This window comes from Sorangiineae bacterium MSr11367 (genome assembly GCA_037157805.1).
GTDB classification, from domain to species: domain Bacteria; phylum Myxococcota_A; class Polyangia; order Polyangiales; family Polyangiaceae; genus Pendulispora; species Pendulispora rubella.
The window spans coordinates 1,210,187-1,267,857 of the sequence record CP089983.1 but is presented as its reverse complement, the minus strand read 5'-3'; the positions used below and the strand labels follow the sequence as shown (position 1 = coordinate 1,267,857).

49 protein-coding genes and 2 pseudogenes (2 of these 51 running past the window's edge) are annotated in these 57,671 nt (G+C 63.9%); 37 read left to right on the top strand and 14 right to left on the bottom strand.

The window, feature by feature from the left end:
• The 3 genes from LVJ94_05515 to LVJ94_05505 form a co-directional block, all read right to left on the bottom strand.
• On the bottom strand, positions 1-492 hold the 5' portion of the coding sequence (locus LVJ94_05515; protein ID WXB06690.1) for an acetoacetate decarboxylase family protein. The gene continues 429 nt to the left of window position 1, outside the view; the window shows 492 of its 921 coding nt (coding positions 1-492); the start codon lies at positions 490-492; the stop codon falls past the left edge of the window.
• Positions 482-799, bottom strand: a complete 318-nt coding sequence (locus LVJ94_05510; GenBank protein ID WXB06689.1) for a hypothetical protein — start codon at positions 797-799, stop codon at positions 482-484. Before LVJ94_05510 ends, LVJ94_05515 begins: the two co-directional genes overlap by 11 nt.
• Before the next feature lie 502 nt (positions 800-1,301).
• Positions 1,302-1,457 carry a hypothetical protein gene (locus LVJ94_05505; GenBank protein WXB06688.1) on the bottom strand — a complete coding sequence of 52 codons (156 nt, stop codon included), beginning with the start codon at positions 1,455-1,457 and terminating at the stop codon, positions 1,302-1,304.
• 415 nt (positions 1,458-1,872) lie between these two features.
• On the opposite strand from LVJ94_05505, the gene LVJ94_05500 reads away from it, so the two are divergent.
• Positions 1,873-2,010, top strand: a complete 138-nt coding sequence (locus tag LVJ94_05500; protein WXB06687.1) for a hypothetical protein — start codon at positions 1,873-1,875, stop codon at positions 2,008-2,010.
• A gap of 676 nt (positions 2,011-2,686) precedes the next feature.
• Here the strand turns inward: LVJ94_05500 and LVJ94_05495 are convergent.
• The 4 genes and pseudogenes from LVJ94_05495 to LVJ94_05480 form a co-directional block, all read right to left on the bottom strand.
• Positions 2,687-4,018, bottom strand: coding sequence for a DedA family protein (locus LVJ94_05495; GenBank protein ID WXB06686.1), 1,332 nt, complete (start codon positions 4,016-4,018; stop codon positions 2,687-2,689).
• 240 nt (positions 4,019-4,258) lie between these two features.
• Positions 4,259-5,932 (bottom strand): discoidin domain-containing protein, encoded by a 1,674-nt coding sequence (locus tag LVJ94_05490; GenBank protein ID WXB06685.1) that lies wholly within the window; start codon positions 5,930-5,932, stop codon positions 4,259-4,261.
• Positions 5,933-6,722: 790 nt separating this feature from the next.
• Complete coding sequence (locus LVJ94_05485) at positions 6,723-8,534, bottom strand: amidohydrolase (protein ID WXB06684.1); 1,812 nt, start codon at positions 8,532-8,534, stop codon at positions 6,723-6,725.
• A 260-nt stretch (positions 8,535-8,794) separates the two neighbouring features.
• Positions 8,795-10,449 (bottom strand): annotated as a pseudogene (locus LVJ94_05480) (carboxylesterase/lipase family protein).
• Between the two features lie 104 nt (positions 10,450-10,553).
• Between LVJ94_05480 and LVJ94_05475 the strand changes: the two are divergent.
• The 3 genes from LVJ94_05475 to LVJ94_05465 all read left to right on the top strand — a co-directional run bounded on the left by LVJ94_05475 (position 10,554) and on the right by LVJ94_05465 (position 13,813).
• A complete protein-coding gene (locus LVJ94_05475; GenBank protein WXB06683.1) occupies positions 10,554-11,138 on the top strand; it encodes a hypothetical protein in 585 nt (194 codons plus the stop codon).
• A 164-nt stretch (positions 11,139-11,302) separates the two neighbouring features.
• Entirely contained in the window at positions 11,303-12,901 is a 1,599-nt protein-coding gene (locus tag LVJ94_05470) for a serine/threonine protein kinase (GenBank protein ID WXB06682.1), read from the top strand.
• 207 nt (positions 12,902-13,108) lie between these two features.
• A complete protein-coding gene (locus LVJ94_05465) occupies positions 13,109-13,813 on the top strand; it encodes a hypothetical protein (GenBank protein WXB06681.1) in 705 nt (234 codons plus the stop codon).
• 42 nt (positions 13,814-13,855) lie between these two features.
• On the opposite strand, the gene LVJ94_05460 is transcribed toward LVJ94_05465, so the two are convergent.
• Complete coding sequence (locus tag LVJ94_05460; protein ID WXB06680.1) at positions 13,856-15,232, bottom strand: alginate export family protein; 1,377 nt, start codon at positions 15,230-15,232, stop codon at positions 13,856-13,858.
• Positions 15,233-15,523: 291 nt separating this feature from the next.
• Complete coding sequence (locus LVJ94_05455) at positions 15,524-16,423, bottom strand: LysR family transcriptional regulator (protein ID WXB06679.1); 900 nt, start codon at positions 16,421-16,423, stop codon at positions 15,524-15,526.
• Positions 16,424-16,516: 93 nt separating this feature from the next.
• Here LVJ94_05455 and LVJ94_05450 point away from each other — a divergent pair, with 93 nt between their 5' ends.
• From LVJ94_05450 to paaC (LVJ94_05400), 11 genes are all read left to right on the top strand, one after another.
• The gene (locus LVJ94_05450; protein WXB06678.1) at positions 16,517-17,299 is read left to right on the top strand and encodes an aldolase/citrate lyase family protein; all 783 of its coding nucleotides are present in this window, start codon (positions 16,517-16,519) and stop codon (positions 17,297-17,299) included.
• Positions 17,300-17,330: 31 nt separating this feature from the next.
• A complete protein-coding gene (locus LVJ94_05445) occupies positions 17,331-18,209 on the top strand; it encodes an amidohydrolase family protein (protein WXB06677.1) in 879 nt (292 codons plus the stop codon).
• Entirely contained in the window at positions 18,206-19,369 is a 1,164-nt protein-coding gene (locus tag LVJ94_05440; GenBank protein WXB06676.1) for a DUF5624 domain-containing protein, read from the top strand. The genes LVJ94_05445 and LVJ94_05440 overlap by 4 nt, the downstream gene beginning before the upstream one ends.
• A gap of 85 nt (positions 19,370-19,454) precedes the next feature.
• A complete protein-coding gene (locus tag LVJ94_05435) occupies positions 19,455-20,708 on the top strand; it encodes an MFS transporter (protein WXB06675.1) in 1,254 nt (417 codons plus the stop codon).
• A complete protein-coding gene (locus tag LVJ94_05430; protein ID WXB06674.1) occupies positions 20,605-21,813 on the top strand; it encodes a hypothetical protein in 1,209 nt (402 codons plus the stop codon). Before LVJ94_05435 ends, LVJ94_05430 begins: the two co-directional genes overlap by 104 nt.
• 335 nt (positions 21,814-22,148) lie before the next feature.
• Complete coding sequence (locus LVJ94_05425; GenBank protein WXB06673.1) at positions 22,149-23,780, top strand: tannase/feruloyl esterase family alpha/beta hydrolase; 1,632 nt, start codon at positions 22,149-22,151, stop codon at positions 23,778-23,780.
• Positions 23,777-24,112 carry a hypothetical protein gene (locus LVJ94_05420; GenBank protein ID WXB06672.1) on the top strand — a complete coding sequence of 112 codons (336 nt, stop codon included), beginning with the start codon at positions 23,777-23,779 and terminating at the stop codon, positions 24,110-24,112. The genes LVJ94_05425 and LVJ94_05420 overlap by 4 nt, the downstream gene beginning before the upstream one ends.
• A 280-nt stretch (positions 24,113-24,392) precedes the next feature.
• Positions 24,393-24,998, top strand: a complete 606-nt coding sequence (locus tag LVJ94_05415) for a class I SAM-dependent methyltransferase (protein WXB06671.1) — start codon at positions 24,393-24,395, stop codon at positions 24,996-24,998.
• 171 nt (positions 24,999-25,169) lie between these two features.
• Complete coding sequence (locus tag LVJ94_05410; GenBank protein WXB06670.1) at positions 25,170-25,790, top strand: TetR/AcrR family transcriptional regulator; 621 nt, start codon at positions 25,170-25,172, stop codon at positions 25,788-25,790.
• A complete protein-coding gene (gene paaX, locus LVJ94_05405; GenBank protein WXB06669.1) occupies positions 25,787-26,659 on the top strand; it encodes a phenylacetic acid degradation operon negative regulatory protein PaaX in 873 nt (290 codons plus the stop codon). The genes LVJ94_05410 and paaX (LVJ94_05405) overlap by 4 nt, the downstream gene beginning before the upstream one ends.
• Positions 26,660-26,767: 108 nt before the next feature.
• Positions 26,768-27,538, top strand: coding sequence for a phenylacetate-CoA oxygenase subunit PaaC (paaC, locus tag LVJ94_05400; GenBank protein ID WXB06668.1), 771 nt, complete (start codon positions 26,768-26,770; stop codon positions 27,536-27,538).
• Positions 27,539-27,807: 269 nt separating this feature from the next.
• On the opposite strand, the gene paaZ is transcribed toward paaC (LVJ94_05400), so the two are convergent.
• Positions 27,808-29,844, bottom strand: a complete 2,037-nt coding sequence (paaZ, locus tag LVJ94_05395; protein WXB06667.1) for a phenylacetic acid degradation bifunctional protein PaaZ — start codon at positions 29,842-29,844, stop codon at positions 27,808-27,810.
• A gap of 114 nt (positions 29,845-29,958) precedes the next feature.
• Between paaZ and paaG the strand changes: the two genes are divergently transcribed.
• Genes paaG through pcaF form a run of 3 tightly spaced genes read left to right on the top strand, consistent with a single transcriptional unit; the run spans position 29,959 to position 33,303 of the window.
• On the top strand, positions 29,959-30,768 hold the full coding sequence (gene paaG / locus LVJ94_05390) for a 2-(1,2-epoxy-1,2-dihydrophenyl)acetyl-CoA isomerase PaaG (GenBank protein ID WXB06666.1): 810 nt from the start codon (positions 29,959-29,961) through the stop codon (positions 30,766-30,768).
• On the top strand, positions 30,765-32,060 hold the full coding sequence (gene paaF, locus LVJ94_05385; GenBank protein WXB06665.1) for a phenylacetate--CoA ligase: 1,296 nt from the start codon (positions 30,765-30,767) through the stop codon (positions 32,058-32,060). Before paaG ends, paaF begins: the two co-directional genes overlap by 4 nt.
• Before the next feature lie 40 nt (positions 32,061-32,100).
• Positions 32,101-33,303 (top strand): 3-oxoadipyl-CoA thiolase, encoded by a 1,203-nt coding sequence (pcaF, locus tag LVJ94_05380; GenBank protein WXB06664.1) that lies wholly within the window; start codon positions 32,101-32,103, stop codon positions 33,301-33,303.
• 22 nt (positions 33,304-33,325) lie between these two features.
• Here pcaF and paaX (LVJ94_05375) read toward each other — a convergent pair whose 3' ends face one another.
• Positions 33,326-34,309, bottom strand: a complete 984-nt coding sequence (gene paaX, locus LVJ94_05375) for a phenylacetic acid degradation operon negative regulatory protein PaaX (protein ID WXB06663.1) — start codon at positions 34,307-34,309, stop codon at positions 33,326-33,328.
• 116 nt (positions 34,310-34,425) lie between these two features.
• On the opposite strand from paaX (LVJ94_05375), the gene paaB reads away from it, so the two are divergent.
• The 9 genes from paaB to LVJ94_05330 all read left to right on the top strand — a co-directional run bounded on the left by paaB (position 34,426) and on the right by LVJ94_05330 (position 43,131).
• The gene (paaB, locus tag LVJ94_05370; protein ID WXB10686.1) at positions 34,426-34,707 is read left to right on the top strand and encodes a 1,2-phenylacetyl-CoA epoxidase subunit B; all 282 of its coding nucleotides are present in this window, start codon (positions 34,426-34,428) and stop codon (positions 34,705-34,707) included.
• 91 nt (positions 34,708-34,798) lie between these two features.
• On the top strand, positions 34,799-35,767 hold the full coding sequence (paaA, locus tag LVJ94_05365) for a 1,2-phenylacetyl-CoA epoxidase subunit A (GenBank protein ID WXB06662.1): 969 nt from the start codon (positions 34,799-34,801) through the stop codon (positions 35,765-35,767).
• Positions 35,764-36,522 carry a phenylacetate-CoA oxygenase subunit PaaC gene (gene paaC, locus LVJ94_05360; GenBank protein ID WXB06661.1) on the top strand — a complete coding sequence of 253 codons (759 nt, stop codon included), beginning with the start codon at positions 35,764-35,766 and terminating at the stop codon, positions 36,520-36,522. The genes paaA and paaC (LVJ94_05360) overlap by 4 nt, the downstream gene beginning before the upstream one ends.
• A gap of 8 nt (positions 36,523-36,530) precedes the next feature.
• Positions 36,531-37,028 (top strand): phenylacetate-CoA oxygenase subunit PaaJ, encoded by a 498-nt coding sequence (paaJ, locus tag LVJ94_05355; protein ID WXB06660.1) that lies wholly within the window; start codon positions 36,531-36,533, stop codon positions 37,026-37,028.
• A complete protein-coding gene (gene paaK / locus LVJ94_05350) occupies positions 37,028-38,104 on the top strand; it encodes a phenylacetate-CoA oxygenase/reductase subunit PaaK (protein WXB06659.1) in 1,077 nt (358 codons plus the stop codon). The genes paaJ and paaK overlap by 1 nt, the downstream gene beginning before the upstream one ends.
• 18 nt (positions 38,105-38,122) lie before the next feature.
• Positions 38,123-39,787 (top strand): phenylacetic acid degradation protein PaaN, encoded by a 1,665-nt coding sequence (paaN, locus tag LVJ94_05345; protein WXB06658.1) that lies wholly within the window; start codon positions 38,123-38,125, stop codon positions 39,785-39,787.
• Positions 39,784-41,313, top strand: coding sequence for a 3-hydroxyacyl-CoA dehydrogenase PaaC (paaC, locus tag LVJ94_05340; protein WXB06657.1), 1,530 nt, complete (start codon positions 39,784-39,786; stop codon positions 41,311-41,313). Before paaN ends, paaC (LVJ94_05340) begins: the two co-directional genes overlap by 4 nt.
• Positions 41,306-41,770, top strand: a complete 465-nt coding sequence (gene paaI / locus LVJ94_05335) for a hydroxyphenylacetyl-CoA thioesterase PaaI (protein ID WXB06656.1) — start codon at positions 41,306-41,308, stop codon at positions 41,768-41,770. Before paaC (LVJ94_05340) ends, paaI begins: the two co-directional genes overlap by 8 nt.
• Positions 41,771-41,802: 32 nt before the next feature.
• A complete protein-coding gene (locus LVJ94_05330) occupies positions 41,803-43,131 on the top strand; it encodes an MHS family MFS transporter (GenBank protein WXB06655.1) in 1,329 nt (442 codons plus the stop codon).
• 46 nt (positions 43,132-43,177) lie between these two features.
• Here the strand turns inward: LVJ94_05330 and LVJ94_05325 are convergent, their stop codons facing one another.
• Entirely contained in the window at positions 43,178-44,065 is an 888-nt protein-coding gene (locus tag LVJ94_05325; GenBank protein ID WXB06654.1) for a LysR family transcriptional regulator, read from the bottom strand.
• Positions 44,066-44,134: 69 nt separating this feature from the next.
• On the opposite strand from LVJ94_05325, the gene LVJ94_05320 reads away from it, so the two are divergent.
• Both LVJ94_05320 and LVJ94_05315 read left to right on the top strand, forming a co-directional pair.
• On the top strand, positions 44,135-45,262 hold the full coding sequence (locus LVJ94_05320) for a major royal jelly family protein (GenBank protein ID WXB06653.1): 1,128 nt from the start codon (positions 44,135-44,137) through the stop codon (positions 45,260-45,262).
• Between the two features lie 28 nt (positions 45,263-45,290).
• Positions 45,291-46,304 (top strand): zinc-binding alcohol dehydrogenase family protein, encoded by a 1,014-nt coding sequence (locus tag LVJ94_05315; GenBank protein WXB06652.1) that lies wholly within the window; start codon positions 45,291-45,293, stop codon positions 46,302-46,304.
• A 95-nt stretch (positions 46,305-46,399) separates the two neighbouring features.
• Here LVJ94_05315 and LVJ94_05310 read toward each other — a convergent pair whose 3' ends face one another.
• Positions 46,400-46,711, bottom strand: a complete 312-nt coding sequence (locus tag LVJ94_05310) for a hypothetical protein (protein ID WXB10845.1) — start codon at positions 46,709-46,711, stop codon at positions 46,400-46,402.
• Between LVJ94_05310 and LVJ94_05305 the strand changes: the two are divergent.
• The 7 genes and pseudogenes from LVJ94_05305 to LVJ94_05275 all read left to right on the top strand — a co-directional run bounded on the left by LVJ94_05305 (position 46,672) and on the right by LVJ94_05275 (position 55,685).
• A pseudogene (locus tag LVJ94_05305) lies at positions 46,672-46,995 on the top strand (redoxin domain-containing protein). The gene LVJ94_05310 and the pseudogene LVJ94_05305 overlap by 40 nt on opposite strands.
• Positions 46,996-47,130: 135 nt before the next feature.
• The gene (locus LVJ94_05300; GenBank protein WXB10685.1) at positions 47,131-47,778 is read left to right on the top strand and encodes a (2Fe-2S)-binding protein; all 648 of its coding nucleotides are present in this window, start codon (positions 47,131-47,133) and stop codon (positions 47,776-47,778) included.
• Positions 47,775-48,764 (top strand): xanthine dehydrogenase family protein subunit M, encoded by a 990-nt coding sequence (locus LVJ94_05295; protein ID WXB06651.1) that lies wholly within the window; start codon positions 47,775-47,777, stop codon positions 48,762-48,764. Before LVJ94_05300 ends, LVJ94_05295 begins: the two co-directional genes overlap by 4 nt.
• Entirely contained in the window at positions 48,761-50,959 is a 2,199-nt protein-coding gene (locus tag LVJ94_05290) for a xanthine dehydrogenase family protein molybdopterin-binding subunit (protein WXB06650.1), read from the top strand. The genes LVJ94_05295 and LVJ94_05290 overlap by 4 nt, the downstream gene beginning before the upstream one ends.
• Positions 50,960-50,972: 13 nt before the next feature.
• Positions 50,973-52,928 (top strand): hypothetical protein, encoded by a 1,956-nt coding sequence (locus LVJ94_05285; protein ID WXB06649.1) that lies wholly within the window; start codon positions 50,973-50,975, stop codon positions 52,926-52,928.
• Positions 52,929-53,137: 209 nt separating this feature from the next.
• Complete coding sequence (locus LVJ94_05280; protein WXB06648.1) at positions 53,138-54,226, top strand: mandelate racemase/muconate lactonizing enzyme family protein; 1,089 nt, start codon at positions 53,138-53,140, stop codon at positions 54,224-54,226.
• 46 nt (positions 54,227-54,272) lie between these two features.
• The gene (locus tag LVJ94_05275; protein WXB06647.1) at positions 54,273-55,685 is read left to right on the top strand and encodes a sugar porter family MFS transporter; all 1,413 of its coding nucleotides are present in this window, start codon (positions 54,273-54,275) and stop codon (positions 55,683-55,685) included.
• Positions 55,686-55,766: 81 nt separating this feature from the next.
• On the opposite strand, the gene LVJ94_05270 is transcribed toward LVJ94_05275, so the two are convergent.
• Positions 55,767-56,834: a hypothetical protein gene (locus LVJ94_05270; GenBank protein WXB06646.1), complete on the bottom strand. Its 1,068-nt coding sequence runs from the start codon at positions 56,832-56,834 to the stop codon at positions 55,767-55,769.
• Between LVJ94_05270 and LVJ94_05265 the strand changes: the two genes are divergently transcribed.
• On the top strand, positions 56,833-57,671 hold the 5' portion of the coding sequence (locus LVJ94_05265; GenBank protein WXB06645.1) for a LysR family transcriptional regulator. It continues 115 nt past the right edge of the window; the window shows 839 of its 954 coding nt (coding positions 1-839); the start codon lies at positions 56,833-56,835; the stop codon falls past the right edge of the window. The two genes, LVJ94_05270 and LVJ94_05265, sit on opposite strands and share 2 nt — an antisense overlap.

The window sequence follows — 57,671 nt, the reverse complement described above, 5'->3', positions numbered from 1 at the left end:
CTTCTTCGGGAAGCCCTGGAACCAGCCCCTGGCAAGGGATGCGTCGTTGTCGACCCAGATGAACGGGCACCACGCCACGTTCGTACTCTGGAACCGGGCGTCCAGCAGGATCAGGAATTCGGAGTACTGGCTCCGCACCGGCTCCAGATAATCCTGCCGGTCGCCGGTGGTGAACTGCCAGTCGATGAACAACGCGTAGCCGTGACCTGACGTGGTGGGGTCCGCTGTGAGCCCTGCGGGCAGCGCGGCCTGCGCGGCCTCCGGGGTCGTCCAGAACTCGACGCCGAGCAGATCACCGACGTAGTTCCATGGCGGTGCGCCGACAATGTTGGCCTCGCCCCTGGCACTCAAGGGAAGACTATAGCCGTTCAGTTCGTTCGGCGGCAGGGAGGACGCCGACGCCGACGCCTGCGCGGCGAGGCCGGTGCCGGCCACCGCCGCCACTCCCCCGGCGATCAGTCTGCGCCGACCGATGTTCAAATCATCCGTCATGGAGAACCTCCAGGCTCATTTCGCTGGCAAGCCGCGACGGTGGCCACCAGAGCGAGCGGAAGGAAACTTTATGCAAACGCTGGATGATGCGCTTCATGATGGTGATTCCTTTCGCGGCGGGCAAATGATCGATTTCAACGGCCCGTGGAGGGGTTGATTCATGCACACAGCAACGAGCGTTCCGGATCGCTGCATTTCGGCTCACCGGGTTCTGGCTTTCGGCTTTTGGCAGCCGCCCTCGAACGTGCACATAGGTGATGAGCAACGCGGCGACAAGGAGACCGGGGAGTTGGGCGAGAGTCAGCATCGTTACGCAGCCCCGATTTTTTTGGGCTGCGATCACCCATCGCGTAGCGCTCGACGCCGAGCTGGCCACGCGCGCGAATGGCGACGACAACATCGCGGCCTATGTGCTGGTGTTCGCCACGCGCAAGCTTCATGAGCTCGTCGGAGACTGCGCTACTGCAAGCGCTGACTATATCGATGTACTCCACAACACGGAAAGGCAACACTCGTCGAATCGATTGCGTGAGCCCGATCGAATTTGAATTAAAATCAGAAACGAAGCGGGTAAGGACAGAAGCTGCTTAGCCCAAGTGTCTATGCTACCGGGGGAGGCTCAGTCCCCATCGTTCACGCTCCCGCTCATTGCCCGCCATGTAACGGTTAGCCATTGCCCCGGATCCACGCGACAGCAAGTGCTCATCACGGGTACAGGCTGGATTCATGGAAATGCCCGGAAGCCACAAAGCTGAATCTCCGCCGCAGCAGCGTTTCGAGGACGACGCGCTTGGCAAAGGACCTGGAGTTCAAAGGCGTGGTCGTGCCTCGGTGAGTTCGGCCATGACTTCGTCGAAGTCGTGGAGGTCGTCATCATCGACCTCCTCCATCGCACGACGGATCCCTTCCGCCTCATCTTCCGTGAGGTCGGGATCTTCAGGCGGTGGCTCATACGGGCCCGTCACGGACGTCACTGTAGCGCGGAAAGCCCCTGTTGATTGGCGTGGCGGGAAGCTCGGATGGGCCCCCCAGGCCGTTCAGGCAAAGACCACGCCACACCTTAGTGCCGCCACGTTCGTCCTGGGTCTACACCTGTCATGCGATGGGCTCCACGTAAAGGCCCCGTATGACGACGCCACCCGGTCGACGGCTGCAACCATCATGATCGTGTCGATGGATCGGCGCCGCCGACGGTTCCCCGAGAGCACCTCGACGGCGACATCGAGCCCGAGCTTGCTCCAGTACATGAACCACGTCGTCCACACTCTTCGCCGGCGAGGTTGCATCGAACCTCGACCCCCTTCGATCGAATGCGCTTCCACGCCGTTGGTCAGGGACAAGTGCACCAATGGCGTATCCTCGGGCCGATCTGAATGCACCATGGCCCGCGAGGACCAGCCATCATGGCCCACGCTCGACGACGTCACCAAGGTCGTCCAGTCGTTTCTCGATCCCATGCTCACCGCACGACTCGATACGGCGCGGGAGCCCAAGACATGGCACTGGCGACTTCGTTGAGAAACGACGAGAACAATTTCACAGAGGGGAATTCGCTTGTCGCACCGTTCATGAGTTCGCGATATTACTCATCGAATCTTGACCTCTTTATTGGGGGACCTGCGGCCGCGGCGTGCCGCCTGCACGGCGATCCCCGCCGGCAATCGATCGCAGAGGATCTCCGGCGTTGCGAGATCGAATTCCCAACCAGACGCGCTCACGTGCCATCGCGACCGTACGAACGTCCCGATGACATTCTTGTCGCGTCGTACCCACTCACCTCCGAATCCCCGCCGTTCGAGCAACTCGGCGATCGCGCGGTATGTACCACTGTTGCGGTCTCGGTTTGTGCGCTTCTCATCACGACGCCACAGGGTCACAGTTGTCCGCAGAGGAGCGCGCCAAGTGGGTAGAGCCGAAGCATCCCGATATGATAAATTGAATTCCACCGCGATACGACCCGCTGAACTTCGCAAAAAGAACTCAGAGGCGTATGTAACCTCAATAGGCGTCAAAGAGCTCTGCCGGACCACATCGAAGATCCGCCATGCATCGAGACTCCTGGATGGTGACGGACATGCTCCTTGCGGCACGAAAGTCAGTCGCTGTGAATCACGAAGTTGAGTAATATCGGCGCTTGCATGCACAGCCTTGCCGTCCGCGGTGGCATTTGGTGATGTGGCGTAACCATGGTCGATTAGGAACTTGCGAGCTGCTGCCATTGCAGACTCCGAAGGGCCTTTGCGTTTTTGCCAGGACGCACCTTGTCCTTTCCCTGCCACGCAAGGACGGCCGCACCATTAGTTCCCACGGCCACGGAAGTCCCCGGATACGTGGCGTCGGTTGCAACCGTTTGGGCGGGCCCGATCCCTTGGGGACCGAGGGTTCGGCTCGTGATTGTGTAGGGCGCTCTGGACTGGTCGCCCGACGGCCCTGTGAGAGCATACGAAAGTAGGAGCCCTCCACGCTGGCCATCGGAAATCAAACGCATCGAGTCGTCGTATCTGGCGTCCGATGTCTGGATCGCGGCCCACCCCGTTCCCGGGACGAATCGCCGGAACACCAGCGGTGCATCAGATTCACGATGAGCCCATGTCACAATCGCCCCGCCGTCCGCGAAGATCGCTGCCTTCGACGCTGCCAGGCCCATGCCCGAGACCTCCTCGAGAGTCTCCGGAGCACTCCACCCCGTCGACGGCTCGAAGCGCTCGATGACGAGTCGCTCTTTCTGCGCCGCGCGATCGATCTCTTGAAACACGGCGATGAGCCGGCCTCGCGGACCAGCCTCGAGAACGGCATCGCCGAGATCCCGTCCCGCCGATGGGATCTCGGACCAACGTTTATGCACGTCGAAGATCACAGGGGCGGTGTCGCTGTCCAGCAGAGGAGCGAGCTCGTCGACTTCGATGCGCGCGGTCGTGAGCTGCCGGATCAGCGCGCGGCGGCGCATCCAGCGCCCGGTCATATAAAGTGCGAGCAAGCCGACGAGGATGGCGAGTGCCCCGCGTCCGAGCCGGCTCGCGCCCTCGAACAGCCAGTCGACCTGGTTCGAGAACATCACGCCGACGAAGAGGGCGCACGCAGTCCACAGCAGCGCCCCCAGCGCATCGTACCGGACGAACGTGCGGTAGCGCGTGCGCATCGCTCCCGCCATCGGCACCGATACCAGCGACAAGCCCGGAATGAAGCGGGAGACGGTCAGTACGCGCACGCCCCACCGACCGAAAAAGTGTTCCGTTTTCCTCACGCAGCTATCGCGTGACAGCGACAGCCGGCATAGCGTTCTCAGAGCTCGGGCACCGAGGCGGCGTCCGGCGATGTACCACGCCGTGTCGCCGATCAGCGCGCCGAGCACGGACAGCACCACCACCGAGCCTAGCTGCCTGCCCATCATCTCCGGATGCAGCGACACCATGGCGCCGAACAGCACGAGGGTCGGCATGGCCGGTACAGGTACCCCGATCGCAGCCGCCAACACATTGACGAATACGATGAGCAGCCCATGGCGGGTGACGAGATCGTGGAGCATCGCGAAATGAGCTGTGGATCCAAGATCGCGGATCAGGCAGCACAGATACGCCGACTATCGCCCAAATTCGATGTAAGGATCGAGCGGGCGGAGGACAGAGGAGCGAACGACGATGAGCCTGCCCCATCCGCGCTCGCTCACCGGTAAGGAAGGGTCGGATAATGCTGGGACCGCGTCCTGCTCTCGCCCTCGTCAGCACGAAGGCCCCCCCTCGGACGCGCTTATTAGCACTCTTTCACCTTACGGGCCGTAGATCTCGAACTCCGACAACTGACCTGCGGGCCACGCCGTGTTCGCGGTGAAGGTCAATTGAACGTACCGCGCCGACGTCGTGGCGAAGGTGAGCGTGGCCACATTGTTGCTCGCCGGGTCGAAATTGACTCCGGTCGACCCCACGATGGTGCCGTAGTTCGAGCCGTCGGTGCTGCCGAGGACCGACAACGTCTGGGTGCGCGCACCCCAATTCGCAGTCGGGAGCTTGAGCACGACTTTGTTGATGTTTCTCGTTGCGCCAAGATCCACGGTGAGCCGTTGCGGGAACGCATTGTTGGCGCTCTCCCAATACGTGCTGGGATCGCCGTCGACCGCATTGTTCGAGGAGTAATTCTGCGTGTGGCTGCTCTCGCTCGTCGACTGACGGAGCGCGAAGTTGACGGGACCGCCACCGCCATTGGTCGTGGCGGTGGGACGCGTGGCCGTCAGGGCAATTTGCCCTTTCAGCATGCGCCCGCCGTCGTTGGTCAGCCGCAGATAGTAGTCGGACGAACACGGTGTGCCGTCTTCGTCGAGGGCCAAGAGGCCGGAGCCGGCGGGGACCATCGATGCATTTTCCGCCGTTTTGGCGATTTGATTGCCCTCGTTGAATTCGTCGAACATCGAGATATAGATGCCCTGTGCGCCGACGCGCACCATGTTGTAGAATTGGCGCCACATGAAATCGCCGTGCGCCCGCTGGCGACCGGACACGTCACCGGGCAAAACGCATGGTTGATAGTCGATGCCGTTTGCGTTGCAATCGGCCTGGTCGCCTACATTGGCATTGTTGTAGAAATAGTCCGAATCGCCAGCATTGCCGATGCGACCCACCATCCACGGCGAGATCATGTTGAATGCGTGGTACACGTCGAGATATCCCGCCCGCGAATCGCTGACCCCCGTGCGCCACCACGTGGGGACGCCACCCATGACGTACGTATTTTGCCCCTTGAACCAATTGATGACGTCGAGGCATGCGCTCGCGCTCCACGGGTGATTGGCGTCGTTGAAGCCAAATCCCCATATGCCGACCACCGGTTTGCCATTCTGCCGAGCATAGGCAGATGACGAGGTCAGCTGGGACATCTTGTTCGTCCAATCGGCTTTGATCTCCGATTGCATGTTCGTCCAGCCGCTGACATCGTACATGATATAGAACTTGCGACCATATTTCTCCGCAGAACTACGGACCTTGTTGGCCATACCATCGCGCGTCGCGCCCTCACTACCGTTGGGATTGAAGCGCTGCAGGGCCGCCGTATCGCAACCGTATTGCTGCATCCAGAGAAAATGCGTATCGACTGCTTGCTGAGCCCACGACGAAAACAGCGTGGCCGGCTGCCCGCCATTGAGATTTGCATACGCCGTCTGGTACGCGTTGCTGTATTCACGCATATCGGGCCAGGCCTTGATCACGTTGTTATTCGGCGATGGCGCCTGTGACCAATTTTGGCTCCAATGCCACCATGCATTGATAGGCGCGCCATCTCCCGAACAGGCGAACCAGCCCTGATAGCCTACAGTGATTTTTCCGACCACGTCCCCCACCGGGCTCGCCGCCGCAATGAGATTTCCTGCCTTCGCCAAACCCGCGCGTGACGCTGCAACGGCCGCAGATCCTGCCAATACCGAGCCAATGAATTTACGCCGAGACAACATGAGATGCCTCCCTTGGGGCCACCGCCCCACGCAACATGACGTTTCGACGGGAGCGGCAGCTCCCCACATGAGGTGTCGCCACTTACGGGGCGTAGACTTCGAACTCCGACAACTGACCCGCAGGCCACGCCGTGTTCGCGGTGAAGTTCAATTGAAACGTGCCGCGCCGACGTCGTGGCGAAGGTGAGCCCTGCCACACCGTTGCTCGCCGGATCGAAATTGGATTCCGGTCGAATCCGCGATCATGGAGTCGCTCTGCGTTGTGGCTACTTTATCGGCAGCTCTTCGAGACTCATTGTGCGCCCTTCCTTTCTGCTTACGAGATCGCATCCTGCGACCAACCGAGAGGGAGAGAGAGAGCAAAAGTCTTTAAGTTGCGCTGTGTCGATTAATATTTTGTGCCGATAAATCGTTAATTTGCATTAAAGGATGCATTTGTCACCAGAAAAGGTGGGTGAACCGTCCCGCCAGCGACCTTTTGATCACTCTTACAATTCGACGCACATTACGCGCTGCGTTGCGCTCCTCGAACATCGGCCCACCGCGGCACGCACCACTCGAAACACAGCGTGATTCAATTTACCCGTTAGCGGCAATTCGACTTGAGGAAATCGACCAACGCACGCACTGCCGAACTTACGCTGAATGCCCGCGTTGTTGATCAGCACATTGAGCGGGGGGAATCGCTCCGTGACTTCCTTCGCAAGGCGCGCTCGGTCATCGGACCGACCGGCGTCGCTCACCAACGTGACCACCGACGACAGGCGCTCGTCAAAAGGATCCGACACCGCTAGAGCGAATGAACGTCCGGGCCACGCCAGGTGCCGTCGTACGCTTTCCAGTGCGTACGCGGGGAGAGCGGTGCCACCGAGGCGTCGTACACGATGCGACCATCGAGGATGGTCATTTGCACGGCGGCCGTGTGAATCTGGTTCGGCGCGAGGGTCGTGAGATCGCGATCGAGGACCACCATGTCGGCGAGCTTTCCGACCTCGAGCGAGCCCGTGGTGCGCTCTTGCTTCAGCGCCTCGGCTGCGTGGATCGTGTACGCCGCCAGCATGTCGTCGATCGATACGCGCTCGTCGGCGTTGAGAACGGCGCCCGTCTTCGCATTGGTGCGTGTCGCTCCGTTTTCCATGGCCAGCAGCGGATTTTCCGTCGATATCGGCCAATCGCTGCCCCCAGCGAGCACCGCCCCGGCTTTGTGCAAACTCGCCGCGGGATACATGAAATGGTAGCTCGTGGGGTCGATGTAGGGCTGCAAACCCTCGAGGGTATTCCCTGTTGGAATCGCCCAGAGAAGTTGCATGTTGGCGATGACGCCGAGCGCCGCGAAGCGCGAGAAATCCGCGGGATCGAGCAGTTGTAGGTGCGCAATCTGGTGCCGATGGTCGGATATGCCGTTTTTCTCCCGCGCATACGCGAAGGCGTCGAGCGCTGCACGCGCCATAGCATCACCGATGGCATGAACGTGCACGCTGAACCCATCGGCATCGAGCCTGCGGACGTACCGCCGGAGCACCTCGGGATCGAAATAGTGGGCACCAAAATTCGTCGTGGGCTGACCGTGTCCATCGAGGTAGGGGTGCAAGAGCGCCGCCGTCTGTGCAGGGTATTCGGGCACGCCGTCGGCGAGGATCTTCACCGCGTCGGCGCGCAACCTCGGGTGCCCGGTCGCGTATTGCGCTCGCAGCGCGGCGAGCCTTTGGTACTCCGCCTCGACATCGACCACCTTGGAGGCCAGCGCCCCACGGACCCGAACCGTCAACTCCCCGCGTCCCTCGAGCGCCGCATAAAGCTGCAACACTTCGGGCGTCGCCAACGCATCTTGGATCGACGTGAGGCCGAGCGCATTGTGCTGCTTCAGCGCGATCTTCTCCTGGGCGATGCGCTGCTCCAGTGTGGCTGGGGGAATGGCGGCTAGCGCCAAGAAGAGCGCCGAATCGTTGAGGAAGCCCGTGGGCTCTCCCTGCGCGTTACGCTGGATGCGGCCCCCGACCGGATCGGGCGTCGAGGCTGTGATGCCAGCCTGTTGGAGCCCACGTGTATTGAGCCAAGCCGTATGATTATCGACTCCGACGAGGATCATCGGGCGGTTCGCCAGCATTCCATCGAGATCGGCCTTCGTCATCACCAGGCCGCTGGGATCGACACCGAAGACTTCAAACCAGTCGTCCACACCGCCCGCGGGAGATTCGGCGGCGATGCATGCTTGCACCGCGGCGCGTATCTCCGCCATGCGGTTCGCCGTATTGACCAAGCTGCATTTACCGATGCTGCGACTCCCTTCGGCGCTGTGGATGTGGGCATCGATGAACCCCGGCAAGACCATTTGGCCGTGAAGCTCCGTAATCTTTGTGTTCGCCCCCACATAGGTGTTCACCAATGCGTCGCTTCCGACGGCGACAATCTGCTCCTCACGCACGGCAATGGCCGTTGCCACCGTGCGGGCGCCATCCATCGCATGCACAGCACCGCCCCGCAGAATCCACGTCGCCGGTTCCACACCTTTCACGTTGGATCCATCCGACTCATGGCACGCAAGGCCCGCTGCACCAACGGCCAATGCGACTACCCCCATCCGAAAAAGTGAACGCTTCATGCCGTCCTCCTGCCAAGAACGCCTAAATGCACTGCTTGGTAAAAGTCAGTTATTACTGATATTTAATGGCGTGATCGCAACGCGTCAGCCAGGTGTTTTTTGCCCTCATACGATGTCGATCGCATCGTGGCCCTCAATCAATTTGAAGGACTCTTCGGTATCCTCCCGAAACAAGCTCTCACCGTGACCAGCTTCATCAGCAAGACCATTGCTTCGCAGCACGCGGGATGCGGTCCCCGCAACGGCGCGCGGCGCGAGGATCACGGACGACGGGGCATGGTCGGCAGGAGATCGTCGAAGCTTGGGTGCTCGCCGTCGAAAGGCAATGCCTCGAACGCCGTACGCTCCACGCCGAAGGGATCGGCCACCCGCTGGATGTCGCGATCGAACAGGAGCGTGGCGCGCTCCTTGGCATCGTACATCGTCCAGTTGGGGATCTCCGGGATCGCAGGTCGGCCCGTCTTCGCGAACGCCACCCAGAGCCCCTGCACCCGATTGGCCAAATCGTGCTTCCAGGGCTCCGTCGTCCCCGCCAACGGCCCCGTCCCCCCCAACGCCCCCGTGAAGGGGACGTCGAGCGCGTGGAACACGTAAGGCAAGTCGATGGCATGCGGCGCGCCGAGCGCGCCATTGTTTTGCGGCGACGTCACCGTGAAGAGTCCCATCCACACGGGCACGCCGTGCTCTCCGAGGACTTCGGCCATGCGGGTGGCGGGGAATCGGAAGACCGTGTCGCCGAACGCGGCCATGGCGAGCTGCTCCTCGGTGAGCTCCGAGCGCACGCTCCTGTAGGCTGCGATCGCGCGGTCACTGCGGTCCTTGCCGATGATGCGCTCGAACCAGGGGCGGAACATCGTTACGATCTGCTGCACGAACTTCGGATCCTCCAAGAGCCATAAGCGGAGCTCATCGCGGTTGGTGGTCAAGATCGTGGGGACCATGGGCGGGTGGGTCGCGAACCGCTTCATGGGATGCTCGGGCAGCACGTGACCATCGACCACGGGGCCGAAGTTCGCATTGGAGGTGAGCTCCTGGTACAAGACGTCCGCTCCGGCCTGCACGTCCTTGTCGCTCAACCCGCGCAGCGCCTCGATCGAAGCGGTCTTCGTGGCTTTGAGAAATGCTTCGGTGCGCCGTCGCGCCGTCGCCTGGGGGAGCACGTTCATCGGTGTTCCGCTCTCGAGGATGACCCGGTGGTAGAGGCCATCGGCCGAGGGGCTGCCCATCACCGCCGCCGTGGAGATCGCCCCGCAGACTCCCCGAACAAGGTGATCGCGTGGGGATCGCCGCCGAACGTCGCGATGTTGTCCCGCATCCACCGGAGCGCGGCGATTTGGTCGAGCAAGCCATTGTTCCCGCTGGTCGCGTACTCGGGACCCAAATTCGACAAATCCAAGTACCCGAAGGGCCCAAGCCGGTACGCCAGCGAGACGAACACCACGCCCCTGCGCGCGAACTCGGCGCCGTCATAGATGGATTCGGCCGGGCTCCCCGACACGAACCCGCCCCCGTGGATGTACACCATCACAGGCTTCGGCTCCCCGGTGCTCGGGGTCCACACGTTGACCGTCAAGCAATCCTCCGACATCGTGACGCCGGGGATCGTGTAGCTCTCCGGCTGCACGCACATGGATCCGAATTTCGTCGCATCGCGCACCCCCGTCCACGGCTCCGGAGGCTGCGGAGGCCTCCACCGGTTTGGACCGACCGGGGGCGCAGCGTAAGGGATGCCGCGGTAGACCTGGATCCCGCCCGGGAGCCCCGAGCCTTGGAGCTCCCCTTGGGCGACCGTGAGCCTGTTACTGTTTTGCCCGGGAGGGCCGTTCGTGACTTCGCCCCCGCAGTGCACGAGATCGGGCACGAGCGCAGCTAAAAGGACCACATAGCGAAGCAAGCGGGTCTTGTCGGGATGCATGGGATCCTTCCTGGGTGGCTGGCATGTTGCACAACAACGTTATAAAACAACGTTGTACAACATCGTGACCTATACTCGCCGCGAACGCAAGCTGGAGGAGAGAGATGCCCATCGATGTGGATCACGAAGCCCGAAAGCGGGCGATTGGCCAAGCTGGCATTCGCATCATTCGTCGGAGCGGTATGGCCGCCTTGACCATACGCGCCGTTGCCAAGGAGATGGGGGGCTCGACAAGCGTGGTGACGAACTACGCGCGCAATCGCGCGGAGCTTTTGTCGCTGTGTCTCACTGCCGTTCTCGAGGAGTGGGACAAACAGGACCGAGCGTTCTCGCGGGAGCCCAAGCGTCGATGGGAGCAATTCGCGGCGTCGGGCTTGGACTGGTACACCGAGCCCGGGCAGGCGGTGGCCTCGGTGATACTCCAAACGTTGGCCGACGCATCCAATTCCGACCTGCTCACGATGCTTCATACCGAACTGCACAAATGGCGTCGAGCGGTGCTCGACGCGGCCCACGCCGCCGAGGTCCCCGAGCCAGATGTGGCGACCGATACTCTCTACTTGTTGTCCCGCGGAATCATGTTGACGGTCCAAGAAGATCCCGAGTCGTGGCCCTCCGAGCGCGCCGAGAAGGCAGCCATCTACCTCGCGCGCGTGCTCCAGCGTGGCCCGGGGAAAAAGAAGAAGTAAGCTTTCAGTCGGTCTCGAGGCATCGCTCATCGCTTCTTTGGTGCATCGGGTGCGCTCGACACCCGTGTGAGGCTGCGCGCGAATGCGCAGGAATTGTTATGCAACGATATGGAACCGCGGATGTACGGGAGGATTCAGCAAACGAGGCTCGTCGAGGCCGCTCGATGACCTCCTCGCTTCCATCCATGGAGTTGTCGCCGCGGGTCGCTTTGTTCTCCGCAGTTTGGGCAGGGGTTGCCGCATTGGGGGTGGCGCTCCACGCCGCGACCACGTTGCTTTTGGGTGGTGCGGCCGACCTCCGCGCAGCGCCATTCGTCCTTCAGGTTCTCTCCGCCGTCATCCCCATCGTGATGTGGGCACTCTGTCGCGTGCCGCGGAGCACCGCGTTCTGTCGCGCCGTCGAGGCATTGGGCCTCGTTGCGGGCACTGTTGCGATAGCCTTCATGTGCCATCTGCTCGCGCACCAGAGGATATCGAGCATCCCGGGCACGTCACCCGAGGTATCCGCCCTGCTCGTCAGCAACGCGTACGAGATCTTGTCGCTCATCGCGGTCTTTTCATCGAGTTTGATCTTCACGGCCCGCTCCGCGCTGGTGCCGAGCCGAATGTCTCATACCATCGTCCTCGGCCTAGCCATCGGGATCACGACGATCCTAGTGCTCGTGCTGGCGTACGACGGGCGGCCCTCCGAGGGCGACTATACGCGCATCGTCATCGTCATCTTCACGACGTCGACGTGGACTCTTGCGGTCGCCATGTGCGCCGTGCTCTCCGCGATCATTCACGGGCTCCATCGGGAGATCCAGAAGGCGCGAAAACTTGGGCAATACACGCTGGAAGAGAAGATCGGCGAAGGGGGCATGGGGGTCGTCTACCGCGCGCATCACGCCATGCTGCGCCGCCCAACGGCCATCAAGCTGCTTCAACCCGACCGTGTCGGCGACGAAGCGGTCAAGCGCTTCGAACGTGAAGTACAATTGACCGCCGAGCTGACGCACCCGAACACCATTACGGTCTACGACTATGGCCGCACGCCGGACGGTATTTTCTACTACGCCATGGAGTTTCTCGACGGAGCCAGCGTACAAGCGATCGTCGAAGCCACGGGGGCGCAGCCCCCAAGGCGTGTCGTTCACGTTCTTCGTATGATAACCGGCGCGCTCTCCGAGGCGCACGGGCGAGGGCTGATCCATCGCGATATCAAGCCGGCAAATATCATCTTGAGCGAACGCGGCGGAACGCCCGACGTCGCCACCATTTTGGACTTCGGCTTGGTGCGCGACCTCGGAAACCGTGAGGACGTTGGGGCCACCTTCGAGGGCAAACTCATGGGCACCCCCATGTATCTGGCGCCCGAAGTCATCAAAGACGCCAACGCGGCCGATGCACGCACCGACATCTACGCGCTGGGCGTCGTCGCCTACTGCATGCTCATCGGCCACCCGCCGTTCGAGGGAAAAACCATCTTCGAAGTGTGCAGCCATCACCTGCATAGCCCCGTGGTGCCGCCGTCGATCCGGCTGAATGCTCCCCTCCACGCCGGGCTCGAGGCACTGCTCCTACGATGCCTGGCAAAAGATCCTGCGGAGCGCCCGCAGAGCGCGATCGCGTTGTCCGAAGCCCTCGCCACCTTCGATGTTGCGCCCTGGACCGCGGATGATGCACGGTCATGGTGGAAGACGCACGGCCCGAAGATCCGCATCGCGCGCGATCGCACCCCACTCGCGGGCAGTCAAACCGAGCTTGCCTTGACCAAGGTTTGACCGTACGCCACAGCGGTCGAGAGAGCTCACGGCGCACCTACGTGATCCGCAAGTCCTCCAAAATCTCCTCCCCGGAGATAACGATAGGACATCTCTCCTTACTTTTCTTTACGACGCCCTTTGGCGACAACGGGGGGTGGATCCGTCACAGTCTCCTCACCCCGATACTCTTTGCCTAGTTGCCCGAGGAGAACGATGGATATGAACATGAAAAGCCCGTGGACGGTGGCCCTGAGCTTGGTTGCGGCCGTGACTGCACTTTCGATTGGGTGCTCTTCGTCATCGTCCTCGACGACCGACACGTCCCAACCCGATGCGTCGACCCAAGCCGACGGGGCGCCTTCGGCCGACATCGATGCTGGGGACTCCAACGCTCGGTCGGCTCCGTCCCAAGGTGGAGCCTCCGGTGTCGTCGATAGCCTGGCCATGCCGAGCTTTACCTTCACGACGGGGGCTGGGCAGAAGGTCACCGTCAATACGACGTCCGCGACGACCTACGAGAACGATACGGGCGACACCACCGCGAGTGCCATCGTCCTCGGTGTCAACGTGCTCGTAGCCGGGATTGTGGACACGACAGCCATTACGGCCTCGCACATCACCGTGCGACCGGATGTCGGCGACGAGACCCAAGATTCCGTGGAGGCAGGGGTGATTCCCTTCGAGCGAGGCTCGCAATCTGCGGCCAAGCAGGATGGTCAGATTCCGAACTACACCGAGGGCGAGGGGACGATCGTCAGTGGCGATATCGCCGATCAGGCGGCGGAGGCTGCGCTCGACGCATACCCAGGCATCGTCGCCAACCGTGTCGTGCTCCTGAGCGGCGGCGAGTACGAGGTCCACTGCATCGGAGTGAACTGGCCGCACCACGTCTTCGTCGACCCGGCTTTTGCGGTGCTTGGCGCCAATTAGCAGGGAACATGGCGGACGCGCCTCGAGACGCGTGCACCTAGCTCAAAAGCGAAACTGGACCAGGAACCCGACGAAGCTGGCACTCATTCCGCCTGCGGAGCGCGCGGCGTCGCTCAGGGCGAGGTACGTCGCAAATAGCTGCAGCAGCAAATACCGGTTCACCCTCCAATCCGCCTCGAGGTTGAACGAGGTTCCGAGGAAGCGGCTCGAGCTGGGATGGAGCGCGAGCGGAAAGCCGCCCATGGTGTAAAGGCCGTCGTTGCTGGTCTGACGCCAGAAAAACTGCGGACCGAGGGTAAGCTCCACTTGCGGGATCGGATTCGAGGTCAACCCGGGAAACGCATCGACGACGTTCGAGAACGTGAACCACCCCACGTCGGCTCCGGTGAACAGCGGCGCTTTCGGGCTCACGGCGACGAACGTGTTGACCATCCGATCGCTCGCGGAACGATCCCCGCTGAACGCGTTTGCGCGAATGAAGACCCGCGGCGTCGATGGGATTTCGTCCAACGTGTATCCACCTTCGGACAGCACCGCCCAGGCCCGTATCCCCATGTCGGCAAAGGTTCCGCTCTGGCCGACCAGCTCCAGATCGTAATCCAGCCCGTGGCTTTGGCCGTACAGCCGCACGCCATAGGTATTTCGCTTGTCGGCGCCGGCCACACCGTGCATGCGCGCCTGGTCGCGTTCGAAGCGATAAATGTAGCTGTCGAACGACAATGGCAGCTTCAAAGCCTTCAGGAAAACGGTGGCGTAAATCCCTCTGAAGCTTTGTCCGGCGACCGAACCATCGTCGAAGGGCTGGTCCAGCAACAACACGGGCCGCACGTCGAATCCGTCGACGCGCAAGATGCCCGGCAGCGTATATGTCGCGCGGACACCATTGAAGAGCCGGCGCACGTTGAGATCACGTATGCTCACCAACTTGCCACTACCTAATGGCATTTCGAATCGCCCGAGACGAATCGTCAGGCTGCCCGCTCCGTCCAGGGGCACGCGGCCGTCGAGAAAAGCCTGCCGCAGGTCGGGGCCGCTCTCATTGGGCGGCGTCAGGATTTTTTCGCCGTATTCCTGATCGGTCCCCACCTCCGTGAAAATACGGAAGGCGGGACCCACGTGCAAATCTGCAATCAGGCGAAACCGCTCTGCGAGACCGTAGTTCCCGTCGTTCTCGAGCGTTCCCAGCTCCGTGTGCGTGTTATGGGTATAATAATACCGCGCCTCTCCACCGATGGAGAGATAGGTGCTGTCGCCATGAATTGGGATATGCCGAATGCGATCCAACAGGGATGCATCCTCGGACGGCGGCGCCGTCCAATCTTCGGTCCAGCGAATCATTTGTGGCGTGCCCGGCCGCCCCAGCCTCCCGCCGGGCACCGCCTCCGGCGGCGCAGCACGAAGCGCGGACGCATTCAGCATGCAAACCAGTCCAATGGCAAGTGCTGAATTCGCACAGTGTCGCACGCGCATGGTCTCCCTCCTCCAACGCATTCACCCGCGAGCCCGAATTCGTCACTCGACCGGAAGCTCCGTCGCGCTGGGCGGCGAGTTCGTTATTCGAACTTTTGTTCGTTGAATGAACTAAAGCCGGCCCATATGTTGGTCAAGGCGATTTTTCATTTGCGCAGCCCCCATGGATCCCATCGGCTGAAATCCGGCGTCCGCACGCGCTCTCGAAAAATTTCCAAAGGGATGGCGACGATGCGCGCGCTACCGCTTCTGCAACGTCGCCGCCAGCTCGGCAAACTGCAGTGCGCGTGAATTCGCGTCGCCGCGCCGGTGCGCGATGTAGAGCGTCGTCGTCGTGTCGTCGTCGCTCAGTTCACGGAGCACCACCCCCGGTACGGCGATCGCACGCAGCGCTCCCGGCACCAGCGCAACGCCGAGCCCCGTCGCGGTCAGACCGATCAAGGTCGATGCCTGCTGCGCCTCCTGCACGACATTCGGGGTGAAGCCGCGTTTCTCGCACAGGGAGAGCATCTGCGAGAACAGCGCCACCCCGGACTGGCGCGGATAGGCGATGAATGGCTCGTTGCGCAAATCGGCGATGCGGACCGTGCGCTTCTTCGCGAGCCGGTGGCCGGCGTGCAGCGCGAGCAGCAGCGGCTCTTCGAGCAGCGGCGCGAGCACCAGGTCGCGCATCGGCGCGGGCGCCTCGGGCGGTACGCGCAGCAGGCCGATGTCGAGCTCACGCGCGTCGAGCGCCTCCATCTGCTGCGATGACGCCAGCTCGCGCAGCACAATCTGCACGCTGGGGCGCTGCGTGCGATATGCGTGAATCAGCCGCGGAAAAAACGGCGAGAGCGAGGACGCGTTGGTGAACCCCACCCGCAGCCGTCCGACCTGGCCGCTTACCGTCTGCCACACGTGCTCCTTCGCCATCTCGACGCGCGACAGAATGCCCCGCGCGTCGTCGAGGAGCGCGTGCCCTGCCTCGGTCAATACGACCGTGCGGCGTGTGCGATGAAAGAGCCGCGCACCCAGCTCGGTTTCGAGGGCCTGGATCGCGAGACTCAGCGGCGCCTGGGTGATGCCGAGACGTTCGGCGCTGCGACGAAAGTGCAGCTCCTGTGCGACGACCGTGAAGTACTCCAGGTGCCTCAGATTCATTGATTCAATCTCCAAATCAATAAACTGCTCTCACAGAATAAATCAAATCGATTTTCGAGGCGATACTGGTTCGTACGAAACGATGGAGACACGATGAACGGCATCGGAGTGACGGAGCGACTGCGCAGCGGCGAACCCGTCTATGCGCTCGGCATCCGCGCGTCGCGCTCCGCCGACGTGGTCCGCTGGGCCAAAGCGGCGGGCTATCACGCGGTGTGGATCGACATGGAGCACGGCACGCTGTCCGTCGACACCGCCGCGCAGCTGTGCGCGTGCGCGCTCGACATCGGCCTGTCACCGTGGGTGCGCGTGCCGGAGCGCGACTACGGCACGATCAACCGCGTGCTCGACGGCGGCGCGCTCGGCATCATCGTGCCGCGCGTCGAAACTGCGCAGCAGGCGCGCGACGCGGTCACCGCTACACGCTTTCCGCCGCTCGGCCAGCGTTCGCAGGTCGCGACACTGCCGCACGTACGCTTCGAGAAACTCCACACGCGCGAACTCAACCAGCGCCTGAACGATGTCACCGCCGTGCAGGTGCTGATCGAGAGCCGCGCGGGTGTCGACGCCGCCGCCGCCATCGCTGCCGTGCCCGGCGTCGACGTCCTCGGGATCGGCTGCAACGACCTGAGCGCGGACCTCGGCCACCCTGGCGAATCGACGCACCCCGAGGTGGTGGACGCCTGTCGCCGCGTGATCGCGGCCGCCCGTCATCACGACAAGATCGCGCTCGTCGGCGGGATGCCGGACGGCGACACACTGTCGACCCTCCGCCGCGAAGGCGCGGTGCGCTACGTCTTCGCCGGCATCGATTCCGACCTATTTCTCGGCGCGCTGCGCCAGCGCATCGACGCAAGCCGCGCCGCGCAGGACTAACATGACAGAGACCCCGCTGATCTCCACGCCCATGCGCGACGCCACGACGCTGTCGCGTCCCGCGTTCGACATGCCCGCTCGGTCATGCGACGCTCACATGCACGTATTCGGGCCGCTCGATCGGTACCCGTGCGTCGCACATCCGCATTACACGCTGCCCGACGGCGCACTGCCGCTCTACCTGAAACGGATGGACCGGCTGTCGATCGCACGCTTCGTGATCGTGCAGCCGAGCTTCTACGGCACCGACAACCGCTGTCTGCTCGACGCGTTGCGTGCCGCGGGACCGGTGGCGCGCGGCGTGGTGATGATCGACGAAGACACCGACGACGCGACACTCGCACGCTTTCACGATGCCGGCGTGCGCGCCGTACGGCTCGACCTGTTCGCGCGCTCGGCCGAACGGAACGACGCGATCCGTGCGTACATCGGCCGGATGGCGAAGCGCTGCGCGGCCCTCGGCTGGCATCTGCAGTTCTATGCGCCGGGCTGGGTCGTGCGAAACCTGATTCCGCTCCTCGACGACGTCGAGACCGATTTCGTCATCGACCACATGGGCTATATGATCGAGGAAGACGGCCTCACGCAGGCCGACTTCGCCGGGCTCCTCGCGCTGCTGAGAAACGGCCGCTGTTGGCTGAAACTGAGCGCGCCGTACCGCATCGCGAAGCATCGCGGCTACGAGGCGGTGGCGCCGATGGCGCGCGGCATCATCGAGGCTGCGCCGGACAAGGTGATCTGGGGCTCCGACTGGCCGCATATCCCCGATTCGACGCGCGATACCGGCGAGCTGCTGAATTTGCTCGGTCGATGGACCGCCGATCCGGCCGTGCGCCGCGCGGTTCTCGCGGACAATCCGGCACGCCTTTTCGACTACGAAACCGAGACGAACCACGGTCGACAGCCATGATCCATGAACCGAATGCGGCGTTCGCCGGATTGTTTCGCGCCTTCACGTCGGATCCGGCCAGCATCGGCGGCCAGCTCACGCAGCAGATGAACCAGCGCGACGCGAATGCGCCCCTGCTCGTATCGACGGGCTCGGACATCGCGCTCTTTCCGGGCTCGGGCCGCGCGGCGCAGATCGAAAGCTTTCGCAAATCCACGCGCGGCTTCATCGAGCTCACGGCGGTATCGCATCTGCCGCTCGCGCTCGCGTATCTCGCGCGGATGCGCGAACTCGACGACACCGGCCGGCGCGACGCACCCGACAGTGGCTGGCGCCGTGGTGCCATGATGCTCGCCGGTCACGCGGCGCGCGTACGCGACACCAATTCGGTGGCGCTGTGGCGCGACGGCATCGCGGTGAAGAGTCTCGCGGGCCAGGAAGCGAAGATCGCCGCGCTCGTCGACTACACGTGCGCGGTATCGCTCGACATGCTGGAGCGTGCGCAGCGCGAGCCGGACCTGATGACGTTCGAAGCATTGCTCGACCTCTATTTCGCGCCGCGGGGCGCGCACGCGCTGCCGGTGCCGATGAACGACGTGATGTTCGCGACCTTCGGGCTCGCGCTTCTCGACATCGTCTACCGCATCGGCAGCTGGCTGCGCGCGCAGACGCTCGACTGGCGACGCGCGATGGTGCTGGTCAGCGGCCGATCCGGCCGTCCGACCGCGGGTGCGACATGGGCGTCGAACAACATGTGCCATCTGATCTGGCGCGCATCAGATCGCACGCTGCCGCCGGAGCGGCTGTTCGTCGCGCCGCACGCGCCGTCGTTCTCGGTAGCCGATCTGCCCGACGCCGAAGGGCTCGCCGCGCTGGAGCAGACCTACCGCACGCTGTGGCAGAACACGCGGGCGAGCATCGACGTCGGCCGCGCGCTGTTCCCCGGCCACGAAGGCTATCGCTTCGAACCGACGGCCGCGGAAAACATGCCGCCGATCGCATCGCCCGACGACCGCCGCGCGATGAGCGCCCGGCTGCGCCGCATCATGGAAGACCCCGCACAGCTGCTGTCGAACTGCGTGGCCGACTGGATCGTCGACCAATTGAACGACAACGGCAACCTGCCCGAACGGGTCGTGATCCCGGGCTTCACCAACGTGGAGTACCCAACCGCCAGCTAGACGCCCGCCACGGAGACGCATCGCCATGACTTACGCAGCAACGCCAGACCCGCGCCGTCATAGCCTCGCACCGGCCCTACCCGTCGTGCGCATCACGCTGGTCTGCTTCGCGGTCATGATGATCGACGGTTTCGACACGCTGATGCTGTCGTTCGTTGCGCCGCTGCTCGCGAAATCGCTGCACATCGATCATGCCGCGCTCGGTCGCGTGTTCGGCGGGGGCTTCGTCGGCACCGTGTTCGGCGGGCTAATCTTCGGCCCGGTCGCAGACCGTTTTGGCCGCCGGCCGATGCTGCTCGTCGCGCTCGTGGTCACGGGCGTGTTCACACTCGCGTGCGCGTTTGCCCAATCGGCCGCCTCACTCGCGGCGTTACGCTTCATCGGCGGACTCGGACTGGGGGGCGCGATTCCGGCGGTCGCGGCGATCACCGCGGAGAGCAGCACCGCGCAGCGACGCTCGTCGCTCGTCATTCTGATGTTCATCGGCTTTCCACTCGGCGCGGTGGTCGGCGGCGCAATCACCGCGGCGGTGATGATGCGCTTCGGTTGGCCGTTCGTATTCTTGATGGGCGGCGGCTTCGCGCTCGCCGTGCTCGTGCCGGTGCTGCTCGTGATCCCCTCGGCGCCCGCTGCTGGCGGTCGCGAGCCACGCAACCCCAGCGTGTTCGGCACGGTCGTCGGCGACGTGCTCGCGGACGGCCGGCTCGTGCCGGCGCTCGCGTTCTGGTTCGGCACGCTCGCGTGCATGATCCTGTCGGGCTTTCTCGTCAGCTTCATGCCGATGATCCTGAACTTCAACGGCATCGCGCCGGACCGTGCCGCGCTCGGCGCAGTCGTGCTGAACTTGGGCGGAATCACCGGCGCGCTGCTGCTCTCGGCGGTGGTCGGCCGCGTCGGGCCTTTCGGGCCGGTGGCGATCTCGTTCGCGTGCGGCGCGGGGCTGGTGTTCGCCCTCGGCCGCGTGATCGGCGCGGGCAACGCGGCATTCGGCATGCTGTTCGCGGTCGGCGCCTGTCTCGTGGGCGGCCAATTGACGATTCCCGCGATCGCGAGCCGGCTCTTTCCGACGCGGGTCCGCGCGGCCGGGATCGGCTGGACGATGGCGATCGGTCGCATCGGCTCGATCGTCGGGCCGACGGTCGGCGGCATCCTGCTCGCGCAGAAGTTGCCGCTCGACACGCTGTTCGCAATCGCCTCGCTGTTCGCGCTCTGCGGCTCGCTCGGGATTGGGCTCGTTGCACGGCGCCGCCCTCGCGACCGCAGCGATCCGGACGATCAGCACGCGCCGTCATCCGCGATCCCCCTCCCTCATCTCGAGGCCGGCCATGGAAAACATTGAACGCGGCGCCGCCGCTTTGACCCGTCTCCTGACACCGGTCCAGGCGCTGGCCACGAGCGGCGCCCGCGCAGTCGAAACCTTCGAGCTCGAAGGCCGGCTGCACGTTGCGATCCCGCAGCTCGCGCTCGACATACCTGGCCAAGCCGCCGCTATGAACGGCGGCGACAGCAACACCAACACGCTGATCTTCCGCTGGGACACGGACCGCTTCGTCGCATGCGACGCCCTGCCGGTGCCGGGTGGCGAGGACGCCGAGTTTTTCACGCTCGGCGCGCGTCGCTTTCTTGCGACCTGCGGCGTGCGCTCGGGCCGTGGCCCCTATTCGCTCGACGTCGAAGCCGTGCTCTACGAGCACGACGGTGCGCGCTGGCAGCGGTTCCAGATCTTCGATGTGTTCGCGGCGAAACAGTGGCGCTTTTTCACACTCGGCGAGCGGCACTTTCTCGCGCTCGCGCAGGGCGTGACGGTCGAAGGCACGGTACCGCGTCATCCGCGCGAATCGCGCCTGTACGAGTGGGACGGCGCGCGCTTCGTGCCGTTCCAGACGTTCGACGGACGCGGGGGCTACAACTGGGCGTTTGCGAGCGCCGGCGCGCGGCACTTTCTCGCATACGCGGACCACGTCGACGGCTCGCAGATCCATCGCTGGCACGATGGCCGTTTCGAGCCGATGCAAACGCTCGCCGAAACGGGCGGCCGCGCATTCTGCTTCTTCGAGGACGCGGGGACGTTGTGGATGGTCTTCGCGAACCTGACCGATACGACCCGCCTGTACCGCTTCGACGGCACACGCTTCGAGCCGGTGCAGACGCTCGGCGATGCGGGCGGCCGCGAACTGAAACTGATCGACGGAGCGCATGGCCGCTACCTCGTGCGCGTGTGCTTCATCACCGGCACACCGCACGACCCGCAGACGTCGCTGATGTCGCAGATCTACCGCTGGGAGCACGGCCGCTTCGAACTCGCCGACGCATTTCCGACCACCGGCGGCACCGATGCCGCCGCCTTCGTCGTCAACGGCCAGCGCTATCTGCTCGTCGCCAACAGCCTGACCGCGGAGGTCCGCTTCCGCGCGGACACGATGCTGTACCGCTTCGATGGCTGATCGATAGTAAGTAACTACTCACATTATCAAATTCCTATTTCGGCACCGTCCGGCCATGATGATACTGATTGCAATTCTCGCCCGGCACGAACGTGCGCTGTCTTATTGCTCCCGGACAATCGGGAGGCAATGGCGATCCATTACGCCCTGCGCGTGATTTTGCTAAAATCGCCCACCGTCTTATCTCGAATTACACTAATTTCAATTAGACCTCAGCACGCGAAATAATTGACGCAAAGCGCAAAACCTAAATCAACATTTCGGGACGTATAGGACTTGAATTAACCGGACAATCGGTTAATTATTAGAAATCCTGAATGGAGGAGGTATTCCCCATGACGAGCCGAATCTTCGTGTCGATCTGTGGATTCTGTGCAACCGCCGCGGCATGCTCCAGCGGTGACGGCGGTGCAACCGCGACATCTTCGGACGAGAGTCGCGCGCTCGCCGAGACATGCGGCGCGCTTGCAGGAAGGATGGTGCCACCGTCTTCCATCGCCTTGCCGACGGGTGGAGCGACGGTCTCCAAGGCAACGGTGGTCGCGGCGAGCGGCGCCACACCGGAGTACTGCAAGGTCGAGGGCGCGATTCGCCCGGTGGATCCCACTGCACCGCCCATCAACTTCCAATTGAACCTGCCGAGCCAGTGGAATGGCAAGGCCGTGCACTACGGCGGCGCCGGCCTCGGTGGACTCTTGGTGACGGGGGTGGACAACGTGCCCGCCGCTTCGGCCAACGCCGCATCACCCCTCGCGCGGGGGTATGCCACGTTCGGCAGCGACTCCGGTCACACGGGCCCGACCCCGGCCGACGGATCTTTTGCCCTGAACGCCGAAGCGCGGGCAAACTTCACCGGCGACCAATTGAAGAAGACGCACGACACGGCGCAGGTGCTGATCCAGGCACGTTACGGTGCCGGCGCCCAACGCATGTACTTCGCAGGTGGTTCGCAGGGTGGTCACGAAGCTCTCTTGGTCGTACAACGCTGGCCCAGCGATTACGACGGCGTGGTCGCCCACTCCCCCGCGCTGTCCTTCACCATGGTGATGATCGCGGGAAACCGTGTGGCGAAGGCCCTCTACGCGCCCGGCGCCTTCCTGAACTCCAACAAAGTCGCCACACTGCGCTCGGCGGTTCTCCGGGCCTGTGATGCGCTCGACGGGGTGCAGGACGGCATCGTGAGCGACACGAGGTCCTGCGAGACGGCCTTCGACGTGCAGAACAGCCGTTGCCCCGGCGGCGGCGAGTTCGGCGACTGGTGCCTCTCCGACGCACAAATCGCCGCCCTCAATACGATGAACACGCCCTTCAAGCTCGACTTTCCGCTCCAGGCGGGCCTCACCGATCATCCCAAATGGCCCATCTACCAAGGTGCAGAGATCGTCTTCCCCTTCGACTTTGGCATGAGCCCCTTCCCATCCCGCCCGCCGAGCCCGTTCAACGCCGGATTGCACGTGCTGAGTGATGCCGTCATTCGCTACTTCGTGACGAAGGATCCGAACTTCGATTCGCTGACGTTCGCTCCCAATGCCTGGCGTAATCAGCTGATCGCACTATCCAATCAAACGGACGCGCAAAACCCGGACATCTCCGCGTTCGAAGCGCGTGGAGGCAAATTGATAATCGTCCATGGAACCGGCGATTTCGCGGTGAACGTGGGCCTCACCAACGCCTATTACGCTCGTCTGGTGAGCACGTTCGGACAAGCGCGGGCCGATTCGTTCTTGCGCTATTACGTGATTCCCGGTCTCGGCCACGGCGCCGGCACGTTCAACGCAACGTGGGATTCCATCAGCGCGATCGAAAACTGGGCCGAAAGGGGCCAAGCCCCCGCCAACCTCGTTGCCACCGACGCCAATCTGACCACCCAAGGTCGCACGCGGCCGATGTGCCGTTATCCGACCTGGCCGAGGTACACGGGCCCGAATCCCAACGCGGCTGCAAGCTTCACCTGCGTCACGCAATGAACGCGCGAAATCTCCTGCCGCTGGCCGCCGTCCCCTTTTTCTGGCTCACGTGGTCCGCCTGCCAATCCGACAACGAGCGCGCGAACGATCCGAGCGACGGGTCCCAGGATGCGAGCGAACGGCGTGGTGATGCCAGCGAGCTGACGAGCGGCCAACAAGGGGAATGGCGCTACTACGCGAGCGATCTGGCGAGCAGCAAGTACTCGCCCCTGCGCCAGATCTCGCGCAGCAACGCGGGCCGCCTGGCCGAGGCATGGTCGTGGACGTCGCCCGACGACGCCATCGTGCAGGAGATGAACAAGGACGGCGTCAAGATCTGGCCCCACGCGTAAAAAGGGCATTCTCTACGTGCCGTCGGTGACACGCCCCACGGCGGTGTCCCTGCAGCTGTTTCTCGGGACGTCGGCGACCTCTACCAAGGCAAGCCGGGACGCTTCACGCTCTCGCGCTGCCGCGGGTGCGGCCACGTCTTCCAGAACCCGCGGCTCTCGATCGAGGCTCTCGCCTTCTACTACCCGCGACTTCTACGACGGCCTCGGTGGAGAAGAGCTCGCGAACCTCTTCGCATCGGCCCCAGCCGTATACCGCGAGCGCGCCGAAATGGTGGCGGCGGTGAGGAGTCCCGAGCGCTGGCTCGACGTGGGAGCCGGCCACGGGCACTTCTGCACCATCGCCCGCGACGCGCTCCCGAACACGCGCTTCGACGGCCTCGATCTTTCGCAGAGCATCGAGGACGCCGAGCGCCGCCATTGGATCGAGCGCGGCATCCGCGGGCTGTTTCCCGACGTCGCGCCCAAGCTGGTGGCCGAAGGCGCCTCCTACGATGTCATCAGCATGAGCCACTACCTCGAGCACACGACCGATCCGCGCGCCGAAATCGACGCCGCCTCGCGCGTGCTGCATCCGGGCGGCCTCTTTTTCGTCGAGGTGCCGGATCCCGACTGCTTCTTTGGGCGCCTGCTCGGACGCCAATGGATGCAGTGGTTTCAGCCGCAGCACCGCCACTTCCTAAGCGCGAAGAACCTGGGACGCCTTTTGCGCGAACACGGCTTCGAACCGGTTGCCTGGCACCGCGGCGAAGTGCATCAACCGGTGGACGTCACTGTCAGCACCTACCTGATGCTCGCCCACATCACGCCCCTCATCGATGGCCCCTGGCGCCGCACCTCCAACGGCGCCGCGGTGCAGCTCTTGAAAGGCGTGCTGCGGACCGTGTAGCTTCCCTTCTTCTTGCTCGCGTACCTTCTCGACCGAAGCCTCGCGCCACTGGCCCGGCGCCCGGGCTGGTCCAACACATACCGGGTCGTAGCGCGGCGGGTCTGACGATCGATCGACCATCCGGACAATCTTTGGTATGCGTCGTATCGTAAAGGATAGGACGGCACCCGGATGGCTCGCACGCGCGCTCGAGACTACGACACCAAGCGATTGGCCATCTTGCACAAGTCCGCCGAGCTCTTCGCCCGACATGGATATACCGGCAGCTCGATCAACATGATCGCCGAGGCCTGCGGTGTCTCCAAGGCGCTCCTTTACCACTACTACCCCGACAAGGAGGCGGTGCTCTTCGACATTCTGTCGCAGCATCTGGGGATGCTCGTCGCCGAGATCGAGAAGGCCGCGCAGTCGCACAAGAACCCGAAGAAGCGCCTCCACGCGCTCGCCGCTGCATTGCTCGAAGCCTACCGTGACGCCGACGCCGAGCATCAGGTGCAGATTGCCAATCTCAAGCTTTTGCCAAAAGAGAGCCAGGAAATCCTGCTCGTGATGGAGCGAAGGCTGGTCACCATCTTCGCCGACACCATTGCCGAGGCCCTTCCCGATGTCGGCCGCGGTCCGCTGCTCAAGCCGATCACGATGTCGATGTTCGGTATGCTCAATTGGCACTATCTGTGGTTCCGCGAGGGCAAGGGACTCAGTCGAGCGGAATATGCGCGGCTGGTCACCAGGATGATCACGGCGGGCGCGGGTCCCGCTGCGGCGGCGGTGACGGAGACGCCGAAGCCGTGAGGCATCGGGCGGCTCTCGCGCGGATTCTCGATCATGTCCGAGGCGAGCCGTCGCGCACGTGGTCCATCATCATTACGCTGTACGGCGATGCCATCGTGCCGCGCGGAGGATGCGTCTGGCTCGGTACCTTGCTCGCGTTCTTCGACGCCATCGGCATTTCGGGCGGCGTCGTGCGAACCGCCATGTCGCGCCTCGCGTCCGATGGCTGGCTGGAACGTCACCGCGTGAGCCGCAACAGCTATTATCGGCTCGCCGAAAAGGGCAAAGAAACCTTCCGCCAGGCGACGGAGCATATCTACCATCTGCGGCCGCCGCGGTGGCGCGGACATTACGAGCTCCTCCTGCCGGATGCCGGCATGGAACGCGAACCGATGCGGACCATCCTCCACGAGGCGGGATTCGGCGAGCCGGCACCAGGCATGTGGATCGCGCCTGCCGGAGCCTCCATTCCACATGCGGCGTCGGGTGTTCTCCGGCTGCATGCGAGCGGTGACAGCGACACCCATCGGACTCTCGCGGCACGCGGCTGGCCCTTGGAAGCCACGGCCCATGCGTACCGCCGCTTCATGGCGGCGTTCGAGCCGCTCCGAGCGGCGCTCGACGCCGGGCCGCCCTCCACCGATCGCGACGCGCTGGTCGCGCGGGTCCTGCTCATTCACGAATATCGACGCATCGTGCTGCGCGATCCCATTCTGCCCATCGAGATCCTACCCGAAAGCTGGCCCGGCTCCGCCGCTCGAAGCCTCTGCGCCGAGATCTACGCCCGCGTCCTCGAAGGCTCCGAACGCTGGTTGGACGAAAACGCGACCGACGAGACGGGCGGGGCGCTACCGAGCGCACGCGAAATTTACAAGCGATTCAAAGGGTAGAACCCCCTTCGCGGCGCAACGATTCCTTTCGTTTCGACATGTTACAGAGCTGATTTGACATTATATTTTCTGTTACATATATTTTTCGGACCGAGGGAGGACCGCGACATGGGATCCGTCACCCTGCTTCCGACGCCGCTCTTTCGTTACACGCTGCGCCGGGCCGATGACGCCTTGATTCTCGGCCATCGTCTCTCCCAGTCGTGCGGACACGCACCGACCATGGAAGAGGACATGGCCCTCGCCAACATCGGCCTCGACCTCATCGACCAAGCGCGGTGGCTTTATGCCTATGCCGGGCAGGTCGAAGCAGCCGGACGCGATGAAGACGCCTATGCCTACCTTCGCAACGCGGGCGGCTACGGAAACCTGCTCCTGGTGGAGCAGCCCCATCGCGATTTCGCGCGAACCATCGTGCGGCAATTTTTCTATTCTGCCTTCATCCATCCCTATTGGCGGGCGTTGACGCAATCCAGCGACGCGACACTCGCTGCCATTGCGGCCAAGGCGAGGAACCAATCGACCTACCATGTGAGCCATTCGGCTGCGTGGGTCATCCGTCTCGGGAACGGTACGGAGGAAAACCACAGGCACGTTTCGACCGCGATCGATGAATTGTGGCCGTTCACCGATGAGATGTTCGAAGTCGATACGATCGAGCAGCGATTGATCGAACGTGCTGTCGTCGTCGATCCGGCGAGCCTGCGTCCTAGGTGGGAAGAGACGATCGGCCGCGTGTTCGCTCGAGCCACGCTCGACATACCGTCCAAACGCCCGATGCGAAGGGGCGGACGCCATGGCCATCACGGCGAGCACCTGGCTCGTCTCTTAGGCGAGCTGCGGCACATGCAGCGCGCCTTCCGTGGAGCCTTCCAGTGAGCACGCCAAGGTGACTTGCGATGGAATGTAACGGTTCTCGAGTCTTCGCTGTGCGCGAACCGCGGAAGCGCGACGAAACCGGCGAGACCGGCGCGGTGTGTGGTTCAGAGAGAAAGGATCGCCATCACGTCTGGCGATCCTCGCATGAGAGACGGACGAGGGCGCCGGCCCCGCCGGGATTGTCCCGCTGCCGCTGCTTGACTGCAACACACTCTCCAGACCGGGACGAGTTATCGAAAGCCGCGTTACGTGCCCCTTGTGGACTTCGATCAGGTCCGGCGGCGCGCACTCATGGTGAGCAGATCGTAGCGGGCAACGGTTTCGTCTTGCTGGTTGAATACTTCTGCATCCCAGCGTACTTCGCCATATTCCGATTTCCGCGCCTGCTTTTGTTTCACCGTGAGCCGGACGCGGATCTCCTCTCCCGGGCAAACGGGCTTGAGAAAGCGCAGATTGTCCAAACCAATGTTGGCCAGAAGAGGTCCGGGCGCCGGGTCGACGAAGAGACCGGCCGCGAAGGACAACACGAGATATCCGTGCGCGACGCGGCCCGGAAAGAACGGATTTGCCTTCGCGGCTTCTTCGTCCATATGCGCGTAGAACGTATCGCCGGTGAACTGCGCGAAATGCTCGATGTCTTCGAGCGTGATCGTGCGCGCGTGCGTCCACACCGTGTCGCCGACCGCAAGCGCATCATAGTCGCGCGTGAACGGATGCGACATCGATACCGGTGCGGGCGCCCCCTTGATCCAAGCCCGCGTGAGGGCCGCGATTCGCCTCGGGGAACCCTGCACGGCCGTGCGCTGCATGCCATGGTAGACGGCCCGCAGGCCGCCCAACTCCTCGCTGCCACCTGCGCGCCCGGGGCCTCCGTGCACGAGCCCGGGCAGCGGCGAACCGTGCCCCGTCGACTCTTTTGCACAGTCTCGATCGAGCACCAACACGCGCCCGTGAAAGGGTGCGATGCCCGAGATCAGCGCGTCGGCGGAAGCCTCGTCGTAGGTGAACACCGATGCGACGAGGCTTCCCTCCCCTTTCGCCACCAAAGAGACGGCTTCGTCCAAATCGTCGTACGGCATGACGGTGGCAACCGGGCCGAAGGCCTCCGTCGCATGAACGTGGCGCGCTTCCCGCGGCCGGCCGCACCGAAGAAGCACGGGGCCCATGAACGCGCCGACGCGGATATCACCGCCGAGGACGTCCGCTTTCTCGGGGTCGCCGTACACCACTTCGGCCTCGCGCGCGATTTCGGCGATCCTCTTGCGGACCGCATCGCGCTGCGTCAGTCCGACGAGTGGCCCCATATGCACACCGTCCAGCCGAGGATCGCCGAGCGTGACCGTCGAGAGCTGCGTTTGCAGCGCGTCAAGGGCGGCGCCCTCGAGCGCCCTCGGGACGAGGATACGCCGGATTGCCGTGCACTTTTGCCCCGCCTTGACGGTCATCTCGCGAACGACTTCCTTCACGAAGAGATCGAACTCCGGCGTTCCGAAGGCGGCATCGGGGCCGAGCACCGCGGCATTGAGCGAGTCCCTCTCGGCGATGAAGCGAACTGCATTGCGCGAAACCGCCGGATGATTGCGCAACTTCTCCGAGGTTTCGAGCGACCCGGTAAACGACAGCACGTCCTGCCCCCCGAGATGATCGAGCAGATCGCCGGGAGAACCGCAAATGAGTTGCAGTGTTCCCGGAGGCAGAATGCCCGACTCGATGATGCTGCGGACCATGGCCTGCGTGACGTAAGTCGTCTGCGTGGCCGGTTTGGTGATGACCGGAAGACCGGCAAGCAACGCCGGCGCAAGCTTCTCCAGCGTTCCCCAACAGGGGAAGTTGAAGGCATTGATGTGAACGGCGACGCCGCGCAACGCTGTCAGCACGTGGGCGCCGACGAAGTTGCCGCCCTTGGAGAGCGACTCCGTCGGCCCTTCCACGACGAAGCGCTCACTCGGCAATTCGCGCCGCCCGCGCGATGCGTACGCGAACAAGGTGCCGATGCCGCCGTCGATGTCGATGGCATTGTCTCGTTTGGTCGCACCGGTATCGGCCGCGAGCGCATAGAGCGGCTCCTTGCGAGCGTTGAGGTACTCCGCCAGCGCCCGGAGGAGATCGGCGCGCTGGTGGAAGGTGAGCGCGCGCAACGCTGGCCCGCCGACGGTACGTGCATGATGCACCATCTCGCCGAAGTCGAGGCCCAAACTCGATATGCGGGCCACGGTGTGCCCATCGATGGCGCTCGGTATGTCGACCAGTCGGGTCGACGGCGCGATCCATCGATCTTTGACGTAGCTGTCGAGGAGGATGCTCATATTCCGTCTCCGCTATGCGGCTGTCCATTGACAAATGTCGAACTCCAGCAATCATTAACCAGTCGTCCGGTTAATTCAAGACCGGATGTGAAGGCCCACCGAGGAGGACGCGACATGGAGTCTGAATTACTCGTGGATCGCCGCGAAGGCTGGATGGTGCTCACGTTGAATCGACCGGAGCGGCTGAATGCCTTGAACGAGAAGCTGCACCGGCTGCTCGCGGAGGCTCTCGAAGAGGCAGCCCACGAGAGCTGTCGCGCGGTGCTGCTCACGGGCACCGGGCGCGCCTTCTGCGCCGGGGAGGACGTCGGTGGTCTGGCGCTCGCAGCGGCCGAATTTCAACGCAGCGGCGCCCTCCCGCCGGATCTCGGTGTCACGGTCGAGGCGCATTACAATCCACTCATCCGCCGCATTCGCCGGCTGCGCAAACCCGTGGTGTGCGCCGTCAATGGAGTGGCCGCGGGCGCAGGCGCGAACATCGCGCTCGCGTGCGACATCGTTCTCGCCGCCCGGTCGGCCAAGTTCGTTCAGGCCTTTGCGAGCATTGGCTTGGTACCCGATTCGGGCGGCACGTTCTTCCTTCCGCGCCTCATTGGAGAAGCCCGCGCCCGTGCGCTCGCATTGCTCGGCGAGCCACTGCCCGCGGAAACGGCCCAGGCCTGGGGACTGATCTGGCAGGTGGTCGACGACGGGGCCCTGCGGGGCGAAGCGGAGAAATTGGCCGCCCGCCTCGCGAAGGGCCCGACGTTGAGCCTCGCGTGGATCAAGGAAGCACTCAATGCTTCGAGCGCCAACGATCTCGATGCGCAGCTCGATCTCGAGCGCAATCTGCAGAGCCTTGCGGGTCGCACCCCCGACTATCGGGAGGGCGTCCTCGCCTTCTTGGAAAAGCGTCCAGCCAACTTTACCGGACGGGCATCATGACGATGATGGCAGCTTCCGACGTGACCGAGCGCGTGTCGCGGGATCGCATCGTATCGCTCCAGACGGAACGGCTCGCCTGGTCGCTGCGACATGCCTACGAGAACGTACCGCTCTACCGAGCGAAGTGCGTCGCGGCGGGGGTTCATCCTTCCGACTTTCGCGGGCTGTCGGATCTCGCGAGATTCCCATTCACGGTCAAACACGATCTGCGGGCAAGCTATCCATTCGGCATGTTCGCCGTGCCGCGTGAGAAGCTCGCACGCATCCATGGATCGTCCGGCACCACGGGCAAGCCGATTGTCGTGGGCTACACGAGGGCCGATCTCGACATGTGGGCCGACGTCATGGCGCGCTCCCTGCGCGCGGCCGGAGCACGGCCCGGCATGATGGTCCACATCGCCTACGGCTACGGCCTCTTTACCGGGGGACTGGGAGCACACTGCGGTGCCGAGCGCCTCGGGTGCTCCGTCGTGCCCATGTCCGGCGGCATGACCGAACGCCAAGTGCAGCTCCTGGTCGATTTCAAGCCGGACGTCATCATGGTCACTCCGAGCTACATGCTCGCGATTCTCGACGGCTTCGTCAAAGCGGGGCTCGACCCGCGCGCGAGCTCGCTGCGCTTCGGCATTTTCGGCGCCGAACCGTGGACGAATCCGATGCGCCAGGAAATCGAGCGCAACTTCGCCATGGACGCGACGGATATCTATGGCCTCTCCGAAGTCATCGGGCCCGGCGTCGCCCAGGAATGTGTCGAAACCAAAGACGGGCTGCACATTTGGGAGGACCAATTTTTCCCCGAGATCATCGATCCCGAGACCGGTGAAGTGCTCCCCGACGGCGCACGCGGGGAGCTCGTTTTCACCTCGCTCACCAAAGAAGCCCTCCCCGTCATCCGCTACCGCACGCGCGATCTCACCCGCCTTTTTCCCGGAACCGTCTGGCCCGCGATGCGGCGCATGGAGAAGGTCACGGGCCGATCCGATGACATGATCATCTTGCGCGGGGTCAATCTCTTTCCCAGCCAGATCGAGGAAGCATTGCTCGCTACGGAATGGTGCGCAGGCCATTTCGTGATCGAGCTGACACGCAACGGCCGTATGGACGAGATGACCGTGCAGGCCGAGGCGCGCGAGGACCATTGGGACGGCAAAGGCATCACGGGCGCCGCCGAGCGGTTCGTCGCGAAAATCAAGGACACGATTGGCGTCACGACGCGCGTCGTGATCCATCCGCCAGGCGCGCTCGAACGATCCGTGGGCAAAGCGAAGCGGGTGATCGACAAGCGCGCCTAACGCAGGCGTAAGGAAAACTCGAAACAGAAGGATACCGAAGATGAGGCACGCGTTTCTTTGTTCTCCCGTTCGGACCCCCATCGGACGCTTCGCCGGCGGCCTCTCGACCGTGCGCACCGACGATCTCGCGGCGTTGCCACTTCGCGCGCTATCGATGAAAAATCCTCGGCTCGACTGGGAGCTCGTGGATGACGTCATCCTTGGTTGCGCCAACCAGGCCGGTGAAGACAACCGCAACATCGCACGCATGGCCGTGCTGCTCGCGGGGCTCCCGGTGCGTGTACCTGGCATCACCGTCAATCGGCTCTGTGGCTCGGGTCTGCAAGCCGTGCTCGATGCCGCCGCACGCATCCGCACGGGAGATGCGGAGCTGCTGATCGCGGGCGGCGTGGAGGGCATGTCGCGCGCGCCCTACGTCGTCGGAAAAGCCGACGGTGCCTTTGGGCGAACGCAGACGCTGGAAGACACCACCATGGGGTGGCGCTTCGTCAATCCGGCCATGCGCGCGAGCTATGGCGTCGAGACCATGCCGGAGACGGCAGAGAACGTGGCCGCGGAGCGGAGCATCACGCGCAGCGATCAGGACGCGTTCGCGCTCCGCTCGCACCAGCGAGCCACGGCCGCCCGTGAGCGCGGTCGGCTCGCGCGGGAGATCGAACCCGTGACCGTGAGGGTCAAGAAGGCGACGTCGAGCGTGGCGCACGACGAGCAGATTCGCGCCGACACCTCACTCGAAACGCTCTCCAAATTGCCCGCTCCATTTCGCGCGAACGGCACGGTGACGGCGGGCAACGCGTCCGGCATCAACGACGGAGCCGCCGCGATGATCGTGGCGAGTGAAGAGGCCATCACGCGCCACGGCTTGTCACCTCTCGCTCGCATCACCGGCGGCGCGGTGGCCGGCGTCGAACCTCGGCTCATGGGCCTCGGCCCGGTGCCGGCCACGCTCGCACTGCTCGCGCGTCAGAACTTGGCCATCGGCGCATTCGACGTCGTGGAGCTGAACGAAGCCTTCGCGGCGCAAGCCCTCGCGTGCCTTCGCGCGCTGGGTCTTCCCGATGATGCGGAGCACGTGAACCCGAACGGCGGCGCCATCGCGCTCGGGCACCCCCTGGGCATGAGCGGCGCGCGCCTCGCCGGTAGCGCGGCATTGGAGCTCGTGGAACGCGGGGCGAGGCGGGCGCTCGTCGCCATGTGCATCGGTATCGGACAAGGTATCGCGATTTCACTCGAGCGCGCTTAACACCACTGCGGGAGGTTGCGGGTCAGCGCTCGAGCCCACCGAAGCGCCGATAGAAATCAGGCGCTGCCTCACCCAGGCGGCCATGTGGACCTTCCAGGTTGTCGCAAATATGTACTTCGGCCTGCCGGTAGCAGAGGCGATACAGCTCGCAGCATAGGTCGTACGCTGTGTACCCCGGCCAGCCTGCGGGGAGCATCTCGGCAGGGAAATGCGGATCGTGCAAGGTGACGCGGCGAAACCAGTGGAGCAAGAGCGTCCGCACGACGAACGCCTGCTCGGGATGGATCGAGCCCTCCTCGAGAAGGTCCCGTAGCGACTCGAACCGAGAGACGAATTGTCGATATCCATCGGCGAGCCCCCGAAGATTCCAGCACTCGTCGACCAGCTCGCGCATCGGTCGAGCGTAGACGCCCTCGACGTCTCTGGCCGAAAGCACGAGAGCTTTGCTCTGGCGCGTCTCGAGGATCTCGGCCAACACGGCGGTATTGGCCGCGGGATGACCGAAGACACCGGGCGCGATCAGGCCGAATCCCTCCCATTCCAACTCGCGACGCAGCGCCGCGCGATCGGCCGACTCCTGCGCACCGCGCAGCAGCAGCACCAGGGTCCACGCTCCGTCCCATCGCCGCGACGGCACGGTATAAATCCGCCGGGTCGCATGCTCGAACCGACGCAATCCGGACGCCGTCAGAGAATAGAGACTACGACGGCCGTCGCGCCGCGATTCGAGCCAGTCTTCGAGCGTGAGCCGAAAAGCACTCGTCCGCACCAGGCGGTCACTGATCCCGAAATGACCCATGACTCCAATGAGCCCGCCCAACCATGTCGCGCCACCGTGAGGTGCGATCGAGTCACCGAAGATGGTGGCCATCAACGACTTGGCGTGCGGGGGATGCTCCTCGAGACATCGCTGGATCCATTTGCCCACCGCCGCGTCCATGTGAGGACTCTTGGCGGCCCCCGCCCCCGACGAGGACGTCCGCCCCTTCGCTTCTCGACGCACCATGACAATATGATACACAAATTTTATACATGTGACTTATTCAGATAAATGATTGGCAAGATCGTATGCTGATCCTCGGCGTCCGCGATGGTTGGCGGACCGCGAAGGCGAGGATACGCATGAAGGATTGGCCGCTCTGGGAAATCTTCATCCGCAGTCAGCATGGGCTGGCGCACAAGCACGTCGGCAGCCTCCGAGCCGCCGATGCGGAGATGGCGATCAAGAACGCGCGCGACGTCTACACCCGCCGCAATGAGGGCACCAGCATCTGGGCGGTACGATCGGCCGACATTGCTGCTAGCAACCCCGGCGACAAGCAGCCACTCTTCGATCCGGCGAACAGCAAGATTTATCGGCATCCGACCTTCTTTCCCATGCCGGACGGGGTGAAGCACCTTTAGCCGACCCATATGATACGGCTTTGGAAATGACACGATATATTCGCGGCCTATTTCATTCTGTATCGTATGACGAATACGTCAGGAGGCTTTCATGTATGCCCAACTCGTGGACGTCGAACGCTCGGACCCGACGGCCCCCGACGAGCCATCGTTCCAACAGCGGATCGACGCAGGGATCAAAATCGAGCCCAGGGACTGGATGCCAGAGGGCTACCGCAAGACATTGGTCCGGCAGATCTCCCAGCACGCGCATTCGGAGATCGTAGGACAGCTTCCGGAGGGGAACTGGATCACGCGGGCTCCCACGCTGCGCCGCAAGTCGATCCTCCTCGCCAAAGTCCAAGACGAAGCTGGACACGGACTTTATCTCTACAGCGCCGCCGAGACACTCGGCGCTGCCCGCGAAGACCTTTTGACCGATCTGCATTCGGGACGGGCCAAGTACTCCAGCATTTTCAACTACCCGACCTTGAGCTGGGCCGACATCGGCGCCATTGGCTGGCTGGTCGACGGCTCGGCCATCATCAATCAGATACCATTGTGTCGTTGCTCTTACGGACCGTATGCACGCGCGATGGTCCGCGTGTGCAAAGAGGAAGCCTTTCACCAGCGGCAAGGCTTCGACATCATGCTGACGCTCTGCCGCGGCACCCCGGAGCAAAGGTCGATGGCCCAAGACGCGCTCGACCGGTGGTGGTGGCCTTCGGTGATGATGCACGGACCGCGCGACGAGGACTCCGTCAATAGCGCCCAGTCGATGCAATGGAAGATCAAGCTCCACTCCAACGACGAGCTGCGCCAGAAATTCATCGATCAGACGGTTCCGCAGGCCGAATTTCTCGGTCTGACCATTCCCGATCCTGGACTGAAATGGAATGCCGAGCGTCAGCACTACGACTATGGGGAGCCGAACTGGCAGGAGTTCTGGAATGTCATCAAAGGCGGCGGGCCGTGCAATCGTGAACGCCTCCGCGCGCGGGTCAAAGCCTACGAGGATGGCGCATGGGTGCGCGCCGCTGCCCTCGCGCACGCCGAAAAGCGCGCAAAGAGGCAACCATGACGAACGATCTGGCTCCCGTCGAGTTCCTGCTCGGACTCGGCGACAATTGCCTCGTTCTGGGCCAGCGCCTCTCCGAGTGGTGCGGCCATGGCCCGGCGCTGGAAGAGGACATCGCCTTGACCAACACCGCGCTCGATCTCGTCGGGCAGGCGCGCCTTTGGCTGACCTATGCGGGTAGCGTCGAGGGGCTGGGGCGGGACGAGGACGAGCTGGCCTTCCTGCGCGATGCGCACCAGTTTCGCAACGTGCTGCTCGTCGAGCAACCGAATGGTGACTATGCGAGCACCCTGGCGCGCCAGTTCTATTTCGACGCGTGGCACTGTCTGTTGCTACAGGGGCTGACGCGTTCCTCCGATGCGCGCACCGCCGCCATCGCCGAGAAATCGCTCAAAGAAGCGACCTACCATGCACAGCGCAGCAGCGAGTGGATCGTCCGTCTGGGCGACGGTACCGACGAGAGTCACGCCCGCATTCAGGCCGCGCTCGACGCCCTCTGGCCGTACACCGGAGAGTTGTTCGAGCCGACCCACGCCGAACGGACATGGGCCCTGAGCGGCATCGCGACCGACGTGGCCGCCCTGCATGATCCGTGGATGGCCCACGTCACGCGCGAGCTGACGGAAGCCACGCTGCGCATCCCGTCGTCGGGTTGGATGCACCAAGGCGGCAAACGAGGTCGGCACACCGAGCACCTCGGCCATCTTCTGCCGGAGATGCAGTTTCTCCAGCGAACTTACCCGGGATGCTCGTGGTGATGTCCCCGATGAGTCACCGCGAATTCCTACCGATCTGGGAGTCGCTGGAAGAAGTGCCCGATCCGGAAATCCCCGGGATCTCGATCGTGGATCTGGGCATCGTTCGCGAGATCGAATGGTGCGATGACGCGCTCACCGTGACCATCACGCCGACCTATTGCGGCTGCCCGGCGATGGCGACCATCGTTCAGGATGTCCGCACCGCCATACGCCGGCTCGGTATTTCGGAGTTGCGGATCGAGACCCGGCTCGCTCCGGCGTGGACCACCGATTGGATGAGCGAGCGCGGGAAAGTGGCGCTCCGCCAGCATGGCATCGCCCCGCCGGTTCGGACGACGATTCCGGCGAGCGCGCTCGGCCGCCGCGCGCCGCTACAGCCGAGCAAGTGTCCGCGCTGCGGCTCGACGGATACGTCGTGCATCAGCGCGTTCGGCTCGACGTTGTGCAAGGCGCTCTTCCGCTGCAATGGCTGCCTGGAACCCTTCGACCAATTCAAGAGCCACTAATGAGCAGGTTTCATACGTTGCAGGTCTCGGCGGTGCAAGGGGAGACGCGCGAAGCGATCTCGGTCGTCTTCGCCGTTCCCCCTGAATTGACGGAGACCTATCGATACGTTCAGGGGCAGCACCTCACCCTGCGCGCCTCCATTGGCGGCGAGATGGTTCGCCGGTCGTACTCCATCTCGTCGGCGGTCCAAGACGACGCGTTGCGCGTGACGATCAAGCGCGTGCAAGACGGACTCTTCTCGAACTGGGCCAACGACGAACTGCAGCCTGGCATGCCGCTGGAGGTGATGCCGCCATCGGGTCAGTTCCATGTCCCGCTCTCACCGGCGAACGAGAAACACTACGTTGCTTTCGCGGCGGGCGCCGGGATCACGCCGATCCTATCGATCATCAAGACCACCCTGCGGGCAGAACCCAAGAGCCGGTTCACGCTGTTTTATGGAAACCGCGCATCGTCGTCGGTGATCTTCCGAGAAGAGCTCCAGGAGCTCAAAGATGCTCATCTGTCTCGCTTCCGACTGATCTTCGTCCTCAGCCGCGAGCAGCAGGAGATCGATCTCCTGAATGGGCGTCTCGATCGCGCCAAGGTCGATGCCTTGCTGAAATGCTGGGTCGATCCCGACGACGTCGACGAGGTCTTCGTCTGCGGTCCGCAGTCCATGATGGATGACACGATCGCCGCGCTGCTGGCGAACTCCGTGCCCAAATCGAAGATCAAACAGGAATTGTTCGCGACGAGCCTCCCTCTGACCCGACTCCGAACCCGGTCGCAAAAGCCCAGCACGAAAGGCCAGTGCGAAGTGACCATCGTTCTGGACGGCCGTACGCACAAGCTCACCATTCCCAAAAACGAGAATACGGTGCTCGAAGCCGCGCTCCGCGAAGGGGTCGAGCTTCCCTACTCGTGCAAGGGCGGGATCTGCGCGACGTGCCGCTGCAAGCTCACGACCGGCGAGGTCGATATGGACGCCAACTTCGCGCTCGAGGATTACGAGATCCGGCGCGGCTTCATTCTCGCGTGCCAAAGCTACCCGGTGACCGACGAGCTCGGAATCAACTTCGACGAAGAAATTTAGGCAAGTAGAGGAGTCGATATGACGCATCCCCTGTTCACGCGACACCAGGCGCTTCTCGAGGACGCTTTGAACGCGGCGCGCACGCGCTCCTTCTACAGTGCGTTTTCCGAATTGCCCAAGAGCTATGGAGGCGCCGCCGCCGAAGAAGGACGCGCGGCTTTCGACGCGCGGCTGCACGCGGCATTCGAGCTCCAGCAGGCTGCAACCGTCGGTGCAGCCGGCCACGAACGTTCGCCCTATGGATTCGATCTCGACATTACGTATCCGAAAGCCGACGTCGATGGGTTGTTCGCGGCAATCACCCGCACGGCGCTTCCCGCCTGGCGCCAGGCGGGACGCGAGGCGTGGGTCGGGGTGGCGCTCGAGATCCTCCACCGGTTGAACCGAAGGAGCTTCGAGATCGCCTACGCCGTCATGCACACCACCGGGCAGGCATTCATGATGGCGTTTCAAGCTGGCGGCCCGCATGCGCAAGACCGCGGGCTCGAGGCCGTGGCCTACGCCTGGGACGAGCTCCGACGAATTCCCGTGGAGGCCATCTGGGAAAAGCCGCAGGGCAAGAACGAGCCGCTCAAACTGCACAAGCGTTACACCATCGTTCCGCGGGGCATCGGCCTGGTCATCGGCTGCTGCACGTTCCCAACCTGGAACGCCTACCCTGGGCTGTTCGCGAGCCTGGCCACCGGCAACGCCGTCATGGTGAAGCCGCATCCGGCGGCCATTCTCCCGCTCGCGATCACCGTAGCGGTGGCGCGCGAGGTGCTGGCGGAGGCGGGGTTCTCGCCCGAGCTTGTCACCCTGCTCGCGCACGATGCAGCCGAAGAGCGGCTGCCACGGGCCCTCGCGCTCCGTCCCGAGGTGCGGCTCATCGACTTTACCGGCAGCAGCGCGAACGGCACCTGGCTCGAGCAGCATGCCCGCCAGGCGCGCGTCTACACGGAGAAAGCGGGGGTCAATCCGATCATCATCGACTCGACATCGGATCTCGAAGCGATGGCGCGCAACATCGCTTTCTCTCTGTCGCTCTATTCGGGACAGATGTGTACGGCACCGCAAAACATCTATGTCCCGAAAGAGGGGATCGATACCCTCGGCGGGCGCGTGCCGTTCGACGGCGTGGCGGATGCCATCGGCGCGGCCATTCGCAAGCTCGTCGCCGACCCGGCTCGCGCCGTGGAGGTACTCGGCGCCGTGCAAAACGAAGGCATCGCTGCGCGCATCGCCATCGCACGCAACATGGGCGAGGTCGTCGTCGACAGCACCAGCTTGACCCATCCCCAGTTTCCCGACGCCCGCATTCGGACGCCGCTCCTTCTCAAGTTCCGCGGCGCGGACGAGGAGACGCTGATGCAGGAGTGGTTCGGCCCGATCGCGTTCGTCGTCGCCACCGAAGACACCGCCCATAGCATCGAGATCGCGAGCAAGGCGGTCGCCGAGCGCGGCGCGATCACGCTCTCGGCTTACACCACCCGCGATACCGTGATGGACGACGTGCGGACGAGCGCAGAAGCCGTCGGGGTCGCAGTCTCGTTCAACCTGCTCGGTGGCATATTCGTCAATCAATCCGCCGCGTTCAGCGACTTTCATGCTACCGGCGCCAACCCGGCAGCCAATGCCTGCTTTACCGACGCGGCATTCGTCGCCGACCGCTTTCGCGTCGTGCAGAGTCGGCGCCACCTATGACCGCGCTTTCGTCATCGTCCGCCGTGGCCGTCGTCGGCAGCGGCGCCATGGGGGCCGGTATCGCCCAAATTGCGGCAGCGGCGGGGCACCCCGTCATGCTGTACGATGCGCGCGAAGACGCCCCATCCAAGGCCATCGACCACATTCGCGAGTCCTTCAGGAAAGAACGCGACAAGGGGCGCATGAACGCCTCCGACGCGGATTCGGCAGCCGCGAGGTTGACGCCCGTCACCTCGCTCGAACCGATGACCTGCGCGCAGCTGGTCATTGAAGCCATCGTCGAGGACCTGGATGCGAAACGCCACCTCTTCACGACGTTGGAAGCCATCGTCGGCGGTGATTGCATCCTCGCGAGCAATACATCGTCCCTGTCGATCACGGCACTCGCGGCGGGCTTGCACAAGCCCGAGCGGGTGGTGGGCATGCACTTCTTCAACCCTGCGCCGCGGATGGCGCTGGTGGAAGTGGTGAGCGGTCTGGCGACGGACGTCGCGCTGGCGCAAACCGTCTACGACACCGCGGCGGCGTGGGGAAAATCGCCGGTATACACCAAGTCGACCCCGGGTTTCATCGTCAACCGGGTGGCGCGTCCGTTCTATTCCGAAGCGCTGCGACTCTTGCAGGAGCAGGTCGCCGACGCAGCGACCTTGGATGCCGTCATGCGCGAGTGCGGCGGTTTTCGCATGGGGCCCTTCGAATTGATGGACCTGATCGGGCACGACGTCAATTTCGCGGTCACGCAATCGGTCTTCCGAGGATATTTCAATGATCCGCGTTTTACCCCCTCGGTGATCCAACGGGAGTTGGTCGACGCCGGATGGCTCGGGCGAAAGTCGGGCCGAGGATTTTATGTCTACGGCGATGGTGCCCCGTTGCCCCCGCCGGCAACGGAAGGGCCCGCGCCGGTGCCGAAACGCGTCGTGGCTCGCCAGACATGGTCACCTGCGGATGCCATCGTGGCGCGACTGAGCGGGTCGCCGGTCGCGATCGAACGTCGTCCTCGCGCCTCGGACGGTGCGCCCCTGTTCGAGGTGGACGGCACATGGATCTATCTCGCCGATGGGCGCTCCGCGACTCGGATTGCCAACGAGACGGAGTATCCGGACGTCGTCGTCTTGGATGTTGCACTGGATTTCGCGGAGGCCACGCGGGTCGCGCTGGCGCGCGCCGATCGATGCTCGACGTCGGCTTTCCAGGCGGCGGTGGGGATGTTCCAGGCCGCGCAGTTCGCCGTATCGGTACTCCGGGACGTGCCGGGCATGGCGGTCATGCGCACGGTCGCCATGCTCGCAAATGAAGCGGCGGATGCCGTGAACCAAGGCGTGTGCAGCGCCGACGCGGTGGACATCGCGATGCAAAAGGGGGTCAACTATCCACGCGGCCCGCTCGCCTGGGCGGATGCCATCGGCGCGGGGCGCATTCGCAATGTCCTGCATCATCTCGCCGCGCACTATGGCGAAGATCGATATCGCATCTCGCCGCTGATCTCGCGCCTCGTTTGGACCGGAGAAGGACTCCATGCGTGAAACGCCGGCCGATCCCCAAGAGCTCGCCGAGGCCGTGGCGCAGGCCATGTACGCGCGTGACAAGGCTTCGCAGGCGCTCGGCATGACCATCGTGGACGTGGCGCCAGGATGCGCGCACGTTTCCATGGTCGTGCGCAGCGATATGCTGAACGGCCACCAGACGTGCCATGGGGGATTCATTTTCGCGCTGGCCGACAGCGCGTTTGCTTTTGCCTGCAACAGCGATAACCAAGTCACCGTCGCCGCGGGGTGCACGATCGATTACCTCGCGCCGGGCCGCGAGGGCGACGTGCTGAGTGCGCAGGCAGTCGTACAATCGGTCTCGAGCCGCACGGGCGTGTACGACGTCACCGTTACCAATCAATCAGGGCAACGGATTGCGTTGTTTCGTGGCAGGGCGCATCGCATCAGGGGAGAAGTACTCGGCGAGCGTTTGGATTCAGCCGCAACGACTTGAAAACGACCGAAACAGGTCGTGGGAGCAGGCCAATGAGCAACGTATTGATCTCGCCCGACACGACCGCTGCACCTCGAAGAGCACCGGATCTGCGCGCTTTGCGACGCGTCGTCGGCGCCAGTTTCATCGGTACCGCCATCGAGTGGTACGACTATTTCATTTACGGCTCGGCGGCGGCGCTGGTCTTCGCCCGCCAATTCTTTCCACAGCTGTCGCCGGTGGCGGGCACCCTCGCCGCCTTCGCCACATACTCCGTCGGCTTCCTTGCGCGCCCTCTCGGCGGTGTGCTCATGGGCCACTTCGGCGATCGGGCCGGGCGCAAGTCCATGCTGGTCCTATCTCTGATGATCATGGGCCTCGCCACCGCGGCCATCGGGCTGCTTCCCACCTACGCCACGGCAGGGATCTGGGCACCCATCCTGCTCGTCGCGCTGCGTTTCATCCAGGGCCTGGCCGTCGGCGGCGAATGGGGCGGTGCGGTGCTCATGGCCGTCGAACACGCACCACCCAAACGCCGCGGTTTCTACGGCAGCTTTCCCCAGATGGGCGTCCCTGGTGGCCTCATTCTCGCCAACCTCGTCTTCCTCGCCACCTCGCGTGGCCTCGGCTCCGAGCGTTTCGACGATTGGGGTTGGCGCCTCCCGTTCTTGGCGAGCTTCGTGCTGGTCGCGGTGGGGTTGGCGATCCGGCTCAAGGTCGAGGAGAGCCCGGATTTCGCCGAGCTGCGCGAGGGCGCGGCCGCGGGTACGAAGGCGCGCGCGCCGATCCTGGAGGTGTTGCGCACCCAGTGGAAGACGGTGCTGCTCGCCGGCGGCGCGTTCATCGGCACCAATGCCATCGGATACATTTTCATGGCATACGTCCTGTCGTACGCGACCAAACAACTCGGCTTCAGTCGGGACCACATCCTGCGATTGTCGTTGAGTGCCACCCTCGTCTGGTTGGTGACCATTCCCTGGGCGGCGGCTCTGTCGGACCGACACGGACGCAGGAGGGTGGTGCTCGTCGGCTCGATGGGTCTGATGCTCTGGGCCGCTGCCTTTTTTCCGCTCATCGACACGCGCGCGACGGCGGGCGTCCTGGCCGCGCTGGTGGTGATGGCGGTCGCTCTGGGCTTGGTCTACGGTCCGCAGGCCGCGCTATTCGCCGAGCTATTTGCCGTACGATTGCGCTATAGCGGCGTGTCCCTGGGCTACCAGATCGGCGCCGTCCTTGGCGGCGGTATTGCCCCGACTGTGGCCACCGCGCTCTTCGCCGCGGGACAAGGATCGTGGCCGATCACCGTCTACCTCACGGGGGTGGCGGCGCTGAGTCTGGGGTGCCTGGCCGTATTGACCCGAAATGATGGGCAGAGTCGCTGATTCCTCAATCATGCTGGGGACTGTGAAAAGAGCCTTCGCCTACGGCTCAGCGGCCTTTCGATAGCGCGGAGACCGTGGCATCGAGAAGGGCGCGCAGACGCGGGAGGCTGCGCAAATCGCGGTGGTAGCCTGCCCAAATGTCTCGGCCTGGAGGCGGCTCGTCCAAGGAGATCTCGCAGAGGCCGGGCGAGCTGTCGCCGATCCATCGCGGGAGCACGGCGAGGCCTGCGCCGCCGATGCACATGGCCGCTTGCACGTCGCGGCTGTTGCTGCGCAAGGCCATACGTGCCGTGGGGAAGCGCTCGCGGAGCCAGGTGACGTCGGCGAAGGTGCCGAAGGCGGTATCCATGGTGATGAGCGCATGCGCTTCGCCGTGACCGACTTTTGGAATGCCATGGCGCTCCACGTACACCGGCGCGGCATAGAGCGCGAACGGGATGTGCGTGACCTTGGTCGTGAGGACGTCGGGTTCGTCGAACCGGCGGAAACGAAAGACGAGATCGGCCTCCCGGCGGGCGAGCCGCAGTAGGCGCGTCTCGGCAACGAGCTCGATCGTGACGTTCGGGTGGGCGCGCGAGAACGCAGCGAAGATGGGCGCGAGCGCGTGCGACGCGAACCATTCGGAGGTCGAGACGCGGAGCATTCCTTCGAGATCGTGCGCGCTGCCTGCGAGGTGGCGCTCGAAGGCAATGGCTTCCTCCTCCATGCGCTCCGCGTTGGCGAAGACCGCCGCACCTTCGTCGGTGAGAACGAAGCCGCTATCCGTGCGCTGGAAAAGCTTCTGCCCGACGGCCTCCTCGAGCGCGCGCAGCCGACGACCAATCGTCGGCTGGGCCTGACCAAGTGACTTCGCCGCCTGCCCCAAGGTCTTCGCGCGCGCGACGGCGAGGAAGACTTTGAGATCATCCCAGTTCGCGCGCGTTGGTCCGCCCATGCAATTGTGAATGAGCGTAGTGCGAAATCGTCCGTTTCGAAACCGATGTTCCGGATGAACGATGGGCGCATGTCCATCCGATCCATCGCGCCCGCTTCGTTCGCCGCGTTCGCCGCCCTTGCGTGCACACCGCGCGATACAGGCTCACCCGCGTCCCAAACCGACGCCTCCCCCATCTTGGAAACCGTCGCCGAGAGCGACACCATGATCTGGAATGCCGTTGCTGTCGAGTCCGCCCGCACCTTCGCGGCCGGACCGCGATGGACAGGATCGAAAGGTCCGTCGGTCGCCGAGATCACCGGGCAGCACAGCTTGACGCCGTACCCCGATGCCGCATGGAACGCGTGGGCGGCCGGCGCGTCGCCGGAGCGCGCCTTCGTCAACGTCAATGCGCTTCATGGCGACGGCCACGGCGGCCTCTGGGCCATCGACACGGGCGCGCCCGATTTCGGCGGCAATCCGCTTCCGGGCGGCGCCAAGGTGGTGCACATCGAAGCCAAAACGAACCGCGTCGTTCGTGTTTACACCTTCGATGCGCGCGTCGCTTTGCCTGGCAGCTACATCGACGACATTCGCTTTCACGGGGAGCACGCCTACCTGACGGACGCCGGGCGCGCGGGCATCATCGTGCTCGACCTCGCGCGGGGCGATGCACGCCGCGTGCTCGACGATGCGCCGGCCGTCACCGCCCCCGCAGACCGCCCCATCGTGCTGGGCGGCGAAACCGTGAAGGCGCCCGACGGTTCACCGCTGCGCGTCCACGCCGATCCGCTCGAGACGAGCCCCGACGGAAAGTATCTCTATTTCGCGCCTCTCAGCGGCCCGTGGTCGCGCATCGAGACACGCTGGCTCGACGATCCGAATATCGCAGGCGCCGAAATCGCGCAGCACGTCGAGCCGTGGGCCGATCTTCCGCCCGTGGGCGGCACGGTCATGGATAGCCAAGGGAGTCTCTATTTTACCGATCTTGCTGCGAGCGCGGTGAAGCGCCGCGCCCCCGACGGGAGCATCACGACCATCGTCCAAGATGCGCGGCTCCACTGGGTCGACGCCCCAGTCCTCGACGCCGAAGGCTTTCTCTTGCTCCCGACGCCGCAGATGGATCGCATGCCGCTTTTCAATGGGGGTCAGAACAAGGTTTCGTTGCCCGTGGCGATCTACCGCGTCCCCAGTGCCGGTCGGCACTCATCCCATTGACTCGTCCCATTTCTTTGGAGCCAAATCCGTGAAAGCCGTTGGATACCGCCGAAGCCAGCCCCATGATCCGCCGTACGCGTTCGAGGACCTCGAACTCCCGCCCCCCAACCCGGGCCCGCGCGACATCCTCGTTCGCATACGCGCCGTGTCGGTCAATCCCGTCGATGCCAAGGTGCGTCGCGGCCGCAATCCCGCCCCAGATCAGGTGGAGGTGCTGGGCTGGGACGCCGTCGGCATCGTCGAGGGATTAGGAGCCCAAGCGTCGCAGTTCAAGCTCGGCGACCGCGTTTACTACGCCGGCGCCATCAATCGCCCAGGCAGCAATAGCGAACTGCACGCAGTGGACGAGCGCATCGTCGCGCTTGCACCCAAGTCCTTGAATGATGCGGACGCCGCCGCGCTGCCATTGACGAGCATCACGGCCTACGAGCTGCTGTTCCACCGCCTGCGCGTCGCCAAGGGCCAAGAGCGGAGCGAAACCATGCTAATCGTCGGCGGCGCGGGCGGCGTGGGATCCATCTTGATCCAGCTCGCCCGCCAGCTCACGCGATTGCGCATCGTGGCTACCGCATCACGACCCGAGACGCGCCAATGGTGCCTCGACCTGGGGGCGCACGAGGTCATCGACCACCGCCAGCCGCTATCCGAGGGCCTGAAGTCGGTGGGCATTGGAGCGGTGGACTACGTGGCGGCACTAACGCAAACGGAACAGCACTATGCTCAGATCATCGAATGCCTCGAACCCCAGGGTGCGCTGGCCGTCATCGACGACATGAAGGGCCTCGACATCATGGCGCTCAAGAGCAAGTCCATCGCCTTGCATTGGGAGCTCATGTTCACCCGCTCGATGTATCAGACCGCGGACATGGCGGAGCAAGGGCGTCTGCTGTCCGAGGTCGCCGCCCTGGTCGACGCGGGCCGAATCCGCTCCACTGCGACCCTCGTGATGGGCGCCATCAACGCAGAAAACGTCGGCCGGGCGCACGCGCTGATCGAAAGCGGCCGCGCGCGAGGCAAGGTCGTGCTGACCGGCGGTTTTTGACCTGACTCCAAAGCGAAACGGGGCCAGGGACTTCAACGTCAGCCTGGGAAACGCATCCGGATCGTGGGCGCGCTTCGAGTTGCCGTTGCCGACCGTCAGGAAGAGCCAATGGTGGTCGCGGCAAAGCCGCCCACCACGAACGATTCGTCGGCACCAGGCGACGGCTCGTCGGTACCGACCTGGCGCGGCACCTCGCGGCGGGCAAAGCTCCCGCCATGACAGACTGTCCACGCGATATCGCTTCCGAAGCGGCCACCGCGCTTTTTTGAGCCGTGGGCAGTGAGCTTCGTCACTGTCATCGACGTGCGCGGTATTTCAGACTTCATCCCATCGTTCGCCCCGATTGTCGCGTCCCCGGAGGTGCCGAATGAATGATCCACGGCCAGCCATAGGAAAGCCTGCACCACCTTTTTCGGTGGCCACCATCGCCACGGCGCGCGGGCGCAAGGTCACATCGTTGCCGTTCTCCGGACAGGCGGTGATCCTCGCGTTCTTCGACGCGTGCGGATGGCAGCACGCGCCGGCGCACGCGTTCCGTGAACTTCGAGGCGAGCTTCGTGGTCTCGGCGCCATGCTCGTGATCGTGTCCGAGCAGGGCATCTGGTCGTTTCGACCCGACGACGATTTGGAGCTCTCCGTGCCCCGCGAGGACCTCGACGAGCACCGCATGGACGATCTGCGCGCGGCCTACGGCGTCGATCCAGGCGTGCCGTCCTTCTTCATCATCGATGGCGAATCCAAGCTGCGTTTTTCGCGCCAATTGAGCGGGAGCCGCTCGCCGTCGATCGAAATGGTCGCCTCCGCGCTCTCCGCGGCCGGGCGTACGATGGTGGCCGGCACCGCGCCCGTACGCGAACGCGGCGCATCCCTGGTGTCGCGGCGCGAGCTCGTGGTTTCGAGCCTGCTCACCGTCTTCGCCGTCGCGCTGCTGGACGCGTGCGGAGGAGGGAGCGGAGGCGAGAGAGCCTGTACTCCGGCGGGCCCCGGTGGCGACGGGAGCCTCGAACTCGACGTCACGTTGAACGTCAATGGCGAGGCACACCGCCTGCGCATCGATCCGCGCGTATCGCTGCTCGATGTGCTTCGCGAACAGGTGGGTCTCACGGGAACCAAGAAAGGATGCGACCACGGGCAGTGCGGCGCGTGCACGGTTCTCATCGACGATCGCCGCGTGCACGGGTGCTTGACGCTGGCCGTGATGGCTCGAGGCTCGCGCATCACGACCATCGAAGGCTTGGCCCACGGAGACGAGCTCCACCCGATGCAAGCAGCCTTCGTCGAGTGCGACGGCCTGCAATGCGGTTATTGCACCCCCGGTCAAATCATGAGCGCCGTCGCCCTTCTCCGCGAAGGCCACGCCACGACGGACGACGAAGTGCGCGAACAGATGAGCGGGAACATCTGCCGGTGTGGTGCGTATTCGAACATCGTTTCCGCCATTCAACTCGCACGAGGAAGGATGGTACCGACATGACACCGTTTACCTATCTGCGCGCCGAAGCAGAGGCCTCCGCTCTGCAGGCCGGATGCTCCTCGGGTGTGGCCTTCATCGCCGGCGGCACGGGCATGGTCGATCTCATGCGCCTCGGCGTCGAGAAGCCCGTGCGGCTGGTCGACATCAATGGGCTGCCGTGGAAGACAATCGAACGGACGCGCGATGGCGGCTTGTTCGTGGGCGCGCTGGTCAAAAATAGCGATCTTGCCTGGCATCCGGAGGTGCGCACGCGCTTTCCGGTGCTCTCCGAGGCGCTGCTCGCGGGCGCGTCGCCGCAATTGCGCAATATGGCCACGGTGGGAGGCAATCTGCTCCAGCGCACGCGCTGCGCGTATTTTCGCGACGTCGGTATCTCCGCCTGCAACAAGCGCACTCCCGGATCGGGCTGCGCGGCGCTCGATGGCGGCTTCGTGCGAATGCACGCGGTGCTCGGTGGGAGCGACCATTGCATCGCGGCGCACCCCTCGGACATGTGCGTGGCGCTCGTCGCGCTCGACGCCATCGTGCACGTGCGAGGCCCGAGGGGCGAGCGCTCCGTTCCAGTGGGAGAATTCCACCTCCTACCCGGCGCCCACCCCGAGACCGAGACCGTCGTCGCCCAAGGCGAGCTGGTAACCGGTATCACACTGCCACCGAGCGCCTTCGCCGCGCGCTCGGCGTACGTGAAGGCGCGCGATCGCGCATCGTATGCCTTTGCCTTGGCGTCCGCCGCGGCGGCCATTCAGCTCGACGGAAATGTCATTCGAGATGCGCGCGTTGCATTCGGCGGCGTGGCCACCAAGCCATGGCGCAGCCGAGAGGCGGAGCAAGCGCTCGCGGGGCAGTCGGTCCAGACGGCCGTGTTCGAGCGGGCGGCGGCGGCGGCCATGCAGGGCGCGAGCCCCCGTCCGGGCAACGAGTTCAAGGTGGCACTCGCGCAGCGGGTGCTCGTACGCGCGTTGGAGCGGGCAGGAGGTATCGCATGAGCACCCCCGTCTTGGGCCTAGGCCTCGACCGTCTCGATGGCCGCCTCAAAGTCACAGGCCGAGCGGATTACCCCGCCGAAACGGCCGTGGCCAACGTCGCGCACGCGTACCTCGTGACGAGTCCCATCACCACCGGCCGAATCGCCTCGCTCGACGTGCGCGAGGCCGAGCGCGCGCCCGGCGTGCTCGCGGTGGTCTCGCATCTGAACCCGCCGGTGCTGCCGGGCGTCAACGCGCCGCCCACCGGCATCAATCAAGCGCTGCAACTGTTTCAGAACGACCGGATCATTTACAACGATCAAGCAGTCGCCCTGGTGGTCGCCGATACGCACGATCGGGCGCGCCATGCCGCGAGCCTCGTGGCGGCGCGCTACGAGGCGCAGCCGTTCACGGTGGACATGATCGCCGAGGCCCCACGCGCGTATCCACCGGCCAATTATGATGTGCGCCGGGGGGATTTCGCGGCGGGTATGGCGGCGGCGAGCGTACGCGTCGAGCAAACCTACACCACGCCCACCGAGCATCACAATCCGATCGAACCGCACGCGGCCATCGTGATTTGGCAGGGAAACGATCACGCCACGGCGTACGTGACGACCCAGGGCATTTTTTCCGTGCGAACGAGGCTTGCGAATCTATTTGGCATTCCCAGAGAGAATGTCCGGGTCATTTCGCATTACATCGGCGGCGGCTTCGGTAGCAAAGGCACGCCGTGGGCGTTCACCGCACTGGCGGCCATCGGGGCGAGGGCATCGGGGCGGGCGGTCAAGATGGTGTTGACCCGCCAGCAGATGTTCTCCCAGGTTGGGTACCGCTCGGGCACGCTCCAGACGATCGCGCTCGGCGCCGATGGCACGGGACAGCTCACCGCGATTTCGCACGACGTGTTGTGCTCCAGTTCCCGGACCGACGAGTTCGTGGAGCCGGCGGCGCGGCAGACCCCCCTGCTCTACGCGTGTCCGAACATGAACGCGACATACCGTCTGGCGCGCCTCGACGTTCCGGCGCCCATCTTCGCCCGGTCGCCCGGCGAATCCGTGGGGACCTTCGCGCTGGAGTCGGCCATGGACGAGCTCGCGTATGCGCTCGCGATGGATCCCATCGAACTGCGCCTGAAGAATTATGCAGAGCGGAACCCTCAGGACAACCGGCCGTGGTCCAGCAAATCGCTGCGCGAATGCTACGCACAAGGTGCGGCGAGGTTCGGCTGGTCCGGGCGAAGCGCCGCGCCGCGCTCGATGCGGGATGGCCGTTTGCTCGTCGGCTGGGGAATGGCCACCGCCACGCATGCCGCCGAGCAGAGCGCCTCGTCGGCCATCGTGCGCGTGCGTGCCGACGGCAGCGCCCTGGTGCAGGCCGGCTCGCAGGACATCGGGACGGGGACCTACACGGTCATGACCCAACTCGCCGCCGACATGCTCACCTTGCCGTTCGACCACGTGCGCTTCGAGCTCGGCGACACGGTGCTTCCGGAGACGCCAACCTCCAGCATATCGCGAACCGTGTCCAGCGTCGGCTCGGCGGTGAAGATGGCGGCGCTCGCCGTTCGAACGAGGCTCGCGGAGACGGCCGTGGCCGATCCGCGATCTCCGCTGTACGGACTCGCGGTAAGCGCGATCGACGCGGCCGACGGGGCCCTTTACGCGACGGCCAATCCCGCGCAGCGCGATCCATTCGCCGATATCGTGACGCGAAGCGGGGCGTCCGAAATCGTCGCCCAGGTCGCCAATGCGGTCAAGGCGGACCGCGCACGGTATGCGTGCCACGCGTTCGGCGCACAGTTCGCCGAGGTCAAAGTGGACGAGGCGCTCGGCACCGTCCGCGTGACCCGGCTCGTCGCCGCCTTCGCGGCGGGGAAAATCCTCAACGCGAAGACGGCCAGGAGCCAATTTCAAGGCGGCATCGTATGGGGCCTCGGCATCGCCCTCCACGAGCACACGGTCCGCGACCCGCGCACCGGCCGGGTGATAACGCGGGATCTCGCCGATTACCACCTTCCCGTTCACGCCGATGTGCCCCACATCGACGTGATCATGATCGACGAAGTCGATCCGTATGTTAACGAAATCGGTGCGAAAGGCATCGGCGAAATCGGCGTCACCGGCGTCGGCGCCGCCATCGCGAACGCCGTGTACCACGCAACGGGCCGCCGCATTCGCGATCTGCCGATTACGCCGGACAAGCTCATTACTTGAATATGAGGCCCATATGCGCCGAATATCCCCGTCGTGTCTCCTTGCGTCCGTGCTGCTTGGCTCCGTGAGCCCCGTAGCCGCGGACGCACATCACGAGACCAGCGCCTCGCCAAGACCTGCCCTCGCCATTTCCGACCCCGGCTTCGAGCAAGGCGGCGCCGGCTGGACGTTCAGTACGGGGACGGGTGTTGCCACCAACTATCCGCATGGCGGAACGCGGCTCGCGTATCTGGATTCGGGTGCCGGCAAGGCGCTCCGTCAGAGTATCTCTGTCGCCGCTTCGGGCACATACGACTTCTCCACGTGGGCTGCGACGGGTGGCCCCAACGGCCTGTTCGTGATCCGTCTAAACGGTGAGGCCGCCGCGGCCGTGATCTTACCCAACCGCACCTGGTATTCCCGCTCCTCGATCAGCCGAATCGCCCTCGAGCGAGGAGATGTCCTCGAGCTTGCATTCGAGTCTGGCGACGGATGGGTCAATGTCGACGACCTCATGATCTCCCCCAGCGCGCCTGCCAATCCGATGATCAGCTCCTCCAATCGAAAGATCGTAGAGATGTTCGATTGGGCAAAATACAAGGCCAATACCTGGGCGCAGCTTCCTGGGACGGTCGGCCCGCTCAACGTCGATGAGAACAACCTCTCCGGTACGGGCACGGCTGCCTACGTAGCCTCCTATTGGGCGGGCTACGCAAACCGCAGTGCGTACTACTCGCGCGACATGGCTCACCAGCTCGTGGGCGCCGCGGTGCTCGGCCTGAGCGCGGAGAACAAGACGATGCTGCGCGCTTTCGCCGCCTCGGCAAGCGCCGAGCACGTGTACTTCCCCGTGTGGGCGTTCAACTTCGACGCGAAGACATACCTGTCGATTGACTACCGGAGCCCTACCAACTTCGTTCGAGAAGTCCCAGCTCCCTTCGAGCTGGTGGAGAAGGCAAACGAGGCCTATCGCTGGAGCGGCGATAGCGCCTATGTCAACGATCCCGTACTCTGGAACTTCTATCTGCATACCACCAACGAATTCATTACCCTCCACGATTCGCTCCAACCCAATGGCGTCGCCGAGGGTACGGGCAATGGCATCTTTGCCGGCTCCGCGAGCTACGACGAGCAGAGTTCCGAGCGTCTCGCCGAAGCCGGTGACGGGATTGCCTCCCAGTACCAGGCTTACCTCGCGATGGTCTCGCTCGCCCGCAGCAAAGGCGATCGAACACTCGCGGCGACCTACGACCAGAAGGCGGCTGCCCTCAAGGAATACTTCAATTCGACCTGGAGCGGCGCGGGCTCGGGCGCGAACATGATCCGGGCGTACGGCATCGACGGCACGCCGGTGACCGGATGGGGCAGAGAGAACAGTGGGTTCATGGCCATGAAGCAGATCATCGATCCCGGCCCGCGCAACGAAGCGTACCTCGATTACATCGACCAACAGACCAACGGCAGCGGCAGACCCTCGAACATCGAGTCGCTCACCTATTTGCCCGACATCTTCTTCAAGAACCATCGCCACGACACGGCTTGGAAGTGGATGAATTACATCTATGACCAGAAAGACGTTCAACACGTCAACGGCCGGCAAGGCGCCAATGGCGATTACCCCGAGGTCTCCTTCACCTTACTCAGCCAAACCATCCAGGGGCTGATGGGCGTCGCCCCAGACGCTCCGAGCCACACGGTGACCACCCAATCGCGGTTGCCCACCGAGATGGCCTGGCTCGAGGCCCACGGCCTTCGGATCGGCCGCAGTGCTTTCACCCTGCGCCACGACGGAGCCATCAAGTCCACACTCACCAACGCTTCGGGCACCGAGACCTATACCTGGGAGGCACGCTTCGTCGGCGTATACCGAACGGTGACCGTCAACGGCAGGACGCGCGCCGGGCAGACAAAAACGGTCCACGGCGTCACGTACACCTACGCGATGATTCCCATGGCGCCGGGCGCATCGGCGAGCGCCGCGGTCCAATGACGTTCGGTATCGGCAAGAGCTAGACTACCCTCGTTCGCGACGCAAACAGAGACGCGTATCGCCGATCGTGTAGTCCTAGGTTGCTCCTCTGCGCCAACCGGGCTACGATGATGAACGTCATCGAATGCGTTAGCATCAAGTCGTCAGCTCGTTGAAAGCTCCGGGGGGTGCATCGATTCTTCTCACCCCCCATGGGAGCGGAGCACACCGTGATCAAGATCGCACGCGCCGAGGCTTACCTCGTCGACATCGCCGTCGAAACCGAACGCACGGACGCCGTACAGAGCTTCATCAAACAGGAGACCATCTTCGTCGAGCTACATACGAGCGACGGAAACCAAGGGATCGGCTATTCGTATACGATCGGCACCGGCGGCCGCGCGATTTTATCGATGTTGCGTGAGCACCTTCTTCCCCTGCTCCTGGGGGCCGACCCCACGATGGTGGAAGCCCTTTGGTTTCGCTTGTTCGCGGCGACCCGGGCGACCACCGTGGGAGCGATCACGTCGCTCGCGCTGGCCGCGGTGGATATCGCGTTGTGGGATTTACGGTGTCGTGCTGCCGGACAGCCATTGTGGCGACTGGCGGGCGGCTTTCGGCAATCCGTTCCGTTGTACGACACCGAAGGCGGCTGGCTGCACTTGAGCACCGACGCGTTGGTCGCGGGAGCGCTCCACGCGAAAGAATCGGGTTGGTCGGGAATCAAAATCAAGGTAGGAAAACCCGCGTTGCACGAAGACGTGGAGCGTCTGCGCGCAGTCCGGGACGCGGTCGGACCAGGCTTCGCGGTGATGGTCGATGCGAACCAGTCGATGACGCTCGCCGAGGCGAAGGCGCGCGCCAAGGCGTATGAACCGTTCGGGCTCACCTGGTTCGAGGAGCCTATGCCCGCCGATGACGTGGCCGCGCACGCGCGGTTGGTGGCGCAGACCTCCATTCCCATCGCAGTGGGCGAGTCGCTGTATTCGATTGGACAATTCCGTGAATACCTCGTGGGGGGCGCCGCATCCATCGTGCAAGTGGACGTCGCCCGCGTCGGCGGCATTACCCCATGGCTCAAGGTCGCGCACATGGCCGAAGGCTTCAACGTCGCCGTCTGCCCGCATTTCCTGATGGAGCTGCACGTGAGCCTCGTCGCCGCCATTCCCAATGGCCGCTACGTCGAGCACATTCCGCAGCTCCGCGCGCTGACCACGAAGGAGGTGCGCATCGAAAATGGCCACGCCGTGGCGGACGACACGCCAGGAATCGGGATTCATTGGAATCGCGATGCCATCGATCGGGGACGCGCCGCCTGACGCGCGAGCACGCCGAACGATTGAACAATCTGGAAGGAGCCACACCATGCCCTACGTAGCCGCGACCGACCGGGATAGCCTCCAATCCTCGCCCGAGGCCTCTGCGCCCATTCCCCGGTTCGTATACGTCGTCGCCATTCTGGGCGGCATGTCCGGTTTGCTCTACGGCTACGACTCGGGCTCGATGTCCGGCGCCCTTCCTCTCATCACCGCGGCGTTCGGGCTCGGCTCCGGCGGCCAGGGTCTCGTCACGAGCATGCTTCTCTTCGGCGCACTGCCCGCCATCGTGGGCGCGACACTCGCCGCCCGACGGTTCGATCGACGGCACCTGTTGATCCTGTGCGGCGCCATCTACATCGTCGGCTCGCTCGGCTGTGCGATAGCGCCCGATGCATTTACGCTGACGGCATTTCGATTCGTTCTTGGATTGGCGTGTGGCATCGCCAATCAATTCGGATTGATTTACGTCTGCGAGCTCGCGCCCAAGCGAATCCGCGGCATGCTGACGGCGATTTACCAGCTCTCGGTCAACATCGGCATCCTCGTCGCGTACATCGTCGGAAGCGTGTTCGCACCTTACGGAATGTGGGAGTGGATCCTCGGGCTCGGCGCACTTCCCGCCGCCATCTTCCTCATCGGGATGGTCCTCTCGCCCGCAAGCCCGCGATGGCTCATGATGCGCGGCCGCGAAGCCGACGCCCTTCGCGTACTTGCGAAGCTTCGCAGCACGCCCGACGAAGCGCGCGCGGAGGGCGCCGAAATCGCGGACAGCTTGCGCCAACAGGAGGTCGGTTTCCGAGAATTGACCGGCGTTTACCGCCCGGCGTTGCTCATGACCCTGCTCCTCACCTGCTTCCAAGTGCTCACCGGCATCAACTCGGTGGTATATTATGCGCCCATTATCTTCACCGACGCCGGCAGTGGCACCGCGTCGGGAACGATTGCGAATTATGGAGTCGGCATCGCATTGGTGGTCTCCACGGCCATATCCCTCCCGCTCATCGAGCGACTCGGCCGTGTCAAACTGCTTACCATCAGCCTAGCCGCCCAAGTGCCCCCCACGGTACTCCTGGCGTTCTGCCCGCACGTGACGTGGTTGGCGATCGCCTGCGTGTTCTTCTACACCTTCGCCTTCGGCTTTGGCCTTGGACCAGTATTCTGGCTGCTCTGCCCCGAGGTACTGCCGCTCCGCGCGCGTGCGCTCGGAATGGGCGTCATTACGTTCTTTCAATATTTGATCAACGCCTTGTCGGCCCTCGTCTACCCCACGATGATCGCCGCCATCGGCACCTGGTCATTCCTGATCTTCGCAGGCATGTCCGCTTTGGGGGCCTGGTACGTGTTCACCCGCGTGCCCGAGACGAAAGGGCGCTCGCTGGAAGAAATCGAGGCCTACTGGCGCGACCGAGCGCGTCACGTTCCGCTCGGGACGAGCGTATTGCCACAGCGGTTGCCTTAGCACACGGCCGCACCCAAGCTCCTTAGGACCGTGAAATCCACGCGTCAGCAGCGAGCCTTTCAACGCGCGTTCCAGCTCTGTTCAATTGCAATATCCAGTCAGTTCGACATACGCTCGTCCAGTAGCACTGCCGCTGACGATCGACGCCCCCTCCCAGTACCTTTGCCCGATGGAGACAACCTCTTGGTCGTCGAGCGCAGGCCGTATGGTCACGTCAATGTCTTTGTATTTCACGTGCCATTGCGTCGGATAGGTGCATCCGGAAGAGTTGGTCCAGTTTCCCGTTGGGGTAATCTCGACTTCGCTGCTGTCGATTTGCGTTACGTTGCACTGCGCATCGGACAAGCTGCCGATCGGCGAAGGCTCACCGGAGTTCAGTGCATAGAGCATCATCTCCCGCCCATCGTCGAGCTGAATGGCAAACCAGTGCCAACCTCGCTGAACGACGTCACTCAGCTGGCCCCACTCGTGATCGAACCACGCCTGCCCGGTCACCGCGAGTGGCTTTCCATCGAGCACGACCATCCCCTTTGCTGACATGCGCTCTCGTGAATAGTAATAGGCATATCCCGAGGGCGCATATGCGACGTAGCCGTCGCCGTATTGAGCCACGGGTGGCTTTTGGGCATCGAGCTCCAGATCGAAGATCGCACGTCCGTCGGTCACCCCGTGGAGCCGATCATGACCGTTGCCGCCGACCGCTGTTTCACCGGACACGGCGAGTGCGAACCCATTTTCCACGGTCCGCGGTGGCCCTGGCACCAAGGACGAGCGGGTTAGGAATCGTTTGCCGTCGATGTCGGTGAGCGCCGTGTTGACCATTTGCGCCTTCACGCCCGATTGCACCGTCGAGAAGAAGGTCTGCTCGAATCCGAACCAGCGCCCATCCTCCGTCTTCAGATGACCCGTCCAGTACCACCACTCGACCGGCTCGGAGTGCGTCGAATCGTCGGCTGGCAAATGAATGACTCCCGTGGACGGCGCCTGGCACGTGAGGCTTGCACTTTGAGGTGTGACGATGTCGGCCTCGTTCGAGCTCGATGAGCAGCCCGCGACGAGGATGGAGCCCATGCAAGGCCAAAGGACGAAACGACCGACACGTTGGACGAAAGAGTGTGTTCGATTCTTGCTGCGTTCGATGACGTTCATGGCAGCTACCTTGATCTCGCCGAGCACGCTCGAAAATGGCCAGCTTGGTACCAGGAGTGATACATTTTCGGCCACCATGGAGCTCGAAGAGGTCGCCGCATTCTTGGCATTGGTGGAGGCTGGAAGCGTCTTCCGCGCAGCGAAGAATATGAAGATCTCCCGCGCGACGTTTCGGCGCCGGCTCGAAGCACTGGAGGAAAACATCGGTCAACGGCTCTATGAGCGGGAGAGGGACAAGATCGTACTCACCCGCGCTGGGCGCTTGCTCGAGCAGGAAGGGCCTTTGCTCCTAGGCTCCGCGCGGCGGCTCACAGATGCGCTGAAGCAAACGGGCACCGAGACCGTTTCAGGAAAACTGTGGATCGCCATGCCCATTGGGCTGCCCGATGAGTTATTGGCCGCGTTTGCACGCGAGATCGCGGAGCGCTGGCCGAGGCTCCGCGTGGTCTCACATTTCTCGGCCGATCCGCTCAGTGAGCTCGAACGAGATGCCGATATGGCCATTACTGCCGGAAATCGTCCGCGCGCTCCGTGGGTCTCGCGTTCGATTGCCCAGTTCGAAGAGTACGCAGTGGCACACCGCTCGTACGTCGAGCGCGCGGGCTTGCCTCGCAGCCTGGAGGAGCTTCGTCAGCATCGGCTTCTTTCGCAACAAGCGCCCGACGTGGACCCCGCCCGATGGCCGTTGCGTGGCGGGGGAACGCATCGCGTTCAACCATCGTTGACGGTGAATGATCTCGGCAATCTTCTGGCCTGCGTCAACGCGGGGATCGGCATCGGATTGCTTCCAACCGGAAACGCGACCTCGGAACTTCGGACCGTGCTCCCCGAGATCAT

Excerpts from the sequence above, each read along its gene's own strand:
- LVJ94_05510 (WXB06689.1), bottom strand. The coding sequence starts at position 799 with ATGCTGACTCTCGCCCAACTCCCCGGTCTCCTTGTCGCCGCGTTGCTC.
- LVJ94_05500 (WXB06687.1), top strand. The coding sequence starts at position 1,873 with ATGGCCCGCGAGGACCAGCCATCATGGCCCACGCTCGACGACGTCACC.
- LVJ94_05495 (WXB06686.1), bottom strand. The coding sequence starts at position 4,018 with ATGCTCCACGATCTCGTCACCCGCCATGGGCTGCTCATCGTATTCGTC.
- LVJ94_05490 (WXB06685.1), bottom strand. The coding sequence starts at position 5,932 with ATGTTGTCTCGGCGTAAATTCATTGGCTCGGTATTGGCAGGATCTGCG.
- LVJ94_05485 (WXB06684.1), bottom strand. The coding sequence starts at position 8,534 with ATGAAGCGTTCACTTTTTCGGATGGGGGTAGTCGCATTGGCCGTTGGT.
- LVJ94_05475 (WXB06683.1), top strand. The coding sequence starts at position 10,554 with ATGCCCATCGATGTGGATCACGAAGCCCGAAAGCGGGCGATTGGCCAA.
- LVJ94_05470 (WXB06682.1), top strand. The coding sequence starts at position 11,303 with ATGACCTCCTCGCTTCCATCCATGGAGTTGTCGCCGCGGGTCGCTTTG.
- LVJ94_05465 (WXB06681.1), top strand. The coding sequence starts at position 13,109 with ATGAAAAGCCCGTGGACGGTGGCCCTGAGCTTGGTTGCGGCCGTGACT.
- LVJ94_05460 (WXB06680.1), bottom strand. The coding sequence starts at position 15,232 with ATGCTGAATGCGTCCGCGCTTCGTGCTGCGCCGCCGGAGGCGGTGCCC.
- LVJ94_05455 (WXB06679.1), bottom strand. The coding sequence starts at position 16,423 with ATGAATCTGAGGCACCTGGAGTACTTCACGGTCGTCGCACAGGAGCTG.
- LVJ94_05450 (WXB06678.1), top strand. The coding sequence starts at position 16,517 with ATGAACGGCATCGGAGTGACGGAGCGACTGCGCAGCGGCGAACCCGTC.
- LVJ94_05445 (WXB06677.1), top strand. The coding sequence starts at position 17,331 with ATGCGCGACGCCACGACGCTGTCGCGTCCCGCGTTCGACATGCCCGCT.
- LVJ94_05440 (WXB06676.1), top strand. The coding sequence starts at position 18,206 with ATGATCCATGAACCGAATGCGGCGTTCGCCGGATTGTTTCGCGCCTTC.
- LVJ94_05425 (WXB06673.1), top strand. The coding sequence starts at position 22,149 with ATGACGAGCCGAATCTTCGTGTCGATCTGTGGATTCTGTGCAACCGCC.
- LVJ94_05420 (WXB06672.1), top strand. The coding sequence starts at position 23,777 with ATGAACGCGCGAAATCTCCTGCCGCTGGCCGCCGTCCCCTTTTTCTGG.
- LVJ94_05410 (WXB06670.1), top strand. The coding sequence starts at position 25,170 with ATGGCTCGCACGCGCGCTCGAGACTACGACACCAAGCGATTGGCCATC.
- paaC (WXB06668.1), top strand. The coding sequence starts at position 26,768 with ATGGGATCCGTCACCCTGCTTCCGACGCCGCTCTTTCGTTACACGCTG.
- paaZ (WXB06667.1), bottom strand. The coding sequence starts at position 29,844 with ATGAGCATCCTCCTCGACAGCTACGTCAAAGATCGATGGATCGCGCCG.
- paaG (WXB06666.1), top strand. The coding sequence starts at position 29,959 with ATGGAGTCTGAATTACTCGTGGATCGCCGCGAAGGCTGGATGGTGCTC.
- paaF (WXB06665.1), top strand. The coding sequence starts at position 30,765 with ATGACGATGATGGCAGCTTCCGACGTGACCGAGCGCGTGTCGCGGGAT.
- pcaF (WXB06664.1), top strand. The coding sequence starts at position 32,101 with ATGAGGCACGCGTTTCTTTGTTCTCCCGTTCGGACCCCCATCGGACGC.
- paaX (WXB06663.1), bottom strand. The coding sequence starts at position 34,309 with ATGGTGCGTCGAGAAGCGAAGGGGCGGACGTCCTCGTCGGGGGCGGGG.
- paaB (WXB10686.1), top strand. The coding sequence starts at position 34,426 with ATGAAGGATTGGCCGCTCTGGGAAATCTTCATCCGCAGTCAGCATGGG.
- paaA (WXB06662.1), top strand. The coding sequence starts at position 34,799 with ATGTATGCCCAACTCGTGGACGTCGAACGCTCGGACCCGACGGCCCCC.
- paaC (WXB06661.1), top strand. The coding sequence starts at position 35,764 with ATGACGAACGATCTGGCTCCCGTCGAGTTCCTGCTCGGACTCGGCGAC.
- paaJ (WXB06660.1), top strand. The coding sequence starts at position 36,531 with ATGAGTCACCGCGAATTCCTACCGATCTGGGAGTCGCTGGAAGAAGTG.
- paaK (WXB06659.1), top strand. The coding sequence starts at position 37,028 with ATGAGCAGGTTTCATACGTTGCAGGTCTCGGCGGTGCAAGGGGAGACG.
- paaN (WXB06658.1), top strand. The coding sequence starts at position 38,123 with ATGACGCATCCCCTGTTCACGCGACACCAGGCGCTTCTCGAGGACGCT.
- paaC (WXB06657.1), top strand. The coding sequence starts at position 39,784 with ATGACCGCGCTTTCGTCATCGTCCGCCGTGGCCGTCGTCGGCAGCGGC.
- paaI (WXB06656.1), top strand. The coding sequence starts at position 41,306 with ATGCGTGAAACGCCGGCCGATCCCCAAGAGCTCGCCGAGGCCGTGGCG.
- LVJ94_05330 (WXB06655.1), top strand. The coding sequence starts at position 41,803 with ATGAGCAACGTATTGATCTCGCCCGACACGACCGCTGCACCTCGAAGA.
- LVJ94_05325 (WXB06654.1), bottom strand. The coding sequence starts at position 44,065 with ATGGGCGGACCAACGCGCGCGAACTGGGATGATCTCAAAGTCTTCCTC.
- LVJ94_05320 (WXB06653.1), top strand. The coding sequence starts at position 44,135 with ATGTCCATCCGATCCATCGCGCCCGCTTCGTTCGCCGCGTTCGCCGCC.
- LVJ94_05300 (WXB10685.1), top strand. The coding sequence starts at position 47,131 with ATGGTGGCCGGCACCGCGCCCGTACGCGAACGCGGCGCATCCCTGGTG.
- LVJ94_05295 (WXB06651.1), top strand. The coding sequence starts at position 47,775 with ATGACACCGTTTACCTATCTGCGCGCCGAAGCAGAGGCCTCCGCTCTG.
- LVJ94_05290 (WXB06650.1), top strand. The coding sequence starts at position 48,761 with ATGAGCACCCCCGTCTTGGGCCTAGGCCTCGACCGTCTCGATGGCCGC.
- LVJ94_05285 (WXB06649.1), top strand. The coding sequence starts at position 50,973 with ATGCGCCGAATATCCCCGTCGTGTCTCCTTGCGTCCGTGCTGCTTGGC.
- LVJ94_05275 (WXB06647.1), top strand. The coding sequence starts at position 54,273 with ATGCCCTACGTAGCCGCGACCGACCGGGATAGCCTCCAATCCTCGCCC.
- LVJ94_05270 (WXB06646.1), bottom strand. The coding sequence starts at position 56,834 with ATGAACGTCATCGAACGCAGCAAGAATCGAACACACTCTTTCGTCCAA.